This is a genomic window from Streptomyces olivaceoviridis (assembly GCF_014650115.1).
GTDB lineage: Bacteria > Actinomycetota > Actinomycetes > Streptomycetales > Streptomycetaceae > Streptomyces > Streptomyces olivaceoviridis.
This window is the reverse complement of record NZ_BMUI01000005.1, coordinates 1-57,671: the sequence shown is the minus strand read 5'-3', so window position 1 is coordinate 57,671 and position 57,671 is coordinate 1. Positions and strand designations below refer to the sequence as shown.

Genomic DNA, 57,671 nt, shown 5'->3' with positions numbered 1-57,671 from the left:
GCGCCGACGCGCTCGGCTACCCCGTCCACGCCCTCGTCGTCGACGACCTCACCGGACACCGGTACCGGGGCAGGCAGCACGTGCGCTGCCGGGTCGTCACCGCCGCGAGGGGGCGCCCCGACACCCTGCGCCTGGAACTCGACAGCACACCGGACCCCCACGCCTCCGGCGACAGTCCGTGGCGGGGGATGTCGGGTGCCGCCGTCGTCACCCGGGACAGCGGGCTGCTGGTCGGGGTCTTCCGCGAGCACGTGCCCGCGATGGGCGTCAGCGCGCACGATGCCACCGACCTGGCGGCCATCGACGACCCCCGGTGGTGCGAGCTGCTGCGTGCGGAAGGCGTACGCCCCGAACCGCGCCCGGCGCCACCGGACGGCTGGGACACCACCGGCGGCCACTTGGCTCTCCACCACCAGCACATGGCGGACCTGGCCGAAAACGAGACGGTGTTCACCCGGCACGCGCTGCCCTTCGTGGACCCGGCACCCGGGCATCCGGCGATCCCCGCGAACATCCTCACGAAGCTCGGCGAACTCGCAGGGGACGTCCTGGCGCCGCTCGGCGTGGTGCTCACCGGTCCGGCGGGCACCGGCAAGAGCCGGATCTGCCTGGAGACGGCCCGGCTGGCCGACCAGGAGGACTGGCTGGTCGTCCACCTCGACGACGACGTCCCGCTGGACGCCGCCTGGTCGTGCGTGCACCCCCTCGCACAACGGATCCTGCTCGTCGTGGACGACATCGTCTCGCTCACCGAACTCAGCAGACGCGTCGCGGACCGGCTGTGCTGGGCCGCCGACAACAAGGGCGTCAAGCTGGCCGTACTCGTCGCCGCCCGGACGACGGCCTGGCGCCGGCTCCGGGACAAGCTTGAGCCGTTCTTCCACTGCGTCGAAGCGCCCGCCGACCCGGCCTACCACGCCGGCGTCCGACGCGCCGCGGTACGCGCTCTGGCCGGCCCGGCGGTCCAGCAGATCGGGGAGCGGCGCACGATGCGGCTCTGCGGCGGGCCGCCGGCGATGGCCCTCCACCTGGCGCACCTGCGTGGTCTGCAAGCCGCCCGCGGCCAGGACCTGCGTCGCGCCGTTCCGCTCCACGCGCGCAGCGTCACCGTGTGGATGGGTGATGTGCTGGACGAGGAGGGCCTCGCCGGGCCCGGCGTCCGGTCGGCGGCCGGCCTCTGGGACGAGGAGCCGCCGCCCTCCCGCCTCCTGATGGACTCCGCCAGGGCCGTGGCCGCCACCCCCTGCACGTTCGACGAGCTGGCCGGTGTCCTCGGCCGGGACACGGCGGAGCGGTGCGCCACCGAACTGCGCCTGAGGGGAGTGCTGGAGGAACGCGGTGGCGAAGTGCGCATGATGCACGGCCTCTTCGCCGACCAGCTGCTGGCGCGCGCCCTCCTGAGGGCGGACGAGGCAGCCGTACGCCACGAGGCCCTGGGAACGGTACTGGACACGGGCCTCGCCCATCCGCGGCTGTTCGGCAACGTCCTGCGGGCCCTCACCCAGCTCCACGACGCACTGGGTGAGACCCGGGACGAGCTGCTCCCCGAAGCCATCGGGCAGTGGTTCGGGGAGGCGGACGGAGCACGGACCCGGCGGGCCGGCGAGCTGATCACCGCCGACCCGCAGGGCCGGGCCCTGCTCACCCTGTTGCGCGGCCGGCCCGGGCGGCACCTCGCCCAGCGGTTCCCGCAGCAGATCGTCGAGCCCTGGCTCCGCGCCAACTACCTCCACCCCGGGGCCCGTCACGCCCTGGTGGCCGTGCGGTCCCACCTCGACGCCTCCCGCAGCCTGGCGTACCTCATGGGCTGGATCGACAAGAACGCCGTCCTTCCGGAAGCGGCCTACGTCTTCCACCACGCGGTTCCCGCCGCCGACGCGCACCCGGCCTTCAGCGAGTGGACCGTCGACAGCATGTACGAGTACCTCACCCGCAACTGGGACCGCGTCGAGGCCTCGCGCGTCTACGACCGCCTGCTGGACACCGCCAAAGGGCTGGCCCTGACCGAGGGCGACCCGCGCGCCCCGCAGGTGGTCGGCTGGGCCCTCGTCTGGCTGCGCCACCATCCCAACAGGCCCGAAGCGGGTTACTTCGCCCCCCAGCTGGTGCTCCGGCCCGAACTCACCGGCCGACGACTCGCCGCCACGGCGCAGTACCTGCTCGACACCGTGGTCCCCCGGGACCCCGGCCACGCCAGCTACTCCCTGGAGCCGCTGCTCAAACGACACCGGTTGCGCCGGGACCTGCCCCACCCGGTCTTCAAACGGACGGTCAAGGACGCGCTGGCCTGGCTGGAGGACGAGAACCTCGGTCTGCTCGCCGAGGCCGCCTACGTACTGGGGGAACTCCTGCGCCGCGAGCTGCCCGGCCGCGACGACGCCCCCCGTGCCGCCCAGTGCGCCCTGCGCTGGCTGGAGACGCGGGCGACCCATCCGGACGCCTGGCGGGTGCTCACTCCGCTGCTCACCAAGGTCCGCAAGCCCACCGCACGCGCCGAGGCGATGCTCACCGCCGACGAGTGCGCGGAACTCGCCGACCACGCGGTGGCCTGGCTGCGCGAGCCCGGTGCGGAACCCCGCAACAAGGTCAGCCTGCTGGGCGCCCTGCTCCGTACCCGGCTCCTCGACGACGCGGAGGTACTGCCCCACCTCGTCAGGCAGGCCCTGGCGCTGTTCCGGGAATCCCCCGTCCCCACCACGGCCCGCAGCCTGCTGCCACCGCTCCTGGCCAAGGATTCGCTTCCGGTACAGGACAAGGACGCCGTGTTCGAGGCCGCCTTCGACTACCTCCGGCACCATCCCAGAAGCGAGCACACCAGCTATCCGCTGACCGTGCTCGTCTCCCGTCACGGCCTCACCGAGCAGCAGTTCCGGGACGTCATGACCGCCACCCTCGACTGGATCGACGCCCACCCCAGACAGACCAGCGCCTTCCGGCTCCTGGCCGGCGCGCTCAGCAGCCCCTCGGCGGGGGCGGCCGAACGCAGCAGGCTGGCCGGCCGCGTCATCGAGATGCTCTCCGCCGAACTCCTCGCCACCGAGGCGCAGCACCACCTCACCAAGCGTCTCCTCAAGCACCGGGACGAGATAGTCCCCGAATGGAACCGCTTCGTGGCCCGCGCCTGTCAGCTGCTGGCAGCCGCCGGCTTCCCCCCGTCCGGCCTGACCGCGCTGAGCCCGATGCTCAAGGGTGCCGACCGGCTGGACCAGCCGACGAGGGACGCCCTGTGCGCGACCTGTGCCGCCTGGTGCGAGGTCCGCCCCCTGTCCTCGACCGCACTCACCCTCCTGCGCACCGTACTCACGAGCCGCCCGCTCTCCCCGTACGCCCGGCGCACCGTCTCCGCGGCCGGTTGCCGGATGGTTTCCCCGGCCACGGCGGGCAAGCAGGAGGGCGGCGGGCTCCTCCTCGAACTCCTGCGGCAGGGCGACCTCGCCGCCGTCCCGGCGGCCGATGCCGACGGCGGGTCACCGATCGAGAAGGTGGTGCGCGTCTCGCTCGACTGGCTGGACGCCTGGCCGGAGGACGGCCGGGCCACTGCTCTGCTGCACCAGGTGACGTACAGGCTGCGGCACAAATCCGGCACGCCGGCCAGGCCCCGTCCCGGCACCGCCCAGGGCCGGGACGAGCCGGCCGCCGCGCAGGCGACGGAACGCGCGATCCACCACTGGGAGACCTGGCTGGCCGCACACCCCGACGCCACCCACCCGGAGCGCGCGACCGCGGAGGAACACCTGCGGCACCTGCGGAGCATGGTGCGCGGGTAGGGCGACCGACGGGCATGGTGCGCGGGTAGGGCGGGGCTGGCGGGGCATGGTGCGCGCGTCAGGCGTCTGCCGCCGTACGGCGGCAGACGCGCCCCATGTCTGCGACGCGCCCGGCGAAAACGTGGGCCCACCGTCGACGGCCGCGCGTCGCGATGCGCGCGCTGCTGGGGTCGGGTGGTCTCGCTGCCGGCGCGGCGCCGCCTTGCGTTCCGGAGGCGGGCCCGATGGTCCTGCCGGGCGGAACGGCGGGTACGGCCACACTCGCTCCGGAGCGGTCGGCGGCGCGGCGGGCAGGGTCCGGATCACCCTTTGCCACAGGTCACATAGGCAGTTCCATGGCCGGATGCTCTGCGAAGCAGGGCGCGACGTCGACGCCCACCTTGCCCACCCGGCATCCCACGTTCCGTCATCGCTCGCGTCCGCCATGTCGCTCACCGCGCAGGGCGGAACCGCCGGCGAGCAGGATGCCCAGCGCCAAGTAGTCCGATCCGGGGCGATGGGCGGGCATGAACACCTCCAGCCGGTCCCCTTGGGTGCGATAGCCGGCCTTCGTCGCCCGGGCCGAAAGGGCCCCGCTGCCGATGTGCTCCGCCAGCCCCCGTACATCGAGCCGGACGCCGCTGCCCGGGCCGGCGGAGACGAGGGTGATCCGGGACCAGGGCACCGCCCCGGGGAAGGGGGCGAGCGTCAGGCCCTCATCGGTGAAGGTCAAGGCGCCCCAGTGGAAGGCGCCGCCCGCGCCGAGCTCGTCCAGACGGCGTTGCGCGAGGGCCGCGGCGACGGCTTGCGTCGCGGTCTTGACGAAGCGTTCACCGGTGTCGGGGGTCGCCCTCGAGAACATCCGCCAGAAGCCCGACTCCTCGCGAACCTTGACGTAGTCCAGGCCCCTGACACGGATCCGGCCGCCCGCGTACGGACGGATCACGGTCTTGAGCACGTCGTGCGAGTGCCCCAGGTTGAAGTGGACGGACACCCGGGTCGAGGCGACGGACGCGATCTCCTGCCACGTGTACCGCAGCGTGCGGCGCCCGGGCCGGCGCAGCTCGAAGCCGTGCTCGTACGCACGGATCCGGATCCGGGTGTGCCGGACGCAGAGGGCGACGCACACCGCGCCCGCCCCGAGCACCGCCCAGAACGCGAGGCGGAACGAGGACTCCTCGTCGTAGTGGTCACCGGCGAGGGTGCACAACACGATGAACGAGATCACGAGCGGGACCAGCAGAGTCAGGGGCCTGCGGGGGAAGGTCCCCTGATAGGTCCACACCCGCTCTCCCAGCTGTCCGGCTCGCTCCCGCCCTGCCACCGCGCCTGCCGACAACGCACACCTCGCATGATCGTCCGATACCGCGTCGCCGAGTCTGCGGCGGGCGGGCGCGCGGGGAAACGGGAGAACTACTCAATTCCTGTGCGGCTACGGTGCCGTGCCGTGCCGGTGCCGCCGGGTGCGTCCGTAAGATGGCCGCTCATGGAAAGGGAGCCAGCCATGGGGGCGTTCGCCGGCCTCGGCGGCGAACTGACGTCGCTGATCGGGCGGCGGACGGAGACGGCCCGGATCGCACGGCTGCTCTCCGGCGCGCGTCTGGTCACGCTCAGCGGGGTCGGCGGCGTGGGCAAGACCCGGCTGGCGCTGCGCGTGGCGGCGAACGCGACGCGCTCCGCCTTCCCCGACGGCGTGTACGTCGCCGAACTCGCCGCCCTGCGGGACCCCGAGCAGCTCGCACCGAGCGTCCTCGGCACTCTCGACGTGGCCAACCCGGGGCGCCCCGGCGCCGACGCGACGGCCGCCCTCGTCGCCCGGCTCTGCGAGCGCCGCGCCCTGCTGGTCCTGGACAACTGCGAGCACCTGATCGACGCGTGCGCCCGCCTGATCGACGCGCTGCTGCGGGCCGCCCCCGGGCTGCGCGTCCTGGCGACCAGCCGGCAGCCCCTCGGCATCGCGGGCGAACAGGTCTTCCCCGTGGAGCCGTTGCCGGTGCCGGACGCGGACCAGGGGCACGGCGTACGCGCCCTGAGCGACAATCCGGCCGTCGCGCTGTTCGCCGACCGGGCCGCCGCCGTACTGCCCGGCTTCACCGTGACCGAGTCCGATGCCGCTGCGGTCGCCGAGCTCGTACGCCGTCTGGACGGGCTGCCCTTCGCGATCGAGCTGGCCGCGGCCCGCATCCGGAGCCTGACGCCGCACGAGATCCTGGAGCGGCTCACGGACCGGTTCGCGCTGCTGACCGGGGGCAGCCGCGTCGCCGTCGACCGGCAGCGCACCCTGCGCGCGCTGATCGACTGGAGCCACGAACTGTGCACGGAGCGCGAACGGCTGCTGTGGGCGCGGGCCTCGGTGTTCCGCGGCGGCTTCGACCTGGAGAGCCTCGAACGGGTCTGCGCGGACCCCGAACTGCCGCCCGCCGCCCTGCTCGACACCCTCGACGCGCTCGTGGTCAAGTCGCTCGTCAACTGCCGCCATGAGCGCGGGCGTGCGCGCTACCACATGCTGGAGACGGTACGGGAGTACGGGCACGAGCGGCTGGCCGCATCCGGCTCGCTCGACGCGATCCGCCGCCGCCACCGGGACCGGTACGCCGAACTGACCGCACGGGCCGGGCAGGAGTGGTTCGGTCCCCGGCAGGTCGACTGGTTCACGCGGCTGCGCCTGGACCACCCGAACCTCCGTGCCGCCCTGGAGTTCTGCCGGGAGCGGCCCGGACAGGCACGGGCCGGTCTGGCCCTGGCCGTGTCACCCCGGCACTACTGGATCACCGCGGGTCTGCTGTCCGAGGGCCGCCGCTGGCTCTCGCGGCTGCTCGCCGCCGACCACGCGCAGGACCACGGCGACGACGCGGCCGGCCCGGGCGCCGCCGTCCGCGTACAGGCCCAGGTCACCGACACGTATCTGGGCATGCTGCAAGGCGATCCGGAGGCCGATGTGCGGCGCGCGCTCGCCACGTGTGAGGCGGCGGCACGGCGCGGCGGCCACCGGCGGGAGTCGGCGTGGGTATGGCACCACCACGGGATCCTCGCCATCTGGACCGAGGACTTCGCCGGCGCCGCAGAGCTGTTCGCGCGGGCGAGCGCCGAGTTCCGCGCGCAGGGCTGCCTGGACGCGGCCCTCGAATGCCGGGTCAAGTTCGCCATCGCGCACGCCTACGGAGGTGACGTCGCCGCGGCCGACGAGGCGTGCGACGAGGTCGAGGCGGCTGCCCGCGCGCACGACGAGTCATGGCTGCACGGCATGGCCCTGCTCGCCCGCGCCCTGCTGGCCCGGCGCGCGGACGCGCCCGTCGACGCGATCGCGAACGCCAGGGCGGCCATCGCCCGGCTGCGCCCGTTTCAGGACTGGTGGGACGTGGCCATGTGCGTGGAGGTCATCGCGTGGAGCACCCAGGACGCCCCGCGGCGCGCGGCCCGGCTCCTGGGCGTGCTGCACATGCTGTGGGAGTCGGTGGGCGGGCGGCTCGGCTCGGCACCGTTCATGCGCGCACAGCACGTGCGCTTCGAGGCCGCGGTACGGGAGGCGCTGCCCGCCGCCGGCTTCGACCGGGAGTTCCGCCGCGGCGCGCGCGCCACCGTGGACGAGGCGATGGCCTACGTACTGGACGACGCGGCCGGGGTGCCGGGGCTGACGCGGCGCGAGAGCCAGGTCGCGGAGCTGGTCGCCGAGGGCCTCACCAACAAGGACATCGCGGCGCGCCTGACGATCGCTCAGCGCACCGCGGAGAACCACGTCGAACGCATCCTCGGCAAGCTGGGCTTCACCTCGCGCACGCAGCTGGCGGTATGGGCGTACGAGCGGCGCACCGAAACCGCGGGGAGCTGACGGCGGCCTCACGCGGTCGGTGACATAGGGCCTGGACGGGTGAGGCACACCCCGTGCACGGGTGCGGCAGATCGCGTCGGCGGCCGTCTCCTCCCCGGTGGGTGACCGCGGCAAGGAACTGCGCGGCCGGCGAGCGGCCTGGCCGGCACGAAGCCACCGGGCCACCGAACGAACGACCCGGCGAACGTTCCCGGCCTCCGGCCACATTCCAGCACGTCTCACCCGGGTGGACCCGACTCGGGGGCGGCCGTCGTGGGGAGGCACTCCACATGTCTGTGATCTTCTTCGACGTCGGGGCGACCCTGGCGGATGCCCGTGTGGAATCCGACGGTTCTCTGACACTGCGCCCCCGACCGCGCGTCATGGCCGTGCTCGACGCACTCCACGATGTACGCACCGGCATCATCTCCGACCCCGGACCGGGCGCCGGCGCCGCGTCACGCGCCGCGGCGGCGCTGCACGAGACGTTCCCCGGCCGGTTCACGGACGAGGCACTCGTGCACTGGGGGGCGAAGGACGGTCGAGGGATCTTCGACCGGGCGGTCGCCGGCGCGGGGGAGGCCACGGCCGGCGACTGCGTCTTCGTGGGCGACGACGCCCGGGAGCGCGCGTTCGCCCGCGAGGCGGGCATGCGCACGGCGGCCGACCCGGTGTTCGCGCGCGCCGCGACGGAGAACCGCCCAGTGCACCGGGCGTGGGTCGAGGTGCCGGACGGCCGCGGGCTGCCCGAGCTGACCACAGCCGTGAACGACACGGAGGCCGTTGTCGAGCGGAGCGTCTCCGAACGGCTCGTGCTCGCGATGGTGACCACGCGGGGCGCCGAAGCGCTCGAACGCGCCGGCTTCCCGGTGGACCTGCAAGAACTGGTGGACGGCGCACCGATGGACGACGCCGAGCGCCGGGCGTCCGAGAAGTTCATCAGTGATCTGCTGGCGCGGGGCGAGGCGGTGTACGAGGGCGAGGAGCCCACGCCGCGCACGACGCACGTCGTCCGGAGCGAGGACGACGGACGGCTCACCGTCCGTCGTCTGCGCTTCCGCTGACCCGGCCGACACTCAGTCGAAGCACCGCCGGACCAGGGCGAGACCCTCACCGGTCGTGCTCCGGATGACCTCGTGGGTCTTCAGCCGGGAGGGGCTGTCGTCGACGAGCGCCACGGCGGTCCGATGCTCCTCGGGCACGTGGACCCGGCCCCGCCGGAAGAGGTCCTCAAGGTACGACGTGGCGACCTGCTCGGGGTCGGCGGGCCGCACCGAGCCGCCTGCGGGGTCGGAGCTCGCGATGCCGAAACGTCGTTCCTGCGCCGGGGCGGACAGGGTGAGGGGCTGGGTGACGCCGTACGACGTCCCGTGCACCGTGACGGCCGTCAGCCCCTCCTCCTCGCTGCCGCCCGGCGTCGCGTCCGTCATCCCGGCGCCCCGGCGAGCCACCTCCGGCTCGGTGATGGCCGTGGCGGCCTCCAGGGAGAGGATGCCGTGGCGGATGAACGCCGAGCGCAGGGGCGAGCCGTATCTGCCGCCGTTGCGGCGCTGGTCCGCGGCGATCATGTGACCCGCGACCTGCGCGTAGTAGGCGGACACCACGGGCGCGGCCACGACGGCGTCCACCAGCAGCTGTCCCGCGATCTCGGCCGCCTTTGCCAGGCCGGCCTGGTCCTGTAGGTCCTGCTGGCGGAAGATCCCCGCGAGGATCTTCAGGAACGCGCCGCTGAACACACGGGAGAACGAGTGCGGCTCGCTGCACAGCGTGTTCGCGGGCCCGCTGGGCGGCAGGTGCACCGGGTCGCGGTAGAAGAAGCTGTTGGCCATGTTGCGCAGGCAGTCCGGGTCGACCGCGTTCGGGTGGCCCTGCCGGATCGCGGCGCCCAGTTGCTCGGCCATCCTCGACACCCGTGAGGACAGCTCCAGGTCGCTCTGTGTCTCGGCCAGTACCGCGATCCTCAGCGGTTCCAGCCGGAGCGAGGTCAGCAGTGCGCTGATGTCGCCGAAGGCTTCGTGGAGGGCGGCCGTCTCCGCGCTCGCGGCGTTGAACAGCTGGGGGCGCAGGGCGTCGAGGACCCCATGTCCCGTCTCGTGCGCGACGACCTCGGGGCTCTCACAGGCGGCGACGGTGACCCCTGCCACCGTGCTGCGGAAGAACCACAGGCCCTTGCGGTCGTAGAAGGCGTTGAGGTCGACTCCCGCGTCGAGGTGCGCGGTGAGGGCGCGGCCGGCCGTCGGGTGCCACTGGGTTCCGGTGGGAACCAGCGGACCCCAGGTCTGGGTGGCCCTGCTGAGGGCATCGGCCGCCACCCAGTAGCGGAACGCCTCGGTGCCCGGCCCGGCACCGTCCGGCTGCGGCGCGGCGTCCGCGATGGCCGTCGGGAACGGCTGCGTGTCGAGCTGGGGAACGGGATGCGGTACGGGCATGTTGACCCGGGGAGGAAATCCCGGGTCGTCCTCGTACACCAGAACCGTAGGAGTCGCTGTCTGTTGCTGCACCGTCATGGTGGCTCCCTGAGAGGGGAGAGGTTGCAGATGATGGAAGTTGACGGGGAAACCTGTGCCAGGAGCCCGTCCTGTTCAGTACGAGGCCGCGGCGGCCCGGCGTCAATTCGAACAAGGCGGGTGGGTCCCTCCGGTCGGTGGGCCGTGACGGCCGGACAGGCGGTTCTCCCCGGCCCGATGGCCGGTGCGCACTGCCTGAGGACCGGGTGAACGAGATGACGGCCGGACGAGTGACGGAGCCGACGTGAGCCGCTTACGGCCACGAGGTGATCGTTCGCCCTGACCCCCCACGGCTGGATCGGCCTTGCCGGGCCGACGCCGTCTCCAGATGTCCGGTGGCCTGCCCCTCGCACTGCTTCTTCAGGAGCCGGATCGCCTCATGGTCATCGAGTCATATCGCGTCCCTTCGATGGACGCGATATGACTCCATTCGGGATCTTGCGCCGAGGCGCGGGCCCGCCGGCGAACCACCCCGAAGTGACTGCCTCCTGACCTCGCGCCTTCTCCATCCCTCGATGCCTCGGTGGGTGAAGTACACACCGGCTCCGAACTCAATGCCCCTCCTCAGCGCCGGTGTCCGCTTCACCGACAACGCGTGCCTGGCTTTCCAGCGTTCCTGTGCTGTGCGCCCGTGCGGTGCGGCTGCGCCTACAACACGTGCCCCGTCACTGAAAACGTGCTGGTCCGCGCTCTGCAAGGACCTGTTTCAGGCGTTGCCCGGACGTCGTCATGCTGTTCGATCCACCTGATCAGCCGCCGTCGTATCCGTGACCCTGAGCTCGCAGGGGCGGCGAGGACAGCCCGCAGCTTCATTGAAGGGAGAAGGAAGCATGGGACTCACGGAGCCGACGAGCGATGCCCACCATGCGTCCACGCCGGCCGGCACCGGCCGGGAGCCGACAGTTTCAACCGCCACCTCCCAGGTTGGACGTCCCACGAGGCGACAGCGGTGTCTGCGGTCTCTGGGCCGCACAGCAAGTCACGGACTGGTCTATGGCCTGGCGTCAGCGTCCGGCAGTGCCATCGTGAGCGGCTTGGTCTGGTGGAGCCAGCGATAGCCGACTCGGGCCGGCGCATCGAGCCCGGCGACTCGGACGACTTCGGTATCGAAGGTTGCCGGAGTGGGCGCAGAGTCGGATGGCGCCGGTCGCTCCTGGCGGGCCGGGCATCACAGTCGGGTACCTCCGCGACGCCGACGCCCTCGCGCAGTGGCGGAGCAACGCCGAGCACCGCGCGGAGCAACAGCGCGGGCGAGCCGAGCGGTACCAGAGCTGCACGCTGCACGTGGCGAAAGCGGAGCGGAGCCACGGGTTCACGTGAGCGTAGGCTCCGCGGAGCCCGACAGCAGGCTGACCGATCGAAGTCACCTCCTGGTCCGGCGAGCACCGTTCAGCCAGGCTGTCCGGTAGATGTGTTCGCCGCTGCCGGCGGGCGGGGCGGCTCCCACGTACCGCCGCAGGCCGGCGTCGTTGGCGAGCTGCCAGGCCTTCTCCGGCAGTCCGGCACCCGGCTCGTCGCCGGCCCCGGCGGGCAGCTCGCTGACCGTGGCCGGGATGTCGGCGACGGCCCAGTGCCAGAAACCGCTGCCGGTCGGGGCGGTGGGGTCGTGGACGGTGACGGCGAAACTCCGGGTCTCCTCGGGGAAGCCCGACCAGCTCGGCCGGGGCGAGGTGTCGGTGCCGCCGGCGCCGAAGACACCGCTCGCCCGAGGCAGCGCAAGCCTTCCGCCGTCGCTGAAGTCAGCATGGCGAGCGCGGAGGAAGGAACCTTCGCGACGAGATCGAAAGGAGTGGACATGGGCTGTCCTCTCGACATGCGAACGCGATCGTCGCGACCGGCCTGCGTCGTCGCGGACGGACCGGGCGGGCGTCAGGCAACCAGTCGATCGCCTGACGCCTCCGCGGCCCGCCGCGACAACCGCCCGGTCGGACCGACTGTGCGGAACGAACGCGCCGCAGTCGTCAGTCCAGCGGCTTGATGGTGCCGGTGAGTGCCAACGGGGTGCCGTCCGGCAGGGTGATGCGCGAGTGGACCACACCGCGCTCGAAGTCCTCCAGATGAGTGATGGTGGCCCCGGACACCTCCTTCCAGGATGTGAGGAACACGTCAGGCCGGATCTCCACCGCGTTGATGGCCACCGTCTCCACGTAGCCGTCCGGCACCAAGCCGCCGTCGGCGACGACGGTGAAGGTCATACGTTCGTCGGATTCGAAGTGCTCTTCCAGGGTCAACTGGCCCAGGTCGACGAAGTACCGGAGCTGGTCAACCGCTCCTGTGGCATGACATACCTTCCTGAGGGGACTCATGTGGTCCCCATGAGGTTTTCTCAGGTCCGGCACGCGGCCATCCGTCATCCGACCTACCACTCCGCATCGCCGGTCCGGGCTCGGGCGGCGGTCGTCGCACCGTGGTGCCGTGGCGGTCGCAGGTTGCCCTGACTCCGGCGTCGTGTCGCACGAACGCACCCGGCAACGAAGACTCCGCCCGACAGCCGCTCCCGCGAGGACACCCCGGGGAGGCCATGGGCTGATGCGGCACCGAATCCGGTAAGTCCGGTGCCAAGACGCCCCGCTCACAGCGCGGCTCCGTGGCGAGGGTGTCCTGGGTGCCCTGAGCGACCCATTGCACCGGTACGGCCCGGCACGGCGGCCGTTGACCGGCCGGAGTTCGGTCGGTGACGCTTCCCGCGACAAGGGAGTGATCACCGTGGCGGACCACCACCCGCCGTTGGACCGGTGCCGTACACCCTGCGGCATCCGGTACGGGCTGACGCGGAGGCTTCTCCTCGCCATCGTGGACGACACATGAGGGTTCGTCAGGCCCGTTCCACCGTCGGTGGGAGGCGCCTCCCGCAGTCCTGGCGCCCCTCAAGAAGCCGGCAACTCCTCCGTGAACGCACCACACCAATGCAACCCAGGTTGAAGGGCTCACCGGAGCTCACGGCCGTGGAAGACTGAGACACATGCGAGGGTGGGCAGAAAGCGCAGCGGCATTCCTGGTGTGCCCGTTGGTGATGCTGGCCGTCGGCTGCTCAACGTCGACGCCCCGCCAGCCGGTTTCGCCACCCTCTGCAACAAGTCGGTCGGATGCCGCCGACTCGACGGACGCAGCTTGCCAGGAAACCGCATCGGTCCCCTCCGACTCCGTACCAGCCGCCGTGCACGACTTTGACAAGGCCATGGATTGGTACGGCGCCCACGACCTATGGGTGACCAAACCGTCTCTTCTGGATCGCACGGACGAACCCGAAGACGGCTACCGTACGAAGTACGCCTCGATAACCCTTGACGCCCGAGGACGGGTGACGGGCCAGAAGGGCGCCCCGCGCGTCCAAGTCGAACGACTGGACGCGCCCGGCTCCGTGAGCGGCAGCACCGGCGGACTTGCCACCGCTGACGGTGACCGGCAGTGGTGGCCGACGGTCATCGCCTTCCCGGCGGCGGGCTGCTGGAGGGTGACCGAAACACTCGGCTCTACCGAAGTCAGCTTCACCATGCGTGTCGGGGCAGACTGAGCGCATTCGTGCTCACAGCCTCGGGGTGGCTGACTCGAGCCAGCCGATGATGGCGGTTGTGAGGGGAAGCCGGACCCGACGTTCGGTGCGGGTCCCCGCCCCGGACCGCCTTGGCTCAGCCCAGCGCGTCCATCGGGGTGGTGACATAGGCATCCAGCCGCTCCTCCACGTCTCGCGTCGTCGACTCTGCCCCTCCCGCGCCACCAACTGCACTTCTTGCGCACCCGTCAGGCCGTCCCGTCGGCCTCGTCATACGCCCGGCGAACCGCTGACCCCGCGCCGGGCCGTGCGGCAGCGCGAGATCACCGGAACAGTGCGCCACATCGAGAGCCGCCGGGCCCCAGGAGGTAGCCGTCCAGCCGACGACGCCGGTGATCCGCACACCTGCTGACCCTGAGGGCAGCGACCTCTGTCATGCGCGTGAGTGACGGTTTCGGCCCGGTCCTGCGCCCCCGGTTCCCGGCGCAGACGGCGTGCTGGTGGGCGCGGCAGAGAGTGGAGCCCACCGAGACGGTCCAAGCGGATCGGCCGGCATCAGCGGCGTGGTCCGGTCCCACATGGCGTCAGTGATCACTGATCGGACCGAGACGTCCGATCAACTGCTCAGCCGACCAAAGAGTCACGTTCTGGCTCGGTTCACTGGTTCCGGAGCCGCAGTGCGTTCTCGCAGCCGGCGGAACACGTCCGCATGGGCGGATTTGGGGGAGAGGGTGTAGGCGACGATGATCAGGCCGGGGTCGGCGGGGATTTCGAGGGCGTCGTAGTCGAGGTCGAGACACTCCCAGCGTCCTGACAGCGCCGGCAACCGCGCTACGGCTCGACGACGCGCAGCGCCACTACGTCTTCGGCCTGCTCTCCCCCTGCCGATGCCGGCGACGAATGCGCCGCATCTTCCACACACGCTCTGAAGCGTCTGAAGACAGCGGCCATTACCCGAGTTCCGGCCGGCCCGCTCCCGTCGCCCACGTGGCTGCTGCCTGCAAGTATGGATCCTTTTCACGAATGCGGCCATGGGTTCTTGATCAGCGGTATGCACCGGCTGAGGCGCCGCACGTCGAAGACGGTAACCGCGATCTTCCATGCGACCCGGGGCGGCCCGGTGGCCGTCTTGTGCGAATACAGCATCCTTGCAGGTCAGGCCCGGGGATAGAGCCACCAGGCCGGCGATGACCGATCGCACTTACGTCGGCCGCCGCGAAGAAACGCGCTCAGTCCTGGCGTAGGGCCGGCCGGGCGACTGCCGGGCCGGGACCGTCAAAACGGCGGCGCCGCCGGCGGACCGGAGGCGCGCGTCGAGTGGCGGAACCAACTGGAGGCGTGAGAGAACGGGATCAGTGTGAGACTGGGCATGGAAGGGGTGATCCCCGTGCCGGACCCACCAGACGCGCCCTCCGATCCCGACCCCGCCGTAAAGGGGAATGGTTGGGAACAGCTGATCACCGAGGCGCAAACGGCCCTGCCGGTCGAACTGCCTGCCCTGGTCGACCGGTGCGCCTCAGCCCTCGGCCTGGGCGCCGCGCTGATCTACCTCGCGGACCTGCAACAACGGCTGCTCATCCCACTCGACGAGGCTCTGGAATCGCTCCCGGTGGACCGCTCGTCGGCCGGCTGGGCGTACCGCACGATCTCCCCGCGTGTGGTCGATGCTGATGACGGCTTGATCGTCTGGATGCCGCTGCTCGACGGTGCGGAGCGGCTTGGTGTACTGGCGGTGCGCGTCACCTCGCTCGACGGGGTGCTGATGCGCCGCGCCCGGATGCTGGCCCACCTGTTCGCCATGATCATTTCTTCCAAGCGTGCCTACAGTGACTGGCTCGCTGCCCGTACCCGCACCGCACCCATGGGGTTGCCCGCCGAGATGGTGCGAGCCTTCCTGCCACCCCGCACCATCGGCAGCAGCAGGTGCGTCTCGACCGCGGTCCTGGAACCGGCGTACGGCATCGCCGGCGACGCCTTCGACCACACCGTGGTCAAGCACGAACTGCACACGATGATCCTCGACGGCATGGGTCACGATCTGGTCGCCGGCCTCACCACGTCGGTCGCCATGGCGGCGGCGCGCAACACCCGCCGCGGCGGTGGCGACTTGGCCGACATCGTCGGCTCCGTCGACCAGGCGCTCGCCCAGTGGCTGCCCGACCACTTCTGCACCGGTGTGCTGTGCCGACTCGACACTGAGACGGGGGTGCTGCGCTGGGTCAACTGCGGTCATCCCCCACCGCTGCTGATCCGTGACGAGCGGGTGCTCGCCGGGGCGCTCGACAGTTCCCCGCAGCCGCCGCTCGGCCTCGCGGGCCCGCTCGCCCCGGCAGCCCGGCAGATCCACGAGACGAAACTGGAACCGGGCGACTGCGTTCTGCTCTACACCGACGGCGTCGTGGAGGCCCGGGACGCGAACGGTGCGGAGTTCGGCCTCGACCGGTTCACCGAATTCATCATCCACTCCAACGTCGCCGGCCAGCGCCCGGCCGAGGTACTGCGGCTGCTCATCCACGCCATTTGCGATTACCAGCGCAACCAGCTGCGGGACGACGCGACCATCCTGCTCTTCGAATGGCGGCCACGACCCCAGTAACCCGGTACGCGCCGAGCCTCACCGTTCCCAGCACTACGGCGACCCGCCCCCACCGTGCCGCGACGGAAGTCCGGTGACGGGCACCCGTAGCTTCGCCGAGTCCACCGGTGGCACGCTCGACGACGAGACGTACCTGGTGGCGGCCTGATCGTCATGCCCGCTGTACGGACAGCGCCGCAGGGGGATCTCACGGACGGCAAGATTCCCCATTTGCCCCTGTCTGGCGTACAACCTTCCCGTGCGGCGGGCCGTCTCACCCGGCATCAGGGTTCCGCGACCAAGCTCGACCAAGGGGGACAGGATGCGACGTATCAAAGCGGCAGCGGCGGTGCTCGCGCTCGCGGGCGCCACGCTGTGGACGGCGGCGGGCACCGCGGGTGCGGCCCCGGCGGAGGGACCGCGCGCGGCGGTGGCCTGCCCGACGGGCTGGGGCAGCGGCGCCAGGACCGGTACCGCCATGGGGGCCGATCACCTGGAGGACATCAGGACCGGACAGCACGAGTGCTACGACCGCATCGTGTTCGACGTGCCCGGCGGCGGCGACCGGATCGGCTACCAGGTCCAGTACGTGGACCGGTTCTCCGCGGACCCCTCGGGCGCGTACATACCCGTCGCCGGCGGGGCGATCCTCGACATCCGCGTCGGCGCGTGGAGCTACGACCTGGAGGCCGGCGCGCCGACCTACCCGGGGAAGGTGGGCGAGGCCCTGCCCGGCGTGGACATCAGCGGGTACAGCACCTTCCGGGACACCCGGTTCGGCGGCACCTTCGAAGGCCAGACACAGGTCGGCCTCGGCGTACGCGCCCGACTGCCCTTCCGCGTGACCCGGCTGGACGACAGGGTCGTCGTCGACGTGGCCCACAGCTGGACGAGTTAGCCCACACCCGGCCCGGCGAGGGACGCCACAGTCCTCGCGTCCCTCGCCGCCCGGCTCGATCCTGTACCGCGGGTCAGACCAGGCCGGCGCGGTACACCAGGAGGGCGATCTGGACGCGGTTGTTGAGGCCGAGTTTGGTCAGGATGTGAGACACATGTGCCTTCACCGTGGGCAGGCTCATGAAACACGCGGTGGCGATCTCCGCGTTCGTCTTCCCTTCGGCGACGGCGATCGCCACCTCCCGCTCCCGGGGCGCCAGCAGGTCCAGCATCGCTTCGGCCTCCGTACGCCGGGTGCGGCGCTCCGGACCGGGATCCGCCGCCGGGGCGGTGACCGCGGTGATCAGCTGCTTGACTGCCGCTGACGACAGAACGGGCTCACCGGCCATCACATTGCGCACGGCGGCGACGATCTGCTCCGGCGGGGTGTGTTTGAGCACGTATCCGGCGGCCCCGGCGCGCAACGCGTCCAGGATGTAGCCGTCGCCGGTGAAGGTGGTGAGGATCAGCACCTCGGGTGGGTCGGCGCGTCGGCGCAGCGCCGCGGTGGCGGCGAGACCGTCCATCCTGGGCATACGTATGTCCATCAGGACGAGGTCGGTGTCGTGCGCGTCGACGAGGGACTCCACGTCGACGCCGTCGGCGGCCTCCGCGACGACCTCGATGTCGGAGGCCGCCGACAGCATCAGCCGCAGGCCGGAGCGGACCAAGGGATCGTCGTCGACGACGGCCAGGCGGATCACGTCGTCCATGGCAGCCAGATCTCAAGGCGGAATTCGGTGGGGGTCTTCTGGTGGTGCAGGCGCCCGCCGGCGAGGTCCACCCGTTCTGCCATGCCGATCAGACCCTGGCCCGAGCCCGGTGCGGGCCGGGCGGGACCGACCGGCAGGGGATTGGTGACGGCGATGGCCAGTCCCGCCCTCGCATCCCCGGTCAGGGTCACATGCACAGGGGTGCCGGGCGCGTGCTTGCGATGATTGGTCAGGGCTTCCTGAAGCAGCCGGTAGGCCGTCCGGCCGACGGACGGTGACATGGTGTGCGGCTCGTCGAGCCGCTGCCGCAGACGGAGCTCGACGCCTGCCGCCCGCGTCTCCTCCACCAGATCCGTCACCTCGGACAGCGTGGGCTGTGGAGGCTCGGTGTGATCAGCGACCGTCGGGGCACGCAGTACGCGCAGGACATCCTGAAGATCCTCCAGCGCCTGATTGGCGCTGCTCCTGACGACGCCGAGCGCGTCGGCGAGTTGCTCCGGCAGCATGTCACGGTTGTACTCCAGCGCGCCGGCGTGCATGGACAGCAGCGACAGACGGTGTGCGAGCACGTCGTGCATCTCCCTGGCGACTTCCTCCCGGGCTCGCTGCTGCGCCAGCCGCGCGTGTGTGACCGCCTCGGCTTCCGCACGCAGCGCCCTGTCACGCAGCCCGGCGACGGCCAGGCCCCATCCGACGGTGCCCGCGACGAGCGTGACGGTGGAGAGGACGGTCGCCAGCCCCCGCAGACCCAGGTACGGCGTGCACGCGATGTGGAACGCCAGCGGAACCAGCACGGCGGCGGTGACCCACCCGGTGATCCGGGCGGAGCACGTGTTCGCGACGGTGAAAAGACAGACCAGCACCGGGACGGCGAGGGGCCATCCCGCGCTCAGCAGGACCAGGACGAGGGTCAGGGCCACAGGCTGTCGTCTGCGCAGCGCCAACGCCGCGCATGCCAGCAGGGGGACGACGCTGCCCCGTGTGACGGATTCCCAGGCGAACGGAAGTGACCGGCTCAGTGCCCCCTCCAGAGCTCCGCCGGCGAACTGCGGATAGACCGTCAGCCCTTCCTGCCTCGCCCGGGCCACGAGCAGCGTGAGACCGGCGCCGGCGGCGGCCACAGCCAGATCCACGGCTCTTGGATGCGCCCGCCACGCCTGTCGTATCTCCGTCACGAGAGCAACCGTAGGCGATCCGCCCGCCGGGATCGTCGCCTCCGCGTCCCCGACGACTCCTTCTATACCAAAGTATAGGTACGGCCACCGGTGGCTCATTCTTTGGAACACGTGCAGCAACAGACTCTTTGCCGATTCCACGGCGCCCGCGAGTTCCTACCTTATTCGGCATGGAAACAAGTGACATTCGCAAGGCATTGTCCGCTGGTCGTGGAATCCCGGCGGTCTGCGTCGTGATCGGCCTCTGTCTGACGGTGGCCGGCGTCATCGGCCTGACGGAGCGCGTGCTCGCACATCTCTCCGTGCTCCTGGGACAGTTCCCCGCCGCAGGTGAGGTGTTGCCCCTGCTCCTGGGCCTGGCATTCGTCGCAGTCGCGGTTCTCGCCCGTCGCCGGACGCGCACCGCGACACAAACGGGGGCGGAGCAGTGAACCTGCGACGACACACCCTGCGCCGGGGCATGCTCACCCTCGTCGCGGGCGCCTGTCTGTTCGCGGGCACGGGATGCAGCACACTGCACGGCGTCACCTCCCCGCGCAGCGCACGCGAGGAAGCGACCGCCACCGAACCGGCGCCGAAGGGCGAGCGACCTGACTGTGACGTACTCAAATGCGTCGCGCTCACCTTCGACGGCGGCCCGAGCAAGCCCACTCCGAGGCTGCTGGACATCCTGAAACAGAAGAAAGTCCATGCCACCTTCTTCCTGCAAGGGAAAGGCCATACGGACACCTATCCCGAAACCGTTCGACGCATGGCGCGAGAAGGCCACGAAATAGCGAACCACACGTGGTCCCACAAGGTACTCACCGAGCTGGACCCGAAGGCGATGGCCGCGGAGATGACCCCTGTGCAGGAGGAGGTACGCCGCATCACCGGCCACGCCCCCCGGCTGATGCGCCCTCCGCAGGGCCGGACCGACGACAAGGTCTCCGCGGTGATGAAGAAGCTGGGTCTGGCGCAGATCCTGTGGAGCGTCACCGCCAAGGACTACGAGACCACGGACACGGCCCTGATCGAACGGCGGGTACTGGACCAGACGGACCGGGACGGGATCATCCTGCTGCACGACCGCTACAAGGGCACCGTTCCCGCCGTGCCGGGCATCATCGACGAACTGCACGAACGTGGCTACACCATCGTCACCGTCTCCCAGCTCATGGCCCCCGCGTCGCCCCAGCCCGGCAGGGTGTACCGACCATGACCGACCCGGGGCCTCCCACGGCGGGCGCACATCCGGCCAACAGGCACGGCAGCCGACGTAGCCGGTCGGTCCGGCTTCACTGTGGGCGTCGCGACCATGTCGACGGCCTGGTGCCGCTCGCCGCCGGCACCTCAGCCGCCGCCACTGACGAGGCTCCGACGGCGGGCCCACCACTCGGCGGGCCCGCCGCACGTACACCTCGGCACCTGCGCCGCCCCCCGTCCGGCGCGGTAGGTGCCTGCCGGGGAATGCTCCATGCTCAGAGAGATCGCGCAGTTCCGGCGTCGGATCGGCGGGCGAGTGCGGGAACATGCCCCGCGCGCGTCATCCTCACCGACGAGGAACACCGCCGATGGGGCGCCCCCTCGGCGTAGCGCCGCAGCCGCCTGAGGAAATCCCGGGAGGCATCCTCGAAGACGTCCGTGAACGCTCCGACGTGCGGGGTCAGCAGCGCGCCGGGCAACTGCCACAGGGGGTGCCCGGCGCGCAGCGGCTCGGGGTCGGTGACGTCGAGGGCGGTCGGCAGCCGACCGCTCGCCACCTCTCTGACCAGCGCGTCGGTGTCGACGAGTTCACCACGGCCGACATCGACGACTATGGCGCCGTCCGGCAGCAGGGCGAGGGTCCGTGTGTCGAACATGGCACGTGTCCGGTCGGTCGCCGGCGCGCACAGGACGACCGCGTCCACGGCCGGGAGGAGGCCGTGGAGGGCTTCGGCGCCGTGAACCACGCCCTCCGCGGTGGTGCGGGGCGTGCGGGCGAGCCGGACCACCGTGCAGCCGAACACCCCGAGCCGTTCGGCGACGGCCCGGCCCACCGGCCCCTGCCCCACCACCAGGACGAACTTGCCGCCGAGACTCGTGAGACCGCGCGGCTTCCTGCCGGTCGAGGGCCGTCTTCGCGGGCTGGGGGCGGTGGGTCAGCGTGGACAGGCAGACCGGCCTGTGGGTGGCGAACAGGCTGTCGCCCGGTAAGGCGCGGACAGCGGTTCGGGGCGACCTTACGGCCCCGTGGAGGCCAACTTCGCGCAGGTCATGGCCCGCACATCACTCCGGGGGGTGGTTTGCCCGTGCCGCTGTTGTGGGCGCTCCACCCGGGTGGCTATCAAATGGAACGTCATACGCCGGATGCAGTCATCCGCGCGTTCTTCCCGGTATGCCGAAGGGACACCGCATGGCCGTTCGCCGCTCAGCCCTCTCCTCCCTCACCACCGCAGTTCTCGCATCAGCGCTCCTGCTCGCCCCCGCCCTGCCCGCCGCGGCAGCAGCGCCGACCTCATGCAGGGGATCCTCATGTACGGGGAAGAACCCCCAGAGCGAGGGATGCGGCTCCGGCGCCAGGGTCATCGACCGGGTGCAGCCGGCGGGCGGTGGGCCGGAGGTGGAGCTGCGGAACTCGTCCCGGTGCAGCGCCGCTTGGGCGCGAATCCAGAAGGCCAACAGCAACTGGCGGTTCAAGATCGAGATTCGGCGCGGGAACTCGTACACGGCGAACGCCTCGCCCTCCTACGCCGCGTACACACAGATGGTCGGGTCGAGCAACGCCTATCGAGCCTGCGTGGAAATCTACGACGGCCAAGGGGGCAGTTGGTCCTGCACCGGCTGGCACTGACCCGCAAGGCGGGTTGGCGATGGGAAGGCGGCGAGTCCGCCTGGCCGGAGCGAGGCTGGATCGCACTCGGGGTACGTCTTCCCGCCGACAGCAGACCGGGCCCGTGCCCGGTGAGGGGCGGTGGTCAGTCGGCCTGGCCGGTGTGCCAGGGGTGGCCTTCGGCGACCATGCCGTCGGAGGCCCAGCAGAACAGCGGGAATTCGAGGGCGTGAAGCGCCTTGCGGGCTTCCACGATGTTCGGCTTCTCGCCGGTGACGTCCTGGACGAGGTCGCGGACGTAGTGGAGTGTGACGCCGACGAGGACGTACCAGCTTCCCGGCAGCCCAGTGGTGTGGTGGAGGGGGATGCGCCGGGAGGCAGCTGCCTCGACCTGCTCGCGGGTGAACGTGCTCAGCGTGGTAGTCATGTGACCACTCCTGGAATGCAACATCTATCGAATGGCGTGCTGATGGTACCGATGCCACGGGCACACCGAACGACGGCGCCCACGCCATGCCGGCCCGTCAGGTGCGGTCCGGCGGCACCGGTAGCCCGCCACGGCTGAGCGAGCAGAGCCCACCGGCGCGGACCGCGGTGCACACGACGATTCCGAGCCGCCTGTGAGAAGGTCCGCGGCAGTCCCGGCCGACCCGTACTCCGGTCGATCACATGCGGTGGCGATCACGATCTGCCCGGCACTCCGGCACTCCGGCGCTCCCGCGCGGCGTCGAGTCGGTTGTCGTCCAGCGGGGCCGGTGATGTCCGTCAGCGGATCACCGGCCCCTGCCGCTGCGGCACGGGACTCCAGCCCACGATGCCTCAGGCGAACGGGAACAACCCCACGCCCCCGTGTCACTCCCGGCAGCTACTCGGTGGTCCCGCCGGTCGTGTCGTCCTCCCTCCGCGGGTCGGGCCGGTGGGCTGCCGGGGGCACGGAGTAGGTGACCGTTGCTGTGGCGGCCAGGGTGCCGGCGTTGTCGCGGAGTTCGGCCAGGACGACACAGAGGCTCTTGCCGAACTTGGCCATCTTCGCGTGCGTATGGAGTCGGCCGGGGCGGGGACGGCTGAGGTAGTTGACCTGGAGCGAACTGGTCAGGGCCATGAGGGTGGGCCGGCCCAGGCGGGCGTTGATGAGGAGGAAGGCGGCCAGGTCGACGAGGGCGGCCTGTTCGGGGCCGGAGATGGTGCCGCCGGGGCGGGTGCGGAGACGGGTGCCGTCGGCCTCCATGGTGAGGTGGGTCGTAGTCGCCTCGGTGACGTGGCAGGCGGCATAGTCCTCGAAGTCCCGCGCGACCATCTCGTTGAGCGCGGCCGGAGTCATCGGGGCGTCGTCAACCAGGGTGGCCGACTCGATGGGCATGGGGATCCCTTCTGGGACGCGCGGGTTACGCGAAGGTCTTGGCCAGACGGCGCAGGCCCTCGTTGATCTCGTCGGGAGAGTGCGTGGTGAAGGAGAGGCGCAGGGCGGCCGGGTCGGGGGTGCCGGCGAAGAACGGGGCCCCGGGGACGTAGGCCACCTCGTGGCTGATGGCGACCTGGAGGAGCTGGGTGGCGTCGTGGCCCTCGGGCAGTCTGACCCAGACGAACATGCCGCCGGCCGGGTGGTTCCAGCGGCTGCCGAAGGGCAGCGCGGTGGGCAGGCCGCCCAGGAGGGCGTCGCGGCGTTCCCGGTAGGCGTCGCTGATGGTCCGGATGTGAGCGTCCAGGTCGCTGTCGCGCAGGTAGCGGGCGGCCACGGCCTGGTCGACGGTGGAGGTGTGCAGGTCGGCGGCCTGCTTGGCGATGACGCAGGACCGGCGGATGGCCGCGGGGGCGCGGAGGTAGCCGAGGCGCAGGCCGGGGGCCATGATCTTGGAGAAGGAACCGAGCAGGATGGTGCGGTCGGACGCGGCGGGGGACGCGGCGACCCAGGGCACCTGCTCACCGTCGTAGCGGAGTTCGCCGTAGGGGTCGTCCTCGACGATCCAGAAGCCGTGCCGGGCTGCGGCCTCGGCGACGGCGGTGCGCCGCGCGGCCGGGAGTGTGCGACCGGTGGGGTTCTGGAAGGTGGGGACCAGGTAGAGCAGTTTGGCCGGTTCGCGCGCGGCGATCTCGTCCAGGGCCTCGGGAATGATGCCGTCGTCGTCGGTGGGGACGGGGACGACACGGGCGCCGGCGAAGCCGAAGGTCTGGAGGGCGGCCAGGTAGCAGGGGTCCTCGACGAGCACGACGTCGCCGGGTTCCAGGGCGGTCGTGGTGATGAGGGTGAGGGCCTGCTGCGAGCCGGTCGTGATCACCAGGTCGTCGGAGTCGGTCGGCAGCGCGCGTGCCGTGAGGCGCTGCGCGATGGCCTCGCGCAGATCGGCGTCACCCTCGGTGGTGGAGTACTGGAGGGCTCGGCGCGGGCCGTCGGCCAGTACGCGGTCGAAGGCGGCCCTGAAGCCGTCGATGTCGAACAGTTCCGGAGCCGGAAGTCCCCCCGCGAAGGAGATCACTTCGGGGCGTGCAGTGAGCGACAAGATGTCCCGGACCGGCGAGGAAACGACGTTGGCCAGGCGGGAAGCGACTGCGGGCGGGGGAACAGGAGGCTTCATGCGGCAAGCATATAGAGATCCAGGTGGCTGTCCAGGCCATGGATGGGGCGGGAGGCATTGCGTGAGAACAGCCGGATCCGCCCGCTCCGGTTCTTCTCCGGCTCAGTATTCGAGACTTCCATGCCGTATCGGGGGGTTGTGTACGGGAGCGCTTGACTTGTTTTCGGCGATGGAGTCCGGACGCGCGTACCGGTTGCGGAGGGGGAATCGTCGCCGCAGGTGGGCGGTGGTGGATGGATCGCTTTCCGTGGGGGAGTGGGGGGTCCTCCTTCGCGGTGAGGGGAGGAGAAGGGGTGCGATCCCGACATCTTTCGACGGCACGTCGGCCACGTTGGCCGAGAGTTTTCCATTGATTGGCCGACTCGGATGTGTCTATCGTCGGCCCATCCTGCCGGAAGAACGGTATTGACCGGCGGCACGGACAGTCGAAAACGGAAACGGGGGTTCCGTTCGGGCCGTGCACAATCCCCGTCCGTATTTTCCTCCACCGAGTTGGGCGATCTCGCGTGCCCGGACTCGGTGAGACGAGTGAGGGGCAGAAACGCGCATGTCATTCACCATTCCGAGCGATGAGGTCGTCGTCGTTCGAACTCCCGAGGAATTCCTCGCGATGCCCGAGGACTACCGGGAGATCGCGATCCGGGGAATGATCGTCAACACCGAAGGTGAACTCTCGGGCGGCGACGACTACGTACAGGTCTTCCTGCCGCTGGCACCGAACGCCGAGGAGCGGCAGGTCTGCGCGGAACGAGCGGTCGAGGAGTACGACCACTACAAGATCGGCAAGCGCATCCTCGGCGACATCGGCATCGACACGGCCTACATGGAGAAGCAGACGCTGGCCGAGCGGAAACTCTTCGCGGGCCACGAGTTCCACGAGTGCACCACCTGGGCCGAGCGCGGCATCTTCTCCTACATCGGTGAGGAGACGGCGATGGTGATGATCTCCGAGTTCGCGCAGAGCAGCTACAAGCCGTGGGCCGAGGCCGTCCGCACCATCATCCTCGACGAGAAGGTCCACATCGCGCACGGGGCGCGCGTCTGCCGCAACCTGGCGGCGACGGACGAGGGCCGCGAGGAGCTACAGGGGGCGCTGGACCGGCTGTGGCCCGGTTTCGAGCGCATCTTCGGCAGCTCGCGGTCCGAGCGCTCCCGCATGGCCGTCCGTTACGGGCTGCGGCAGACGACGAACGGGCAGGCGCGGGACATCTGGCGGGAAAAGGTGACGCCGCGCATCAAGAACCTGGGGCTGAAGGTTCCCGAGTAGGGCGGGACGCGCCCGGAGTGCCGCGTGCCGGAAGCGAACACATCAGCGCGTTCCGACGATCCCCGAGGACGAGGAGCACCTCCCCATGGCAACACCTGTCACGATCGGCAAGCGCCCCCTCACCCGTAGGGAGGCCAAGGAGCGCACGGCCGCTCTGCTGGCGGAGCGGCCGGACCTGGCCGACCGGCTGCACCGGCTGCGCCGGCTCGGACGTACCGTCCGCTCGTGCGAGGTCCACCTGACCAACACGTGCAACATCCGCTGCAAGGGCTGCTGGTACTTCGAGGGCGGCTTCGACACGGCGGTCAAGGAACTGTCCGACGTCGACAAGATCAAGGCGTTCGCCCGGAAGCTGCGCGACGACGGCGTCAACCAGGCGACGCTGATCGGCGGCGAACCCACGCTGGTCCTGCGCCGGGTGGAAGCGTTCGTCGAGGAGCTTCCCTACATCACCATCTCCACCAACGGGCTGCGGCCGATGCCCATGCAGGGCTTCGAGCACATCGCGGTCGCCGTGAGCATCTTCGGCGGCGGACCGCTGGACGACGACCTGCGCGCCATCCGCGTCAACGGGTCCAAGTTCACCGGCCTGTTCGACACCGCGCTGTCCCACTACCGCGATGACCCCCGGGTGCTGTTCATCTTCGCGCTCTCCGAGGCCGGCCTGCCCCACCTGGAACCGACGGTCCGGAAGATCGCGGACAACGGCAACATCGTTACGTTCAACTTCTACAGCGAGCACGGCTCCGACCACCCGATCCAGATCGAGAACGAGCGCCGGGTCCTGGAGGAGGCGCTGCGGGTCAAGGAGCTGTACCCGCAGACGGTGGTGAGCCACCCGTACTTCATCCGCACCCTCATCACCGGCACCTCCCACTGGGGCGCCCGTTTCGGGTACGACGTCTGCCCGAGCCTGAGCGTGGACCACCCGGCCCACGAAGAGCGCGTCGCCAACGGCAATCCGGTGATCCCCGGCTTCGCGGCCTGGGGCGCCGATTACGAGTCGCTGCAATTCTGCTGTACCTCCGGCGACTGCGGCGGCTGCCGGGACAGCCAGGCCGTCTACAGCTGGCTGGTGGTCAGCGCCCACCGGTTCCTGGACAGCGCGGAGCGGCTGGAGGAGTGGCTGGACATCACGGAGAGCTACTGGCGGCAGTGGCACTGGTCGCCGTTCCACGCCGCCAAGGCGGCGGCGTAGCCCGCGAAGCAAGCGGCTCACACCCCACGACGTCCCGCACGAGAAGGGCCCATCACCCATGCTTGACCACGCCGCGATCGACAAGTTCGTCAAAGACGCCCTGGTGGAACTCGGCGTCGACGAGGCGGACATCTTCCCGGAAGCCGCGCTCGACGACCTGGAGATCGACTCGCTCGACATGGTCGAACTGGCGCAGACGATCAAGAAGGACCTGGAGGTCCCGGTGAAGCCGAAGGACTTCGACGGCGTCGACACGGTCGGTCAGGTCCTCAAGCTCTGCTACCAGAAGGCCGGACTTGAGTGACGCCGTGACGGGGGCGGTGGTGACGGGCTTCGGCGCGGTCACCCCGCTCGGTGTCGGCGCCGACGCGCTGCACGAGCGGGCCGTCGCCGGGGAGAGCGCACTGCACGACGGGCTCGGCTCCTGCCACGGCTTCCGCGCCGTGGACCACCTCTCCCGTCACCTCGTACGCCGCACCGACCGTTTCACCCAGTTCACGCTGGTGGCGGCGGACGAAGCGCTGACGCGGGCCGGCTGGACCCCCGGTGACATCCCGTACGACGCCGCGCGCGTCGCCTGTGTCATCGGCTGCGGGCTCGGCGGCACGGCCAGCTTCGAGGCGCAGGGCCCGGTCATCGCGGAGCAGGGTGCCGAGTACGTGTCGGCGTTGATGGTGCCGCAGATGATGGCCAACGCCGCCGCGTCGCACCTGTCGATGCGGTACGGCTTCAAGGGCGAGTCGCTGTGCGTGGCCTCCGCCTGTAGCAGCGGTGCGCAGGCCATCGGTACAGGGCTGCGGCTGCTGGCCACGGGTGCGGCGGACGCCGTCGTGGTGGGTGGTGCGGAGGCGTCGACGTCGGAACTCGTCAGCGCCGCCTTCCGCAACGCCGGGGCGCTCTCCCCCACCGGCCGCTGCCTGCCGTTCGACGCGGACCGGGACGGCTTCGTCATCGGAGAGGGCGCGGGCGTCCTCGTCCTGGAGACGGCCGGCGGCGCCGCCCGGCGCGGGGCCGAGGCCCTCGGCGCCGTACGCGGCTATGGCGCCACCTCCGACGCCCACCACCTCACCGCCCCCGACCCCGGCGGCGGCCCGGCCGCCGAGGCCGTCACCCAGGCCCTGCGCCAGGCCGGGACGGCACCCGGAGAGCTGGACTACCTCAACGCCCACGGCACCGGCACCCTCCTCAACGACCGGCTGGAGTGCGACGCCCTGCGCCTCGCCCTCGGCGGCGACGCCCTGGCCCGCATCCCGATGTCGTCCAGCAAGGGCAGCCTCGGACACCTCTTCGGGGCGGCCGGAGCGGTGGAGGCCATCGCCACCTTGCAGGCGCTGCGCCACGGTGTGGCGCCTCCGACCGCCGGTCTGCGGCAGCCGGACGAGCGGCTCGGCGAGCTGGACCTGATCCGGACGGCACGCGAACTGCCCGGCGGCGACCGGCCGCGGGCGGGCCTGTCGACGTCGTTCGGTTTCGGCGGCCACAACGCGGCGCTCGTGCTCTCCACCCCCTGACAGAGGAAAGGCCACAGCGTGATGCTCGGTTTCGAAGGACGCCGCTATCTCGTGACGGGGGTCCTCAACGACGACTCCATCGCCTGGCACACCGCCAAGGCACTCCAGGAGACGGGCGCCGAGGTACTGCTGACCGGGTTCGGCCGGACGCGACGGATCACCGAGGCCGCGGCGGCCGGATTGCCGCGCCCCACCGACGTCCTGGAACTCGACGTCACCCGGCCGGACGACCTCACCCGGCTGGCCAAGGACCTGGAGAGCCGGTGGGGCGCGGTCGACGGCGTCCTGCACGCCATCGCCGCCGCCCCCCGGGCCGCACTGAGCGGCAACTTCCTCACCACCCCCGTGGAGAGCGCCACCCACGCTCTGCACACCGCGGCCGTCTCGCTGCACGGGCTCACCGTCGCCCTGGCCCCGCTGCTGGCCAGGAACCGGGGCAGCGTCGTCGGGCTGGACTTCGACTCCTCCGGCGCCTGGCCCGGCTACGACTGGATGGGCGTCAGCAAGGCCGCGCTCGGTGCCGTCTGCCGCTATCTCGCCCTCTACCTCGGGGACAGCGGCATCCGCGTGAACCTCGTCGCCGCCGGACCCGTCGAGACGGTCGCGGGGTCGGCCATCAGCACCTTCGACACCATCGCCGACCGCTGGGAGCAGGAGGCGCCGCTCGGCTGGGACCGCGCGGACGTGCGGCGCCTCACCGGGCCCGTCCTCTTCCTGCTCTCCGATCTCGCCGCCACCGTCACCGGTGAGATCGTGCACGCCGACGGCGGTATGCACGCCGTCCGCATGGGCGTGGGCGGCCAGACCTTCCGGAAGGAGGCCGCACGATGACAGCGGCGATCACCGGCATCGGGGCCGCACTGCCCGAACGCACCGTGCCGAACAGCCACTTCGAGGCGATCGGTTCGTCCGACGAGTGGATCGTCAAACGGACGGGGATCAGGGAACGCCGCTTCCTGGCCGAGGACGGCCGGCTCGCCGACCTCGCCGTCACCGCCGCCCGAACGGCGCTGCGGCAGGCCGGCCGGGACGCCGCCGATCTGCGTCACATCGTCGTCGCCACGACCACCCCCGACCGGACGACGCCCGGGCTGGCGGTGGAGGTGGCCGCACGACTCGGCACCCCCCAGGCCGCCGCCTTCGACCTGCACGCGGCCTGCGCCGGATTCGTCTACGCCCTGGACCACGCGACGGCGCTCATCGAGTCCGGGCGGGCGGAGGCCGTCCTCGTCTGCGGGGCGGAGGCGCTGACCCGCATCACCGACGCCGCGGACCGGTCGACGGCCGTCCTGCTCGGAGACGGCGCCGGCGCCGTCGTCCTCACCGACCTCCCGGACGCCCCCGTCGCCCCCGCCTTCCACCTGGCCTCCGACGGCGAACACATCGGACTGCTCTTCGCCGACCGCCACGAACGCAAGCTCCGCATGGACGGCCCGGAAATCTTCGTCCACGCCGTGGACAAGATGAGCGACGCCACCCGGCGGGTGCTGGAGCGGAGCGAGCTGACCTGCGACGACGTCGACCTGTTCGTCGCCCATCAGGCCAACGCCCGCATCGTGAAGGCCGTCGGCAAGGAGATCGGGGTGCCACCCGAGCGTCTGTTCCTCAACGTCGACCGGGTGGCCAACACCTCCTCGGCGTCCATCCCCATCGCCCTGGCCCACGCCCAGGAGGACGGCCGGCTCGGGCCGTCCGGGGTGCTGGGCGTGGCCGCCTTCGGCGCGGGCATCACCTGGGGCGCCGGCGTGGTCGGCTGGCGGCTGGGGTGAGCGCCAGGCGACCCCGTCTGCCGCTGCTGGGCGACATCACGGCCCCCGACGGCGCGCGGCTCACCGTACGGGTGCAGGCGCGGGACGACGACGCGGGTGCCCCCGTCGTCGTCCTGCTGCCCGCCATGGGGATGCCCGCGCGCAACTACGTCCCGTTGGTGCGGGCGCTGCACCGGCAGGGCATGACGGTGGTGACGACGGACCTGCGCGGGCAGGGCGAGAGCGTACCGGTGCCGGCGCGTGGTGTCCGGTTCGGCTACCGCGAGATCGTCGAGCACGACATCGGGGCCGTGCTCGACGTCGTCGACGCCGCCTACCCCACGGCCCCGCGGCTGCTGCTCGGGCACAGCCTGGGCGGGCAGCTGGGGCTGGTGCACTGCGGGCTGTTCCAGCCGTCGCGCCTCGACGGCGTCGTGCTCGTCGCCAGCGGCTCCGCCTGGTACCGGGCACTGGGACGGAACGGGGCGCACTGGCTGGTGCGCGGTCAGCTCAGCGCCGCCGGGGCCGGGATGCTCGGGTACTGGCCCGGGGACCGGTTCGGGTTCGGCGGGCGGCAGCCGGCAGGGCTCATGCGGGACTGGGCACGCCAGATGCGCACCGGCCGCTACACCGTGCCCGGGGCGCACGCGGACTACGAGCGCGCACTGCGGGCGGTGACGCTGCCCGTGCTCGCCGTCGACGTCGAGAACGACACCCTGGCGCCGCCGACCGCCGTGGACCACCTGTGCGCCAAGATGCCCGCCGCCCGCATCGAACGCCTCCACTACACGAGCGCCGACGCCGACCACCGCCCACTGGACCACTTCCGCTGGATACGGCACCACGGCGGTCTCGTCGAGCGCATAGGGGCCTGGGCGGCGCAGGTCACCACCGCCTCGGGCCGGGCGGCCTGATGCCGGGGGAGGCGCCGCCGTCGGGTGGGATGCGGGCGGCGCGGGAGGAGTCGCTGCCGTCAGGGTGCGACGCGGGCGGCCGAGAACGCGGGCGGCGCGGGTCGCCACCGCGCCTCGGGCCGGGCGGCGTAGGCAAGGTCCGCTGCCGGGTGCGCGCCCCGGCCCCCGGGTCTCCCGCCCGTGTGCTGCACAACCTCCGGCCGGTGACGGGCTGTCGGCAACCGTGATCGACCTGAGTCGCTGACGCCCGTTCCCCGTCGACCCGTCGTACCGGAGGATCCCCCGATGCACCCCGAGCCCTCGCACGACCCCGGCACCGTTCCGGCCCTGCTGGCCCGCGGCGCCGCCGCGTACCCCGATCGTCCGGCCCTGCGGCTGGACGCGGACGAGCTGACGTTCGCCGAGCTGGACGACCTCAGCTCCCGCGCCGCCGCCCAGCTCCGCGCCCTGGGCACGGCACCCGGGGACCGCATCGCCGTCCTGCTGCCGAACAGCCCCGTCTTCGCGGTGCTGTACTACGGCATCCTGCGCGCCGGGGCGATCGTCGTCCCGCTCAATCCGTTGCTGAAAGCCGGGGAGATCGAGCACTGCCTCAAGGATGCCGAAGCCGCCCTCCTCTTCTCCTGGCACCAGGGCGCGCAGGAGGCGGTCGAAGGCGCCCGCCGGACCGGCACCCCGCACCTCGTGGTCGAACCGGAAACCTTCCTCGACGGATTGCGGGCCCATCGTCCGTCGGCGCACGACGAGCCGCGCTCGCCCACCGACTCCGCCGTCGTCCTCTACACCTCCGGAACCACCGGCAGCCCCAAGGGCGCCGAACTCACCCACCACAACCTGCGCCGCAACGTCGACGAGGGGGTGCGCGTGCTCCGCCTGGGTCCCGCCGACGTCATCTTCGGCGGACTGCCGCTCTTCCACTCGTTCGGACAGGTCATGGGGCTGAACTGCGCGGTGTCGGTGGGCGCCTGCCTCACCCTGCTGGCGCGCTTCACACCGGCGGACGCCTTCTCCGTGATCGAACGGGACCGGGTGACCGTCTTCCTGGGCGTCCCGACGATGTACACGCTGATGCTGCGGCTGGCACAGAGCCCCGAGTCCGAGCCGTACGACCTCTCCACCTTGCGTGTCGGCCTGTGCGGCGGCTCCCCGCTGCCCGTGGAGGTGCTGCACGCGTTCGAGAAGACGTTCGCCTGCGCCGTACTGGAGGGGTACGGGCTCTCGGAGTCGTCGCCACTCGCCTGCGTGAACCGCATCGACCGCGAGCGCGTCGCGGGCACGATCGGCATTCCGATCGACGGCGTCGAGATGCGCGTCGTCGACCGCCAGGGCAGGGAACTGCCCGACGGAGAGGTCGGCGAGATCGTCATCCGTGGGCACAACGTCATGCGCGGCTACTGGCACCGGCCGCAGGCGACCGCCGAGACCATACGGGACGGCTGGCTGCACACCGGTGACCTCGGGACCCGGGACGCCCGGGGGGACTTCCGGATCGTGGACCGCATCAAGGACCTCGTCATCCGCGGCGGGTACAACGTCTATCCGCGGGAGGTGGAAGAAGTCCTCTACACCCATCCGGCGGTCGCGGAGGCGGCCGTCATCGGAGTACCCCACGACGTCCACGGCCAGGAGGTCGCCGCCGCCGTGGTGCTGCGCGCCGGGACGTCCGCCACGCCGGACGAGCTGCTCGGCTACGTCCGTGAACGGGTCGCGCCCTTCAAGTACCCGCGCATCGTGTGGATCACCGACTGCCTGCCGAAGGGCCCCACCGGCAAGATACTCAAGCGCGAGATCGTCCGGCCCGAGCCGGACCTCGGCTGAGGCGCCTGATCCTGCCGCGCCCGGCTCCCACGGGCCAGGGCGGGAAGCCGAAGCCAGCTGACCGGCTCTCGACGGCCACACCTGTCGCCTCCGGCACGGGACGAGAGGGAGCGGACGACTGCCTCACCCGCGACTGCGATCGGCCTCGGACAGGCCGCCCCACACGCCGTAGTGCTCGCGCGTCTCCAACGCCATCCGCGCGCACTGCTCCCGAACCGGGCATCCCCCGCACACGCGGCGTGCCCGCTCCTCACGCTCTCGGCGGAGGCGACCGCGCTCGCCCGTGGGGGAGTAGAAGACGGAGCTGTCCATGCCGCGGCAGGCGGCGAGACGCTGCCCGGAAGAAGTGCGGCGAGCATCTCAGGGCCAGGGCCAGGGCCAGGGCCAGGGCCAGGGCCAGGGCCATCAAGAGGTACCACGTCCAGTTGCTGGTCCCCGCCGGTCACCCGCTGGCCGATCACAAGAGCGTGCGCTTGAAGGACGTCGCCGGGGAAGCGTTCGTCGACATGCCCACGGGGTTCGGCCAGCGCCAGATCGTCCACGACGCGTTCACCAGAGCGAAGTGCGGCCTGTTCCCCTCGCGGACGCCGATCTCTCCTGGACACTGACAGCGGTCGTCTCGGCGACGCGTCCACCGACGCGCGCGCTGCACGCCTTCCTCGACCTCATCCCGCACCACGTCAGGCGCGACCGCGTGTTCTGACCGCATCGCTGCACTCGGATCACCGCCCGGGTATCCCCGAGTTGGCGCGGCCGGCTTCGCCCAGCTCGGCTGCGTCGCCAATGTCGTTGGCCGCCGCCGGTCTTCCGCCACCGCCCGTCCTCGCCCACGCTGCGCCACGAGCCGAACTCCGTGCTGGGCAGCGCGCCGAACTCCGTGCTGGGCATGAGCGCCAGGAACGAACCGTGCGACGCGGTCGCGTCCGGTCCTCCGCCACCCCCGTGGGCGAAGAACCGGACGCGATCAGGCGTGGCGCCGGGTCAGCAGTGCGGTACTTCGGCGGACGGCCGGAAGACGTCCCAGCTGGACCAGCCGGTGACACCGGTGGCGTTGTTGCGGTGGTAGTACCAGCTGATGGTCAGGCTGGGGTTGGCGGCGGGCCCGTCCTGCCAGCAGTAGACGGTCGCTCCCTGCCCCGCGTATCCGAGGCCCTTGATCGTGGACGAGCCGTTGGCCTGGGCCCGGATCCGCACCCCGGTTCCCAGGTAGTCGCCCGGAGCGGCGGCGGCAGCCCGCGGGGCGGTGCCGGACGCGGCGGGGACCCCCTCGGCGGCGCCGGCGGCCGACGCGGGCAGCAGCAAGGCGGCCGTGGTGCCGAAGACGGCGAGGGCGGCGGCGTACAGACGGTGACGGTGACGGATGTGTGAGTTCATGACTGCTCCTGCGGCCGGGTCAGCAGGTGCCGACGGCGAGGTACGGGACGACGACGTCGTACCGGCCCCAGCCGGTCACGTGCGTGGTGTTGTCCGTGTGGTAGTACCACTCCTGGCCTGCCACGACGCGACCGCAGTGGACGGTGACGTCGTGGCTCCCGTAGCCGTAACCGACCGTCGTGGAACTGGTGTTGGGCTGGGTGTGGATGCGAGCACCGTCCACCAGGTAGCGGCCCGGCGAGGACTGGGCGCCGAACGCCTTCGCCGGTGCGGCCGTCGAGTGGGCGGCTGGTGCGGTGTGGGCCGTAGCGGTCCCCGCTCCGGCCGTCAGGAGGGCTGCGACGGCGGTGACGCCGAGCAGTCCGCGAAACAGTACGCCGTGATGAGGCACGATGTGGTCCTTCCCCCTGCGGTACGTGCTGGTCACCCCCCACTGTTCGGTACGCGCCCTGCAAGGAGCTTGATAGTTTCTTGCAGGGGCGCTCAGACCGGTGTCGGGCGGGACGGCCGCGACGGCCGGGCAGGGCCTGGCGAGACCGCGCGGGACGGAGACCGGCATGAGCATCGGATTCACCCTTCTCGGCGATGTGACCATCCGCTCCGGCGGGGCCGACGTCGCCCCCGGATCACCGCGCCAGCGCTGCGTCCTGGCGCTGCTCCTCATCGACGTCAACCGACCCGTGTCCGCGCAGACACTCCTCACACGGGTGTGGGGGGACGATGTCCCGCCACGTGCGATGGCCTCGCTCTACAGCTACGTGTCGCGGCTGCGCGCCCTGCGCTCGGATCCAGGCGACACGGAGCGGTGGGACATCGTGCGGACGCCCGCGGGGTATGTGCTGCGGACCGACAACTCGGCCGTCGATCTGTTCCGTTTCCGCTCCTTGGTCGAGCAGGCACGGGGCGCGAACGACCCTCGGCAGGCCGAGGCCTCGTACGGCCGGGCGTTGGCGCTGTGGCAGGGCGAGCCGTTGGCCGGGCTGCGCTCTCCCTGGCTCGACGCGTACCGCCTCACGCTGGCGGAGGAACACCAGCGGGCCCGGCTGGACTACTACGAGCTTCTGCTGAACCGAGGTCGGCACGTCGACCTCGTCCAGCCCCTCGCCGCGCTCGCCGCCGAGCAGCCACTCGACGAACAGGTGGCCCACCTGCACATGCTGGCCCTCTACCGGACCGGGCAGCCCGCCGCCGCCCTCACCGCCTACGAGCAGTTGCGGCAACGGCTCGTGGAGCGGCTGGGCACCGACCCCGGTCCCCAGTTGCGGGAGCTCCATCAGCGGATCCTCGTCTTCGACGACGCCCTCGCCGCACCTGCGGCCGAGGTGCCCGAACGCCGCACACCGCGCCAACTCCCCGCGTCCCCCTCGGGGTTCGTCGGCCGGGACGACGCACTGCGGCTCCTCGACGCAGGGGAAGGCCGCGCCGACGACACGGCGCCGGACGTCCGTGTGATCGCGGGCATGGCCGGAGTCGGCAAGTCGTGGCTCGCTCTGCGCTGGGCGCACCAGCACGCCGACGAGTTTCCCGACGGTCAGCTCTACGCCCAGCTGAACGGCTTCAGCCCCAGTGTCCGCCCCACCGACCCCGGTGACGTCCTGCACCTGTTCCTGATGGCTCTCGGGGCGGCCGAGAGCGAACTGCCCGCCGACACGGAGGGCCGCGCGGCGCTCTATCGCACGCTGATGGCCCGGCGAAAGATGCTGGTCGTCCTCGACAACGCTCGCGACAGCGCACAGGTCGTGCCGCTTCTGCCGGGAACACCTGGTTGCAGGACGCTCGTGACCAGCAGGAACCGGCTGAGCAGCCTCAAGGTGCGGGCCGGCGCGGACATCGTCGGCCTCGGCGTACTGTCGGCCGCCGAATCGTCGCGGCTCCTGGCCAGCCGGGTGGGAGAAGACCGCGTCGCTTCCGAGCCGGCCCTGCGCGACATCGTCCGCTGGTGCGCCGGGCTGCCGCTGGCCCTCGACATCGCGGCCGCGCACGCGGACGGTCTACCGGGTGCCTCCCTCGACCAGCTCGCCCAGGACCTGCGCGATCCGAGCGCCCGCCTCGACGTACTGGACACCGGTGACGTCTCCGTCAGCCTCCGCGTCCTGTTCGCCGCCTCGCACGCCGCGCTGGACGCGGAACCGGCCCGCGTGTTCGGGCTGTTGGGGCTCCTGCCGCACCAGGACGTGTCCCTGGCCGCGCTGGCCCACTTCATCGAACGTGACCCGACGCGAACCCTGCGCACCATGCGCGTCCTGGAAGAAGCCTGCCTGGTCCGTCAACACCGGCCGGGCCGCTACCAGACGCACGACCTGATCCGGCTGTACGCCGAGGAGCAGGCGACCGGCCTGACCGCCACGCAACGCGACCGGCACACGCGCCGTCTCGTCGGTTTCTACGTGTGCACGGCCCAAGCCGCGCACCGAGTCCTGGAGCCGCACCGCACCGCACAGGACCCACCCTCACTCGACGATCCGGGGCCCGCCCCCCTGGCCTTCGGTGACGCGCAGGCCGCGCTGGCCTGGTTCGACGCCGAGTACGCCTGCCTCCAGGAGGTCATCGCCGTCACCGAACAGCGGGGCACGAGACTGGAGTTGTGCCGCCTGACCTGGGCGCTGCACACATTCCGCTGGCGCCGCGGGCTGTTCGAGGAAAGCATCCGGGCCTGGTACACGGCCCTGGACGCGGCCACCGGCCTGGACGATCCGTCTCTGACGGCTCACACCCGTCAGCGGCTCGGCGTCGCCCTGGCACAGGCGGGGCGCTACGACGAAGCCCTGCCCCACCTCGACGAGGCTCTGGAGCGGTTCCGTGCCGACGGCGGCACCGCGGGCCTCACCCGCACGCACCACTCGCTCGCCGAGGTCCACGTCCGCATCAACGCCTACGAGCGCGCCCTTCCGCACTTCGCGCAGGCGCTGGAGGGATACCGCGCACTCGGGGATCAGGTGGGCGAGTCCAACATCCTGAACGGCACCGGCTGGGCGTTGGCCCGGCTCGGCCGGTACGCGAGCGGCGAGGCACACTGCCTCCAGGCGCTGCCGTTGCTCCAGGTCCACGAGGACGGCGAGGGGCAGGCCGCGACATGGGACACGCTGGCGTACATCGCGCGGCGCACCGGCCGGACGAGTCGTGCCCTGGACGCGTACCAACAGGCTCTCACCCACTTCCGGGCCATCGGCAACGCCAATCGCGAGGCCGACACGTGGGCCTCCCTCGGGGACATGCACGCCGATGCGGGAGACCACGACGCGGCACGTCAGGCCTGGGCGACGGCGCTGGGCCTGTACCGGGACCAGGGCCGGGCGGCGGAAGCACGCGAGGTGACCGCGCGATTGGCGGCACGGACCGGGCCCTGACGGGGACGACTCGGTCGCGGACCGCGGCGATCGACCGCCTGGTAGACGACACCGAGGGCCTTACCCTCACCGGAGAGCCCTACCGCACCCGCCGGTGGCGCGGACCGCCGAACAAGGACAAGGACACCGGACGCCGGTGGGTCACAGGGCCCACCAGCAGTACAGTCACTGGTCGGAAGCCCGAGCGCGCCGAGCCAGTCCGGCCAGGTGCTCCAGAACAGCGGTGGTGGCCTCGGCGCCGACCCCCGTCTGCCGGAGTTCATCGGTCATCGACCACGGCTCGGCGAAGCCGGCGAGGTCGTCCCGCGTCGCCGTGGCGAGGGCATCGACCAGGGTGTCCGACAGGCTGACCACGAACGGCGGGCCGTCTCCCGGCTCTGACAGCAGTTGTCCGGACCGCGGGCGTTCGCCGGCCTCCTCATGGGTGCAGCCGGTCATGACGGCTTCGAGCTGGGCGATCGTGACGACCGGATCGATGTTCTTGAGGAAGACCACGTCGAGTTCCGCCTGCCCCGGCCCTCCCGGAGTCCGGAGGACCGCGACGGCGGCTTCGTCGTCATCGGCGGAGAAGTAGTCGCACAGCGTCATGCCGCCGATTCTGGCATCCACGGCTGACAGTCCGACTCACCGATAGCCTGCACCACCATGATGCGCGCATGGATTCTGCCGGTACTGCTTCTGCTCAGCGGCTCAGCCCTCGCGACTGGGCAGATCTTCAAGGGGAACCCCGGCACAGCCGCAGCACTCCTGCTGGCGTTCCTGGCATTCGCCGGCGTGAACTCGCCCCTGATCTTCCCGAGGTCGATCGGTGCGCGGGAGGCACAACAGCGCAGCGCGGTCGACGGCCGGCCAGTCGTCTTCTGGCGCCCGGGCTGCAAGTACTGCATAAGACTGCGCGTCCGGCTGGGCCGCAGCGCCCGCCGCTTGCATTGGGTCGACATCTGGCGTGACCCGGCAGGAGCCGCAGTGGTGAGGGCAGCCAACGACGGCAACGAGACCGTGCCGACCGTCGTCGTGGCGGGCCGGCCACACACCAACCCCGATCCCGAATGGGTACGCGAACAGCTCTCCCCTTCCGCGTGATCAGAAACCGCGCCCTACGGACGGGCGGCCACACACCCCAGCGGACAGAGGTGGAGGAGGGACGCCCGGGTGGGTCCTGTGAAGGCGCCCGCTGATCAAGTGGCGGAAAATACGCTCGGTGCCTCGAACGAAGGGCAGCTGATGGGTCCCTGTCGCCGGTTGACGCGCGCCTACGGCTTCACCGCGTTCACCCACGGGGCCAGGGCCCCGCGGAACGCCGGGAGGTCCGCGGACAGCCACTCCGTCTTCGATTGCGGCTCTCCGGCGACGAAGGACACCTGGGCGAGGCACGTGTAATGGTCGTCCCCCGGCACCGTCGTGGTGCCGACCTTGCGGCCCGTCTTCGCCTCGTACAACGTGACCTCGTACTGGCCCTGCCGGAAGTAGCGCACGTAGTCGCCGGAATAGCGGCAGGTCTCCACCAGCTTGCCCTTGCCCTTGTTGACGACGCAGGCAACGAGCTGTGCCTTCGCGGGGTCCGGATGATACGTGTCATGGGGCGCGGCGGTCGCCGTCTCGCCCGGTGACGGCAGCGGGGCCTCGGTGGCCCGCAAGGGAGTCGGGCTCGTGGTGGCGAGCAGCACGGGGTGCGGCCCCTTGCCCCGGTACGCCGGCTGGGCCGTCAACAGCGTGGTGGGGCCGCCCTTGTAGCAGTACGCCGCCAGGTCGGAGGCGTCCGTAGCGGTGGGGTGCGCCGCGGCTGTGAGGGTGGCGGAGGCCGGGGTGGTCACGGCGGACGGGGACGGATCCGTCTTGGTGCCGTCACCACCACCGCTGCACGCCGACGCCAGAAACGCGATGCCCACGGTCAAGACAGAAACAGTGCCACGAGTCCTTATCACTGCTGCCCCCTCCGTCTCCATACGTAGACGCGCCTGCCGCGCCGCCGGCTCACCATCCTTGCGGATCAACATCGCCTGATCAAAGGCACTTTGACGGATCCTCCGGCGGCGTCGCCACGCAGGGCGCCTGCCGGGCATGTCCCTCACGTGATCATCAATCCCATGCGTTGAAGAGCACTCCGCCCAACGTGGTGATGTCGTAGAAGCGAACCTGACGCCACTCGCCCTGGGTGAGAACCGAAGTGTCCACGTCGGAGAGAGGCGTGGCGAGCTGCTCGCCGCTCAGAACCACGAAGCCTGTTTCCGCGAAGGCATGGGCCCATGGGGGAGCGGAGCGGAACTCCTCCCGGTACCAATCTCGGCGTTCTTGAGCGAAGGCGATCCAGGGGTGGTGGGCGTGACACAGGATGACGCTCTCGCCTGTGTGATCGATGATCGAGGCGACGTGGAAGCTCCGGGGGTACGCCTTCTCCTCCAGCTCGCCCACCTTGCCTCCGGCGATGCGGGCGGCGGCGTGCAGCGCGGTCCGAAACGCTCGCACGTCAGTTTCCGGAAGCGGACCGTCCTCCGGCACGAAGAAGCCTGTCGCACCCCGCGGCAGCGTGAAGCCCGTGCTCCCGTCATTGACCATGCCGCTTATCTTGCTCCATGCGCGGTCCGCGTGGTTGTCGTGGGTGCTCTGGACTGCGGGTTCACGCAATGCGGCGGGGCTTCGTTCCACCTCTGTGGTGGGTCGGGCGGCTGTATGCCTCGCCGATGGCGAGGACCCTGCCGACGCTATGGAGGGTGGGGTTCCTGAACCCTTTTCGGACGCGGGCGGGTGTCGGTTCGTTCGGCTCGGTCGGCTTCTCCCAGGGCCTGCGGAGGTCGGTGGCCAGCGGTCGGGCGAGCCGGAGCTGGGCATGGGCGGCAGCGATCACGAGCCAGGTCCACCGGTCGGCCGCTTCCGAGCTGCGAAGCCAGGCTTGGTCCAGCCCACGGTCTGCTTGAACAGGCGGAAGGTGTGCTCGATGTCGAAGCGGCGAAGGAAGGACTGCAAGCAGCGGTCCACATCTGCCGTGGTGGCGTCAGTACGAGGCCACCACAGCCAGGCCGGCTTGTTGACCCCGCCGCTGGGCGGCTTCTCCACGACCAACCGGACGACGGTGCCCTCGATGATGGGGAGCACCCCACCGCGGCCGTGCCAGGCCGCCCGGCGGGTCAGCCGCGGGTGCAGCCAGCCCCACGCCTGTGCGGTCGCCTTCCCGTGGAGCCGGGTGTCCGTGACCGTCACGGCCTGCTCTGTGCCCCAGGTTGCGGGGTCGCCGAAGACGAAGTCGCCGCCATGCTCGGGCGGCCTGCCGCCCTTGGGGTCGGCCAGGTGGAACTCTTCGCGGGAGGGCGTCGGACGCCGCTTCACGCGATCGGAGCGGAGCCGACCGAGGATCTCGACGGGCGGCCCGTCCAGCGTGCAGGCGATGCGCGGGGTGTCGTATCCGGCGCCCAACATCACCAGGACGTCCGGGTCACCCGGCTTCCCATGGCCGGCGCGACCAGCCGCTCGACGACCTCACGTATCTGCACGGTGGTCACCGCGGCGGCGTCGGCGCCGGGCTCCAGGCGGACCACGTCCAGCACCGCTGTCCAGGACGTACGGCCACGCTCCAGCGCGGCCACCACCGAGTACGGCCGGCCGGGCACCCTCTGATGCTTGCCCTCACCCCGCCCGAAGGTGTGACAGAAGGCCCGGTCAGCACACGTGTTGGCGTCCGGACGCGGCCACGGCGAGACATCCACCGCCAACGCCAGCCGACCGTTCGCCGCCCGCGGCAACGGCACCCCGGCGAGGGCCCGGCGCAGCCGTGCGACGTCGATCCGGCCTTGGTCGAGCCCGCCGTACAGAGCCCGTGCCCACGGCGGTGTCCGGGCGCGAGCGCGAGATCCTCCAGCGCGCGGACCGGCCCGTCCGTACACAGCGGCGCGTCGCACAACTCGAACAAGGCGTCGCCCCGCGCGGATCAAGTCCGATCCGCGTTCGACGCCGGTCGTCAAACCACAAGGTACGTGTCGGTTACTGATCCCAGCTCTGAGGTGAATCCGGTGATGGCCTCATCACGGGGCCGTGGGCGGTCGGAGTCACTACGCTGAGCGCCTTCACACCTCGGGAGGCTGGCTTGGTACGGCGGAACACGCTCGGGGAGGACTTCCGGCGGTTGTGGGGCGCCTACGCGGTCAGCGCAGCCGGCAGTGCCGTCGGCATGGGGGCGTTGCCGCTGATTGCCCTCCTGGTGCTGGATTCCTCGGCGCTCCAGGTCTCTCTGCTCGCTGCGTTCTCCGCGGTGGCCAGTGGGGTGATCGCCCTGCCGCTCGGAGTGCGTATCGAGCACCAGTACAAGCGGCCGGTCATGATCACCGCCGATCTGGCCCGCTGCGTGGTACTGACGAGCGTTCCGGTCGCCATGGCTTTCGACAGGCTCACCTTCACCCAGCTCTGTGTCGTCGGCGTTCTCCAGACGGCGGCATCCGTCGCGTTCGACGCGGCGAGCGGCGCACACCTCAAGGCACTTGTCCCGCCCGAGTACCGCCTTCGTGCCAACAGCCTGTTCGAGACGACCAATTGGACCAGCGTCAGCGCCGGCCCACCCGTCGGCGGGCTCCTGATCGGGGCACTGGGCGCGCCCGCCACCACGGCGGTCGACGCACTGTCCTTCCTCGGATCGGCCCTGGGTATCCGTCGCATCCGGCAGCCTGAACCCGCGCCACCGCAACGCGCCGCCACCTCCCACCTGGGCCGCGACATCACCGCCGGCTGGCAGTACCTCCTACGCCACCCAGGACTGCGCCCGCTGTTCTTCAACGCGCTGCTCTTCGGCGGCTCCGTCATGATGGCATCACCGCTGATGGCCGTCCTCATGCTGGACGACCTCGGCCTGGCACCGTGGCAGTACGGACTCGCCCTGGGACTGCCCTGCCTGGGCGGAGTGCTGGGCTCACGCCTGACCCCGCTGCTCACCCGGCGATTCGGACAGCGTCGCGTTCTGCTGCTGTCCGGTGTTGCGCGCACGCTCTGGACGATCCTGCTGCCGCTGACGCCCTCCGGTGCCCTCGGCGTGTTCGTCATCGTGGCCGCCGACTTCGGCCTGCTCTTCTCCGCCGGGGTCTTCAACCCGTCGTTCACCACGTACCGCATGGCGGCCACACCGGACACGTTCATGTCCCGCGTCGCCACCTCCTGGTCCGTCGGCTCGAAGACATGCCAGGCCGCCTTCATGATCACCGGTGGCCTCGTCGCCGCCGCAGCCGGGGCACGAGGCGCCCTGCTCGTCGCCGGCCTGCTGTGCGTGGCGAGCACGCTGCTCCTGCCCTGGCGAAAGGCACGCATCCCCACCGGGAACGTTCCAGCACCCACACCGGAAGCGGTTCCGTCCCCGGCCACGGAAGGTCCCCCCGCGTAGCGGTTCAGCCAGATCGCAGCGATGCGGAGGAACGACTCCTGAGGACCCACTGCGGGAGGGGGATGTCGTCGGGCCGCGGCCAGAGGGAGGTGGCCCTGCTGATCAGCAGGGCCAGGACGATCAGTCGCGCTCGTGGTCACGCGAGACCTGCTGACCGCTGCGGCGCGAGGACCGGTGTGTGGCCTGGCTCCGGGGCCGGCAGGGAGAGGCGGGGGTTGCGGGGACCGATGCGCGGACGACCCGGTGGTTGCCCCGATCCGCCGCACGAACAGCGTCGCCATCGCCTCCGACGAATCGCTCTCCAAACACACCCGTTCCAGCCACTCGTGCAGGGTGCTGCCGAAGTGATGCGCGTTCGACGCGATGCAGGTATCTGAATCGGCACGCCCGCGATGGGGAGGGCTGCCTTGGGAGAACTGGTCAGAAGTGGGTGGCGATCCCGAATGTCTGCCGGAGTTGAGCCATGTCGTGACGGTCGTGATCAGCCGGTTCGTAGCCCTGGTGGAAGTAGACCTGCTGCTCGGGCGACAGGCACGGGACGGTGGATCCCAGAATCGTGCCGGTGACGAAACACGAGGCCGGGTAGACGAACGGGTGTTCAGGGTCGGGTGATGCCTGCACCGCGGATCCGTCCGCGGAAAAGATCAGGGGGTGCAGATCGATCTCTCGACGCTGAGGGTCGGTGACGACGAACCGCACGGGGCGCCAGTCGAGGGTCTCGACGAATCCAGCATCCGCGAGAACCGCCACGATAGCCGGTTCCTGGCTCTTGCGATGCATCAGGTCCAGGTCACGGTGGTGACGAGTCTGCTGACCGACCAGGGCGTCGATGCCCCAGCCACCGCAGATCCAGACGTCGAGGTCAACGTTCCGCAGCACAGCGAGGACGGACAGTACGTCGTCGGCCGTCATCACCCGCGCAGGCTAGCGCTGATCATCCGGACGGGCGAGCTGATTCCCTGGCGCACGGGGGCCGGTTCCGCTTCCTGGCCGACATGGCTGATGTCTTCGATCCCGCGCGGTCGGCCGTCGGACGGATTCCTGCGGACGGCGATATATTCCTTGACACGAATATTCTTCGTCGAGAATACTCTGGGCTGTGGACGTACTCCTCACCGCGCTGGCCGACCCGGCCCGCTGGCGGCTCGTGGGCCTGCTGGCTGAGCGGCCCCGCTCGGTCGGTGTTCTGGCCCAGCTCGCCGGGGCACGCCAGCCGCAGACGACCAAGCACCTACAGACGCTGGAGCGCGCCGGCGTCGTCATCTCCCGGCGCACCGGTCAGCGCCGTATCTACGCCCTGCGACCCACTGCACTGCGCAAGCTGGCGGCCACGCTCGACCGGCTCGCAGACACCGCGGATCAGGCCGGTGGCCCGGGAGCCGCTTATGACCGCTATGAGCTCAGCCGTGACGCAGAACGGCTCGCCGCGCAGCAGCCGGGTTGGGCCGACGGCCGCTCGTTGACGTTCCTGCGGTCCCTGGCAGCGGATCCCGAACTGGTCTGGCGCCACCTGACCGACACGGCGCTGCTCGCCCGATGGTGGGCTCCTGAGGACCTCCAGGTCTTCGACCTCGTCTTCGAGGCGTGGCCGGGCGGACGGATCGTGCAGGAGTACCGCGATGCCGAGGACACCGACGCGGTCGTCGGACGGGCAGAGGGAGTTGTCGACGACGTGCACCCCCAGGAACGCCTCGCCTACCGGCTTTCCCCGCTGCTTCCCGACGGCGGCCATGCCTTCACCGCCCACGTCGACCTCCACCTGAGGGCGACGCAAACCGGCACGGACCTCGACGTTCACTGGCGGCTCACCGACAGCACCGTCGACTCCGCCGACTTCATCGCAGGCATCGAGATCGGCTACGGCCAGAGCCTGGACAAGCTCACAACGCTCCTCGCCGCGAGCTCGCACGACACCGTCGCTACCGACCGCACACCCCCGACACCGGGAGCATGACATGACCGAGCAGACCACCGGCCGCCGAGTCGTCACCAACATGGCCCTCTCCCTCGACGGCCGTTACGCCGGCTCCGACCCCCAGGACATGAGCTGGGTCATGCCGTACGCCGTCACCGACGTCGCCCGCGACCACCTGACCAGCCTCTGGCAGCCGGCGACGACGGCCCTGCTCGGACGGGTCAACGCGGAAGGTTTCCTCGGCTTCTGGCCCACCGTCATCGGCACACAAGGCGCCGACCCCCGGGACGAGGGCTTCGCGAAGTGGCTCGTCGAGACCGACAAGGTGGTGCTCTCCTCGACCCTTCGCCAAGCGTCGTGGGAGCGCACGACGATCGTCGACAAGCCGACCGCCCAGGCGGTCGCGGACCTCAAGGCGACCGACGGCGGTGACATCCTGGTGCTGTCCAGCGCAAGCGTCATCCAGGCCCTGCTGGCGGCCGACAAGGTCGACAGGCTGGCCCTCACGGTCTTCCCCGTCGTCCTCGGCGACGGCCCGCGCCTCTTCCGGGACGGCCTGCCCGCAGGGCAGTGGAGGCTCGTCAGCCAGGCTGCCGGCGAGCACGGCACGCTGGCCCTCGTCTACGACCGGCGCCGCTGAACCCACCCGCCGACTGACCGTTCACGGTGCTTCACCGCACACGCCGCAAAACCCTCACCGCTCCCCGCGCCGCGCGCAGGCCACGGGCAGCCATGAACAAGGACGGGCAGCGTCACGCGACCCAAGGAAGCGAATCAAAGCCACCCACACGAGGGCCGACAGGCACGCGGCCACCACCAGGCGAGGACATCCCCCGGGTCGAACCGGCCGCGGTCTCATGGCCAGGGGCGGGCCCACGCACGCAGCAGGCGGCGCCCGACTCGACAGATCGCCTGCCCCGTGTCCCGCCACGGAAGCGATCCCGCCGCGTCCCCGCCCGACCCGCCACTTGACGGTCCAACACCCCCAGAGGTCAGGCCGTGGCCTCGACCAACCGCTTCATGCCAGGCTGGTCGGTCACGCACCCCACCAGACCCAGAGCCCGGGCCAGCGCCAAGTCGCGCTCGTCGTTGACGGTCCAGGCCATCACATCGATACCGGCGGCGCCGCACCTGTCGACGATGGCCCGGTTCAGCTGACGCAACTCCACACTGACCAGAGTGGAACCAACCTGCTGGGCGCGCCCGACGAAGGTGTCACGGTGGGCACTGGCCCCTGCCACCAGCACGGTACGGGCCTGCGGCAGCAGGCTGCGGACCTCGCTCAGCGCCGCGTCGTGGAACGACAGCACGGAGACCCGGTCCAGCAGGTCGCGGTCGGCGAGCACTTTGGCCAGCGACCGGGCAGCGGCCACGTCCTTGATCTCCGCCTGGATCGGCAACGTCGGCCCGACGGCGTCCAGCACCTCCCCGAACGTGGGGATCCGCTCGCCGAGGCCGGCATCAAGCTCCTTGAGCTTCCCCAACTCCTGCTCGGCGATCGGACCGGAGCCGTCCGTCGTACGGTCCAGGGTCTCATCGTGCATGACGACCAACTCGCCGTCCCTGCTCAGATGCAAGTCCAGCTCGATGCCGTCCAGCCCCTCCCGTTCAGCCCGCAGGAAAGAGCGCAAGGTGTTCTCCGGCTCGGCGGCCATGACACCGCGGTGGCCGATGGTGAAGAAAGACACTCGGTTGCCGTCCTTCGATGTGGTGATCCCGGGCAGCCGCTCAAGCGCCGTACCCTCGCCAGGCAGCGGGCGGCGACCCGCCGACACGCCCAAGCCTAACGGGCCCCATCCAGCCGCACGTTCCCACCCGCCCGGACCACGCCGGAACGCGCCTCAAAACAGCACGGCACATCGAGCCTGCCCTTCCGCCCCGTCCACCGCGCTGCGCATGATCGCCTGGCGCATGACCGGGCGCACCGGCGATTCGATGGCGACGTCGGCCGCGTACGGTACGACGGTGTCGCCTGCCCGGCGCGTTGCCGCGCCTTAAGGGTCTGGGCCGCTCCCGGGGCGGTCTGACCTGAAGATCCACCTGGTCGGGGAGGGGGCACCTTCAGGCAGCCTTCTGGGAGGCGGCGGCGTCGGGGTGCAGGTCGTCGAGGGTGAGCAGGTGCGCCGGAGGATCGGGAAGGACGACCTGGCGGGTGAGGCGGAGATCGGGGCCGACATGGAGCAGCTCGCCGGGCTCCATCTCGCGCCAGTGCGGGTTGTCGTCCATACGCTCGCTGGCGACGACGACGGCGGGGTGCTCGGCAAGGTGTGATGAGTGGATGCGCATGCGACCGTGGGTGCCGCTGTGGTCGAGATGCCGGCTGCCATGCTGGCCGCCCGCCCGGCGTTCGAGGACGTAGAGGTCGTGGGTGTTCGGGTAGCGCAGGGCCCACAGTTCCTCGGGGGTGATGAGGATCAGGTTGATGGCGTAGACGGGCAGGTTGCCGGCGATCCAGTGGGCGGCGTGCCGGATGCCCTCGGTGACGTCACCGCCGTGCCGCCGGGTCTCCCGGGTGATCAGGGCGAAGAACCGCTCGGAGTCGGTGTCGCCTTTCACGAGTGACCGGTCCTCGCTCAGGTGGTCGTCGAGCTTGTCCAGGCCCTCGATGACTCCGTTGTGGGCGAAGAGCCGCCCGTACTGCTCGAAAGGATGGGTGTTGCGGACGTCCAGGCTTCCGGTGGAGGCGAAGCGCACGTGGGCGATGAAGGTTGCCGACTCAACCTCGCGGGCCTCCTCGGCGAAGGCGCGGTCGCGGTAGGCGGCGATGGGGGCCTTGTCGATGCGCGGGGTGCCGTCGGCGGTGAAGTGGCCGAGACCGGTGCCGTCGGGGTCGCGGTGGCTCTGCCGACTGAGGCTGTCGGGGGCGTCCAGGAGCCAGAAGGTGGCGAGGGTACGGCGTGGGGCGCTGCTGAGACCGAAGAGACGGCACACGGCATTCCTCCAGAGGGGTCGGCCGGCCCTTCCTGGCTCGTGCCGGGCCGGCGGTTCATGCTCTGTCGTCAGTGGCGGCTGGGACGCGCGCCGTGGACGAAGCCACCGGCCTCGTCATCCCGGTGAGGGATGTGCACGCACCGGTAGTCGAGTTCCGCGGTCCGCGGCTCGGATCCTGAGTCCTTGTCGTTCATGTTCTTCTCGGTGTACTCGCATGTTCTTTTCGGTGTACTCGGCCATCAGCCGCCTGGCCTCGGGTCCGGCGAACGCCACCAGGTTCTGCCGGGCGGTGCCATCGAGGGTCGGCCCGTCGTACACGACCTGACAGGCGGTGCCCGGTTCCCCTTCCCCGTGCGGCAGCTCGTACCCGGGCACTCGTACAGGCTCACGGCTGGGCACCGGGTTGATCTCCGGGCCGCGGCTCTCACCGGGGCTATCGCGCTGCATCGTCATACAAACTCGTCCTTTGTGTTGGGTTCGTCTGCTTCTGACAAGAGTTCCAGGCATGGCCGGTTACGAACCACGCGAATGTATCGTCACGGATAGTGAGGATGTCCTGTGTGCTGGCCCGGCACCAAGCGATGTACTGCTCACCCGGGACTATTCGCGGCTCGTAAGACCCTGTAGCGGGCCTGTCTTCAAGTCTGGCGGCATGTCCATTTCCTGGCGGTCCAGCGCCGCAGCGTTCGAGGAAATACTGGGCCGGCACGGCGCCGCCGCTGGTGCTTGCACCATGGAGGCGGCATGGGATGCCTTTCAAGAATGCGTGCAGGTACCAGTCGAGGGGATCGAGGGTCCTGAGGACGACGGGGCGGCTTCATCGTTGAGTGGGACGTCTGGGAATGGACCGAACCGGCCCGCGCTGTCTCTTGGACGGCTGCTCGCGGTCAACGAAATCAGCGATCGGCAGCAGGCGTACTGGCAGCCTCAGTACTGGAAGGTGGAGTTCCAGGCATGTTTCGCCGAGGACCCCGCCTGTGCGGACCTACACAGCAGCGGTGGTCGAGACAGCGGCTTCGATCATTCGCGCACCCGCCACGCCATCACCACCACCCTCGGACTGGGCTCCCGCCCCACCGACCCCGACGCCGCCCGCAGTGGCCTGGGACGACCTGGACGCCGCATCCGCGCCCTGACCGGACGCCGCCCCGTACAGCTCCCGCCACCGGGCGCCCTCGCCTCGACCGTGATCGCCGCGGCCTGCACCACCTCGACACCCCACCACCTACCAGGCCCCTGCTCGACTACTCGGCCCCGCGCGACCCGCTCGGCATCGCTCCGTTCTCCTACACAGCCTCCGACACCCGCCCCGCACGCAGCGCCCTTGCCCGAAGCCCCGGCCCGCACCACCCTGACCCGGCCCGCACCCCCGGTCCGGAAGACGTCGCCGCGCTGTACCGACACCTGCGCAAAGCGTTCGAGGACGGCAGGAACGAACCGGGCGTCGCCGACTTCTACTACGAGGAATGCGAGGTGCGCCGCCACGACACGGCCGGCACCACGAAGGGTGAACGCCGCCTGCTGTGGGGGTGCTGGCCGCTGTCCGGCTACGGCTTGCGCGCCTCCCGTGCCTTCGCCTGGCTGCTCGCCGCCATGACCTTGACCGTGCTGCTCCTCATGGGCGTCGGCCTGCCCACCGACGACCCCGACCCCGCCGGAACCCTGAACGGCAGCAGGATCAGTCTGAAAACCAGCACACCGGACCCCACCGCACGGCGGTTGGCCCAAGCGCATGACCTGGGCCCGCGTGGCGAAAGCGACCCGCGTCGCGATCAACTCGGTCGTCTTCCGCTCCAGCGGACAGAACCTGACCACCGCCGACACCTACATCGAGATGGCCTCCCGCCTCCTCGAACCCGCGCTCCTCGCCCTGGGAGTCCTCGCCATCCGCGGACGTACCAAGCGATGCCCCGCCCGCGGTCAGCAAACCGAAAGCCCGACCACTACCCCCGATGCCGGTACTCCCGAGGGCCACCAACGGTCGCCGGGCTCGCCGACTTGGCTCCGTATGCGACAAGAACAGCGGATGTTCACCATTTGGGAGGCAGCCCCCGGGGCCGTGGCGTTCGAATCGTTCACGAGTTGCGGCAGCACCGGTTGCCGGTGGTCAGTGACGGTACGCGCTGGTCGCGATCTCGATGAAGGACCGGATCAACGGGTTGGTGTCACCCTCGTTCCACACCGCCACCACTCGGCTCGGCGGCATGTCGATCAGCGGCACCACGGTCAGCTCCGTGGGCAGGTCGTGTCCGAGCGGGGCCAGGCCGACCGTGCCGTTCCACAGCACGGCGTGCAGGCATTCCTGGACGGCGCGCACCTCTGGGCCCTCGCGCGGTCCGCCCCCGTTCCAGTACGACTGCCAGATGGGGTCGGTGCCCGGCGGGAACTGGAACCAGCGGCGGTCGCTCAGTTCCGCCAGTCGCAGCCCGTCTCGGCGGGCCAGCGGATCGTCGGCGCGCAGGACCACGCCGACCGGATCGGTCCGCAGTGCACGCACCGTCAGGGCGGTCTCGTCGAACGGCGCCCGGGTGAGGGCGACGTCGACCAGTCCGGCGCGCAGCCCGCAGGTGGGATCGGTCAGATCGGTGTCGCGGACGCGGATGTCGATCGCGGGGTGGTGTCGGCGATAGGCGGCGGCCAGCCTGGCCACTCCCGGGTCGGTGCCGTCGCCCAGGATGCCGATGGTGATGGTCGCGGCGCCGGCCGCCGCGCTCACGCGTACCCGGACGCGGTCGGCATGGTCGAGCAGGGCCCGCGCCTCGTCGAGCAGCACCGTGCCCGCCGCAGTGAGTGTGACGCCGGCAGGCGAGCGGGCGAGGAGCAGGGCCCCGACATCGGCCTCCAACTGCCTGATCGCCCGGCTCAGTGGCGGCTGGCTCATGTGCAGACGGGTGGCGGCCCGGCCGAAGTGGAGTTCCTCGGCGACCGCCACGAAGTAGCGCAAGGTCCGTAGCTCCACGCTGCAACGATACCCACGAGGTATCGGCGCCGCGGGACAGGTCTTGGACACGGGCGGGTCCCCGGCGGTGAACTCGTGAGCATGACCGAAGAAGCGACGACCAGCGAGCCGCAGACCCACCCCGCTGTATCGGTGGTGGGTCCCGACGATGGTGAGACGATCGGTCTGGGTACCACGCGCATGCGGATTCTGGAGGACGGCAGCCACACCGGGCACCGCCTCGCGATCGCCGAGTCCGTCCTCGCCCCGCACACCCAGGGACCGCCGCAGCACCGCCACGCCCGACACGACGAGGGCTTCTACATCCTGTCCGGCACCGTGCGGTTCACCGTCGGGGACGAGGACTACGACGCCACCACGGGCACGCTCGTGATGGTTCCGCCCGGTACCCCACACACCTTCGCCAACCTGACCGACCAACCCGCCCGCATGCTCAGCACGTTCACCCCCGACCTGTACGTGCAGTACTTCCGGGACCTCCAGGAAGTGCTCGCCGACGGCCGGCCGCTGACACCACAGGCCAACATCGACGCGATGAGCCGCTACGCGACCGAGCCCGCCACCGACCTCGCCTGAAGCCGACGGCACGCCCGGCCCGGCCACTCTCCTTTCGCCCGGCAGGGCGGTGGCACTGCCGCCTCTTCGGCCTCCGGGTCCCTCCAAAACGGACCGGGCCTTGACCAGGGCTCTTCTGGTGATTGACGCACTCGACGGGTCCCCGTGAACCGGTGGCCCATGAACGGGAACCATGAACATCTCCTATTGGACCGTCGCGGGACTGCTCGCCATCTTCTACGTCTACGCAGGCACGCTGAAGGTGATCCGCAGCCGCGATCAACTCCGGCCGATGATGGCCTGGGTCGACCGCATACCCTTGCCTGCCGTCAGGGCGCTGGGGGCGGTCGAAGTACTCGGCGCGGCCGGCTTGATCCTGCCGCCGCTGACCGGCATCGCTCCCTTGCTCGCGCCGGCCGCGGCCATCGGCTTCATACTCCTACAGACCGGCGCGATCACCGTCCACTTGATGGGCGAAGACCGCCGGATCACACTCAACGCCGGACTCACCGTTACCGCGGCCGTGACCCTCTGGCTGGCCACCCGGCTGTGAGCGACTACGGTCCTCGACCGGCGGATGCCATCACAGAGCCGCTTGGTCGGTAGCACGGTGGGCGGTGGCGACGTCGCGCAGCAGTTGGAGAGAGCCACCGCGTGACCGGTGTTGCCGGCCGTCGGGTTTCGGGGCGGGGCCGGCCTGGTGGAAGGCCAGGTCATGTGGCTGGTGTGACGGGGGTGGCCGCTGTGGCCAGTGCGGCTCTGGAGTGGCGAGCGTGGCGTCTCGGCGCCGGCCTGGGAGGGTCCGTTGAGCGACAGGGCGGGAGACAGACATGACCTCCGTACTGCGTCACCACTGCCTTCGTACGTTCGGTGCCGGTGCTCTCTCCGTGGCGCTGCTCTCCGGTGGGACGAGCGGGGCCCTGGCCGCGAGCCCGTCCCCCGGCAGCATGGCCTCGATCACCGTGAAGGCCGACAAGACCGAGGTGAAGGCCGGGGGCAAGGTGACGTTCACCGGCCGTACCAAGGGTCTGAAGGTCGGTTCCCCGCACGTGCTCCAGCACGAGAAGTCCGGCAAGTGGATCCCGCTCAGGTCGACGGCCAAGGTCAAGAAGGGCAGCTCGTACGCCTTGAGCGCCAAGCTCAACACCAAGGGTGCCGAGCATCTGCGGATCGCGGGCGTGAGCGGGTCCGAGAAGGTCTACTCGCCCACCGTGGCGGTCAAGGTGAAGTGAGCCCCCACACCGGCAGACACTCGACCGCCTCGCATCTGACGCTCTACGCATCCACCATGGCCGCAGTGGGGCTCCGCGTTGCGGCCGTGAGCCCCTGGGTGACCGCACCGTTGACGATCGCCAGCAGCCCTGTCAGGCACTCGGCACGCTGCCGGCCTGTCGGGCAGCCGGGTCAGGCTTCACATGCGGGTATCGGGCGGTCAGGGCGGCCAGGATGGTCAAAACGGCAGCGCGCGCCCAGCGCGCACTCGCCCGTCGGCCATCCCGTAGCACGGCCGCCGCGAGCACGAACACCCCCGGCGACGCGGCGACGACACGGGATACTGCGTCATGTGCTGTAGGCAGCGCCTGGACAGCAGCAGCAACCGGCGACTCCTGACGCACGTTCGGCCAGGCCGGTACCGCGATGGTGTGCGCCGGGCAACTGCTCCATGCTCCACCGCCGCTTCACACGGCAGGCATCGCGGCCCTGAGCGTCCCTCGGGGCCCAGCAGGCGAATTCGTACCCCGGGCCGACCACACAGGACCGGTCGACGCCGAAAGCCATATCCGCATGGAGTACGCATGAACTGCGCGGCCTCACACCTTCGACAAACAACCCCCTCTTCAAACCCACGATGTGCAACGACAGTAGGGACGCCCATCAGCAGATTTGCGACGACACCCTTCAGACAGCGCTGACGTCGCAAACCTGCCAGCTCTTGCCCCGCTCCACCTGCTGAACTGATCAGGCAACAGCACGCACATCACAGGACGGATTTCATGGCTGCACCCACCACCACCGCGCGCGATCCTGACGGAACCGATTCATCGCACCGCGCCCCGGTGATCGGATGGCTGGCCGTCGTGGCGGTGATGCTGGGCATCTTCTCCATCGTCACCACAGAAATCCTCCCTATCGGACTTCTGACCAAGGTCGGTGCCAGCTTCACCATCTCCGACGGCATGGCCGGACTGATGATGACCATGCCCGGTTTCCTCGCCGCGATTGCCGCCCCCGTCGTCACCGTCGCGACCGGGCGGGTCGACCGCCGCCTGATGCTGTGCGCCTTCATGGTCCTGCTCGCCGCAGCGAACTTCCTGGCAGCAGCAGCCCCCGACTACTGGCTGGTCCTGGTCTCCCGCATCATCGTCGGCATCGTCATCGGCGGTTTCTGGTCCATCGGCGCCTCACTGGCCGAACGCCTGGTACCCGCCGAATCCGTCGGCCGAGCCACAGCGGTGATCTTCTCCGCAGTACCCTTGGGTTCCGTACTCGGCGTGCCGGCCGGCACATTCATTGGCGACCTGGCCGGATGGCGTACCGCGTTCATCGCCATGGGCGGCCTCACCGTCGGCGTACTGGCCATGCTGGTGCTCGTCACGCCGCCACTGCCACCTCACCAGACCACCCGCCTGGGTGTCCTCCGTGACATGTTCAACAGCGTCGCCACCCGATTCGCATGGGCCCTGACCGTTCTGGTCGTGCTGGCGCACTTCGGCACGTACACCTACGTCACCTCGTTTCTTGAGCAGGTCACCGACGTCAGCTCCGGGCTCATCACCGTCTTCCTGCTCACCTACGGAGCAGCGGGTGTCCTCGGCAACTTCCTGGGCGGGTCCCTGGTCGCACGCCACCCTCGTGCCACCTTCGGCACCGCCGCCGGCATGATTGCCGGCGCCACTTCGCTCCTGCCCGTTCTGGGCCACTGGAAAGTCGGAGCGATCGCCCTCCTCATCGTCTGGGGCATGGCATACGGGGCGGTCCCTGTCTGCTCACAGACATGGTTCACCAAGGCGAGCCCCGACACCCCCGAAGCAGCTTCCGTCATGTTCACCGCGTCCTTCCAGGCCACGATCTCCCTCGGCGCTCTGACCGGTGGAGTCGTCGTCGACGCCGGCTCACCCTCGACGGTCATGACCCTGGGCGGCATGACAGCCGCCCTCGCGGTCATCGCTGTATGGGCCCACTACGCTCGACGCCTGACATGGCCGGACAACGCCTGACCAGCCCGGCCTCCCTGACGACCTGACACGCCCGGACCTCGCCGCACCGCAAACGGTCCGGGCGGCCGATTGCCCCACGTCCGGCTGCGCTCCGCCGACCGAGAACGCCGACTGGAGGGATCTCCCATGACAGGTGCGGCAGAACGCACGACGAACAGGGGATCGAGGGTGCTGTGCGGGTGGCCAGGTTGTTCCCCTCAGAGGCCTCAAGTCGTCGAAGTACGTCGACTGTTCTCACTGACGACTCCTTCAACACGCTGACTTGCCAAGGAGGAGGAAGGGACGGGGTGGAGGCGGTCGTCTGCCGACCCTCGGGGCCCTCGTCAGCCGACTGGAACTGTCGTAGTCGAACGCGCCGATTTCGATCACCTTGGAGCGGCGGCCCCACTCTGAGGCGCGCCCCGCTCGAAGCCGGCGGCGACGTGTCGGTGCGGGCGGAGGAGGGGCCCTGCCCCGGCAGCATGGTGCACCTGGGTCGTCCCCGACCGGTCCGCGACCGGCATGCGGGCTGCCAGGACAGTGCAGGACGCTGCTTCAGGCGGGCCGCTTGCGGCCGTGGCCTCGGTCGGAACTGTGACTTCAGCAGGGGAGGGCGAGGAAGTGCGCGGCCGCGCATGCGCGGCCGCGCGGTGTGCGTCGTCAGCCGACGGAAGTGGTCTCCAGGGTTCGCCGAGGGCCGGTACGGTCCGGTACCGCCTCGGTGATCACCGAGGGGACGAGCCCGTCCTTCAGGCACGTGCTGGGGCGCCGCTGCGAGGATGCGGCTGGCGTGGCGAGGGACCGTCCGGTCTCAGCTCTCCACGAAGGCGAGGATGTCGGCGTTGAGGACCTCGGGGTGCGTCGACAGCATCCCGTGGGGGTAGCCCTCGTAGCTCTTGAGCGTGCCGTTCCTGAGCAGTTCGGCGGACTTCGGGCCCGAGTCAGCGTACGGTACGACCTGGTCGTCCGTCCCGTGCATCACGAGGACGGGGACGTCGATCTTCTTGAGGTCCTCGGTGAAGTCGGTTTCCGAGAAGGCCTTGATGCACTCGTAGTGCGCGTTCGCCGCGCCCATCATGCCCTGCCACCACCACCGGTCGATCAGTCCCTGGGACACCTGGGCCCCCGGCCGGTTGAAGCCGTAGAAGGGCCCGGCGGGGACATCGATGAAGAACTGGGCCCGGTTGGCGGCGAGGGCCGCACGGAATCCGTCGAAGACCTCGATCGGGGTGCCCTCGGGGTTGCTGTCCTTCTTCACCATGACCGGGGGGACGGCCGCGACGAGTACCGCCTTGGAGACACGGCCGGGCTTGGCCTGTGCCACATAGCGCGTGACCTCGCCGCCGCCGGTGGAGTGCCCGATGTGCACTGCCCCCTGAAGGTCCAGGGCGTCGGTCAGTACGTTGACGTCGGCGACGTAGGTGTCCATCTCGTGGCCGGTCGAGGGCTGGCTGGATCGCCCGTGGCCACGGCGGTCGTGAGCGATGACCCGGTACCCCTTGGAGAGGAAGAACAGCAACTGGGCATCCCAGTCGTCGGAGCTGAGCGGCCAACCGTGGTGGAAGACGATCGGCTGGGCGTCCCGCGGGCCCCAGTCCTTGTAGAAGATGACGGTGCCGTCCGGCGTGGTGACTGTACTCATCACTCATTCCCCTGCTGTGTCGGATGTTCAGTTGTGCGTTGTGTGAGTCGAGCTGCGCCCGGGTGAACGCGGTACGGCGGCCGACCCCTGCCCACGCGCGAGCATCTTCTCGGATCGGACCGCTTCTGGCCGTCATGCCACCCGGGCCGCGCTCGGTTTCACTTGGTTGCTTCGGCCGCTTGGAGGATGATGCCCACGACGTCGTCGGGGCGAGAGAGCATGACCATGTGCGAGGAGCCGGTCTCCACGAAGTCGATGGAGGCACGGCGGTAGCCGAACCACTGCACATCGGTCCATGCGGGCTGCGTCCTCCAGGCCGTGGCGGACGCCTCTCGGCGAACGCCGGACCCGCCGGCGTGCCCCGCGACGACCGGTGCGCAGCACGGCCGAAGCCCGTCCCGCATGGCCCTCGGCCGGCGTGACCAGAGGGACCCCCGCCCTTGGCGGTGATCAGCACGTCGTAGCGCTCGGCCATGCCCGGCAGCAGCGCATCCGTCTTCGTGTGCTCGATGGGATGACCCGGTAGCCCTTATGCGGATGGCCCCAGGGAGAAGACCACCCGCCCGCCTGTGAGGGCTCAAAGAGCGGGAGAACACCATCACCGGGCGGTCAGCGGCGGAGCTGTTCCAGCGGGCGATCGAACAGATCGTGCCCGGCCGGTCGAGGATGAGCCGGGTGGAGCTCATCGGCGCACTCGCCCGCAGCGGTCGCCGCGGCAAGAAGACCGCGGCACCAACCACTGCTGGCCGTGCCTGGCGGTGTACCAGACGCCCCGGCGTAGCCACGGGTCCAGCTCCTGGCGCACGTCCGGGTAGCAGTCGTACACCGGCCTCCCCGGGAACCCGGGGCATGGTGTCCGCGGTCGCGGTCGCGGTCGCCCACCGCCCGGCGTGTAGCTCCTGGACCGAGAATGCCGTCCGGTCGTCACAGGCCGCGACCTCGACGACGGCCGGGCGGCTCCGCCAGATGTGCTCCGCTGATCGGCATAACGCCAGGCACCATGCGCCGGGGCCGCCCGCAGTTCCCCCCTGTTTGGCTGCCCTGGCACTTCACGGCCGGGGGCGGCTGCTTGTTACTCTCTCCGATCATGCGAGCCCTTTTCCCAGGATCCTTCGACCCGGTCACCCAAGGGCACCAGGACGTACTCCGGCGCGCTGCCCTCCTGTTCGACGAGGTCGTCGTGTGCGTGATGTTCAATCCGAACAAGGCCGGCCGCTTTCCCGTCACGGAACGGCTGGAGCGGCTCCGCGCGGCGGCAACTGGCCTGAGCAACGTCACCGTCGACTCCCACACCGGCGGCCTGCTGGTCGACTACTGCCGCCGAGTCGGGATCGACGTCGTCATTCGCGGGGTCCGCGGCGTTCGCGACCTGGACTACGAAATGCCGATGGCCCGCATGAACCACGAGCTGGCCGGAGTCGAAACGTTCTTCATCGCTGCCGACCCCGCTCTGGCCCACGTCTCCTCCACCCTCGTGACCGCGATGAGTCAGCGGGACCGTGTCCCTCATGATGATGTGAGCAAGGCTCTTCCAGCAGGTGGGGGCGGCAGCGAGGGTTCCTAAGAGGTCATCTCATTTGGTGAGTCTGCGGTAGCAGATGAGGGTGCAGGCGATGCTG

General features: G+C 70.5%; 47 protein-coding genes and 5 pseudogenes (1 of these 52 running past the window's edge). 28 read left to right on the top strand and 24 right to left on the bottom strand.

Translation table 11 applies throughout. The features are described 5' to 3' along the window. Positions 1-3,767, top strand: partial view of a S1 family peptidase gene (locus tag IE273_RS11555; RefSeq protein WP_189815053.1) — the 3' portion only. 328 nt of this gene lie to the left of the window's left edge; only the last 3,767 of its 4,095 coding nucleotides appear in the window; the start codon falls outside the window, past its left edge; it ends in the stop codon at positions 3,765-3,767. Between the two features lie 406 nt (positions 3,768-4,173). On the opposite strand, the gene IE273_RS11550 is transcribed toward IE273_RS11555, so the two are convergent. Continuing rightward, the gene (locus IE273_RS11550) at positions 4,174-5,031 is read right to left on the bottom strand and encodes a hypothetical protein (protein WP_229887165.1); all 858 of its coding nucleotides are present in this window, start codon (positions 5,029-5,031) and stop codon (positions 4,174-4,176) included. A gap of 201 nt (positions 5,032-5,232) precedes the next feature. On the opposite strand from IE273_RS11550, the gene IE273_RS11545 reads away from it, so the two are divergent. Both IE273_RS11545 and IE273_RS11540 read left to right on the top strand, forming a co-directional pair. Continuing rightward, on the top strand, positions 5,233-7,575 hold the full coding sequence (locus tag IE273_RS11545) for an ATP-binding protein (RefSeq protein WP_229887164.1): 2,343 nt from the start codon (positions 5,233-5,235) through the stop codon (positions 7,573-7,575). A 269-nt stretch (positions 7,576-7,844) separates the two neighbouring features. Further along, a complete protein-coding gene (locus tag IE273_RS11540) occupies positions 7,845-8,618 on the top strand; it encodes an HAD family hydrolase (RefSeq protein WP_229887163.1) in 774 nt (257 codons plus the stop codon). 12 nt (positions 8,619-8,630) lie between these two features. Here IE273_RS11540 and IE273_RS11535 read toward each other — a convergent pair whose 3' ends face one another. From IE273_RS11535 to IE273_RS11525, 3 genes and pseudogenes are all read right to left on the bottom strand, one after another. Then, a complete protein-coding gene (locus IE273_RS11535; protein ID WP_189815052.1) occupies positions 8,631-10,061 on the bottom strand; it encodes a gluzincin family metallopeptidase in 1,431 nt (476 codons plus the stop codon). A gap of 1,399 nt (positions 10,062-11,460) precedes the next feature. Next, positions 11,461-11,858, bottom strand: a pseudogene (locus tag IE273_RS45475) (YbhB/YbcL family Raf kinase inhibitor-like protein); the annotation flags it as partial. Positions 11,859-12,022: 164 nt separating this feature from the next. Continuing rightward, complete coding sequence (locus tag IE273_RS11525) at positions 12,023-12,367, bottom strand: MoaF-related domain-containing protein (protein ID WP_189815051.1); 345 nt, start codon at positions 12,365-12,367, stop codon at positions 12,023-12,025. Positions 12,368-13,218: 851 nt separating this feature from the next. Between IE273_RS11525 and IE273_RS11520 the strand changes: the two genes are divergently transcribed. After that, positions 13,219-13,575: a hypothetical protein gene (locus IE273_RS11520; RefSeq protein ID WP_189815050.1), complete on the top strand. Its 357-nt coding sequence runs from the start codon at positions 13,219-13,221 to the stop codon at positions 13,573-13,575. Positions 13,576-13,690: 115 nt separating this feature from the next. On the opposite strand, the pseudogene IE273_RS45095 reads toward IE273_RS11520, so the two are convergent. Then, positions 13,691-13,975 (bottom strand): annotated as a pseudogene (locus IE273_RS45095) (aminoglycoside phosphotransferase family protein); the annotation flags it as partial. Positions 13,976-14,923: 948 nt separating this feature from the next. Between IE273_RS45095 and IE273_RS11515 the strand changes: the two are divergent. Together IE273_RS11515 and IE273_RS11510 are read left to right on the top strand one after the other, a co-directional pair. Further along, entirely contained in the window at positions 14,924-16,150 is a 1,227-nt protein-coding gene (locus tag IE273_RS11515; RefSeq protein ID WP_189815049.1) for a PP2C family protein-serine/threonine phosphatase, read from the top strand. 301 nt (positions 16,151-16,451) lie between these two features. Further along, positions 16,452-17,027, top strand: coding sequence for an AMIN-like domain-containing (lipo)protein (locus tag IE273_RS11510; protein ID WP_189815048.1), 576 nt, complete (start codon positions 16,452-16,454; stop codon positions 17,025-17,027). A 73-nt stretch (positions 17,028-17,100) separates the two neighbouring features. Here the strand turns inward: IE273_RS11510 and IE273_RS11505 are convergent, their stop codons facing one another. Both IE273_RS11505 and IE273_RS11500 read right to left on the bottom strand, forming a co-directional pair. Continuing rightward, positions 17,101-17,778 (bottom strand): response regulator, encoded by a 678-nt coding sequence (locus IE273_RS11505; protein WP_189815047.1) that lies wholly within the window; start codon positions 17,776-17,778, stop codon positions 17,101-17,103. Continuing rightward, positions 17,766-18,953, bottom strand: coding sequence for a sensor histidine kinase (locus IE273_RS11500; protein ID WP_229887162.1), 1,188 nt, complete (start codon positions 18,951-18,953; stop codon positions 17,766-17,768). The genes IE273_RS11505 and IE273_RS11500 overlap by 13 nt, the downstream gene beginning before the upstream one ends. A gap of 170 nt (positions 18,954-19,123) precedes the next feature. On the opposite strand from IE273_RS11500, the gene IE273_RS11495 reads away from it, so the two are divergent. Together IE273_RS11495 and IE273_RS11490 are read left to right on the top strand one after the other, a co-directional pair. Then, positions 19,124-19,384, top strand: coding sequence for a hypothetical protein (locus tag IE273_RS11495; protein WP_229887161.1), 261 nt, complete (start codon positions 19,124-19,126; stop codon positions 19,382-19,384). Between the two features lie 29 nt (positions 19,385-19,413). Beyond that, positions 19,414-20,154 (top strand): polysaccharide deacetylase family protein, encoded by a 741-nt coding sequence (locus IE273_RS11490; protein ID WP_189815323.1) that lies wholly within the window; start codon positions 19,414-19,416, stop codon positions 20,152-20,154. A 259-nt stretch (positions 20,155-20,413) separates the two neighbouring features. On the opposite strand, the pseudogene IE273_RS11485 reads toward IE273_RS11490, so the two are convergent. Continuing rightward, a pseudogene (locus IE273_RS11485) lies at positions 20,414-21,010 on the bottom strand (NAD(P)-dependent oxidoreductase); the annotation flags it as partial. Positions 21,011-21,309: 299 nt separating this feature from the next. Here IE273_RS11485 and IE273_RS45090 point away from each other — a divergent pair. Beyond that, complete coding sequence (locus tag IE273_RS45090; RefSeq protein WP_373309323.1) at positions 21,310-21,765, top strand: DUF2690 domain-containing protein; 456 nt, start codon at positions 21,310-21,312, stop codon at positions 21,763-21,765. Positions 21,766-21,889: 124 nt separating this feature from the next. Here the strand turns inward: IE273_RS45090 and IE273_RS11475 are convergent, their stop codons facing one another. The 3 genes from IE273_RS11475 to IE273_RS11465 all read right to left on the bottom strand — a co-directional run bounded on the left by IE273_RS11475 (position 21,890) and on the right by IE273_RS11465 (position 24,317). After that, on the bottom strand, positions 21,890-22,171 hold the full coding sequence (locus IE273_RS11475) for a hypothetical protein (RefSeq protein WP_189815045.1): 282 nt from the start codon (positions 22,169-22,171) through the stop codon (positions 21,890-21,892). Positions 22,172-22,609: 438 nt separating this feature from the next. Further along, positions 22,610-23,104: a PaaI family thioesterase gene (locus IE273_RS11470; protein WP_189815044.1), complete on the bottom strand. Its 495-nt coding sequence runs from the start codon at positions 23,102-23,104 to the stop codon at positions 22,610-22,612. A gap of 25 nt (positions 23,105-23,129) precedes the next feature. Beyond that, positions 23,130-24,317 carry an aminotransferase-like domain-containing protein gene (locus IE273_RS11465; protein WP_189815043.1) on the bottom strand — a complete coding sequence of 396 codons (1,188 nt, stop codon included), beginning with the start codon at positions 24,315-24,317 and terminating at the stop codon, positions 23,130-23,132. 547 nt (positions 24,318-24,864) lie between these two features. Between IE273_RS11465 and IE273_RS11460 the strand changes: the two genes are divergently transcribed. From IE273_RS11460 to IE273_RS11425, 8 genes are all read left to right on the top strand, one after another. Beyond that, positions 24,865-25,584 carry a Phenylacetic acid catabolic protein gene (locus IE273_RS11460; RefSeq protein ID WP_229887159.1) on the top strand — a complete coding sequence of 240 codons (720 nt, stop codon included), beginning with the start codon at positions 24,865-24,867 and terminating at the stop codon, positions 25,582-25,584. An 85-nt stretch (positions 25,585-25,669) separates the two neighbouring features. Further along, a complete protein-coding gene (locus IE273_RS11455; RefSeq protein ID WP_189815042.1) occupies positions 25,670-26,782 on the top strand; it encodes a radical SAM protein in 1,113 nt (370 codons plus the stop codon). 58 nt (positions 26,783-26,840) lie between these two features. Next, complete coding sequence (locus IE273_RS11450) at positions 26,841-27,086, top strand: phosphopantetheine-binding protein (protein WP_189815041.1); 246 nt, start codon at positions 26,841-26,843, stop codon at positions 27,084-27,086. Beyond that, complete coding sequence (locus IE273_RS11445) at positions 27,079-28,293, top strand: beta-ketoacyl-[acyl-carrier-protein] synthase family protein (RefSeq protein WP_189815040.1); 1,215 nt, start codon at positions 27,079-27,081, stop codon at positions 28,291-28,293. Before IE273_RS11450 ends, IE273_RS11445 begins: the two co-directional genes overlap by 8 nt. A 21-nt stretch (positions 28,294-28,314) precedes the next feature. Next, positions 28,315-29,124, top strand: coding sequence for an enoyl-ACP reductase FabI (fabI, locus tag IE273_RS11440; protein WP_189815039.1), 810 nt, complete (start codon positions 28,315-28,317; stop codon positions 29,122-29,124). Continuing rightward, entirely contained in the window at positions 29,121-30,062 is a 942-nt protein-coding gene (locus IE273_RS11435; RefSeq protein WP_189815038.1) for a beta-ketoacyl-ACP synthase 3, read from the top strand. The genes fabI and IE273_RS11435 overlap by 4 nt, the downstream gene beginning before the upstream one ends. Further along, entirely contained in the window at positions 30,059-30,955 is an 897-nt protein-coding gene (locus IE273_RS11430; protein WP_189815037.1) for an alpha/beta hydrolase family protein, read from the top strand. Before IE273_RS11435 ends, IE273_RS11430 begins: the two co-directional genes overlap by 4 nt. Positions 30,956-31,240: 285 nt before the next feature. Further along, entirely contained in the window at positions 31,241-32,773 is a 1,533-nt protein-coding gene (locus IE273_RS11425) for a long-chain-fatty-acid--CoA ligase (protein WP_189815036.1), read from the top strand. 123 nt (positions 32,774-32,896) lie between these two features. On the opposite strand, the pseudogene IE273_RS11420 reads toward IE273_RS11425, so the two are convergent. Then, positions 32,897-33,109: pseudogene (locus IE273_RS11420) on the bottom strand (WhiB family transcriptional regulator); the annotation flags it as partial. Positions 33,110-33,198: 89 nt separating this feature from the next. On the opposite strand from IE273_RS11420, the gene IE273_RS43410 reads away from it, so the two are divergent. After that, positions 33,199-33,381, top strand: a complete 183-nt coding sequence (locus IE273_RS43410; protein ID WP_229887158.1) for a LysR substrate-binding domain-containing protein — start codon at positions 33,199-33,201, stop codon at positions 33,379-33,381. Positions 33,382-33,754: 373 nt separating this feature from the next. On the opposite strand, the gene IE273_RS11410 is transcribed toward IE273_RS43410, so the two are convergent. Both IE273_RS11410 and IE273_RS11405 read right to left on the bottom strand, forming a co-directional pair. Then, on the bottom strand, positions 33,755-34,147 hold the full coding sequence (locus tag IE273_RS11410; protein WP_189815034.1) for a hypothetical protein: 393 nt from the start codon (positions 34,145-34,147) through the stop codon (positions 33,755-33,757). A gap of 19 nt (positions 34,148-34,166) precedes the next feature. After that, the gene (locus IE273_RS11405) at positions 34,167-34,538 is read right to left on the bottom strand and encodes a hypothetical protein (protein ID WP_189815033.1); all 372 of its coding nucleotides are present in this window, start codon (positions 34,536-34,538) and stop codon (positions 34,167-34,169) included. Positions 34,539-34,704: 166 nt separating this feature from the next. Between IE273_RS11405 and IE273_RS11400 the strand changes: the two genes are divergently transcribed. Then, positions 34,705-37,494, top strand: a complete 2,790-nt coding sequence (locus tag IE273_RS11400; RefSeq protein WP_189815032.1) for an AfsR/SARP family transcriptional regulator — start codon at positions 34,705-34,707, stop codon at positions 37,492-37,494. 165 nt (positions 37,495-37,659) lie between these two features. Here IE273_RS11400 and IE273_RS11395 read toward each other — a convergent pair whose 3' ends face one another. Beyond that, a complete protein-coding gene (locus IE273_RS11395; RefSeq protein ID WP_189815031.1) occupies positions 37,660-38,082 on the bottom strand; it encodes a hypothetical protein in 423 nt (140 codons plus the stop codon). A gap of 57 nt (positions 38,083-38,139) precedes the next feature. On the opposite strand from IE273_RS11395, the gene IE273_RS11390 reads away from it, so the two are divergent. Then, on the top strand, positions 38,140-38,577 hold the full coding sequence (locus IE273_RS11390; protein WP_189815030.1) for a glutaredoxin domain-containing protein: 438 nt from the start codon (positions 38,140-38,142) through the stop codon (positions 38,575-38,577). Positions 38,578-38,747: 170 nt separating this feature from the next. Here IE273_RS11390 and IE273_RS11385 read toward each other — a convergent pair whose 3' ends face one another. The 3 genes and pseudogenes from IE273_RS11385 to IE273_RS44940 form a co-directional block, all read right to left on the bottom strand. Further along, positions 38,748-39,389 (bottom strand): hypothetical protein, encoded by a 642-nt coding sequence (locus IE273_RS11385; RefSeq protein WP_189815029.1) that lies wholly within the window; start codon positions 39,387-39,389, stop codon positions 38,748-38,750. Between the two features lie 184 nt (positions 39,390-39,573). Next, complete coding sequence (locus tag IE273_RS11380; RefSeq protein WP_189815028.1) at positions 39,574-40,050, bottom strand: hypothetical protein; 477 nt, start codon at positions 40,048-40,050, stop codon at positions 39,574-39,576. 61 nt (positions 40,051-40,111) lie between these two features. Then, positions 40,112-41,416 (bottom strand): annotated as a pseudogene (locus IE273_RS44940) (NF041680 family putative transposase); the annotation flags it as partial. A gap of 156 nt (positions 41,417-41,572) precedes the next feature. Here IE273_RS44940 and IE273_RS11370 point away from each other — a divergent pair. Then, entirely contained in the window at positions 41,573-42,853 is a 1,281-nt protein-coding gene (locus IE273_RS11370) for an MFS transporter (protein WP_189815027.1), read from the top strand. Between the two features lie 420 nt (positions 42,854-43,273). On the opposite strand, the gene IE273_RS11365 is transcribed toward IE273_RS11370, so the two are convergent. Further along, a complete protein-coding gene (locus IE273_RS11365) occupies positions 43,274-43,765 on the bottom strand; it encodes a nucleotidyltransferase domain-containing protein (RefSeq protein ID WP_189815320.1) in 492 nt (163 codons plus the stop codon). Positions 43,766-43,952: 187 nt separating this feature from the next. Here IE273_RS11365 and IE273_RS11360 point away from each other — a divergent pair, with 187 nt between their 5' ends. Next, on the top strand, positions 43,953-44,807 hold the full coding sequence (locus IE273_RS11360; protein ID WP_189815026.1) for a metalloregulator ArsR/SmtB family transcription factor: 855 nt from the start codon (positions 43,953-43,955) through the stop codon (positions 44,805-44,807). Position 44,808: 1 nt separating this feature from the next. Next, on the top strand, positions 44,809-45,408 hold the full coding sequence (locus tag IE273_RS11355; protein WP_189815025.1) for a dihydrofolate reductase family protein: 600 nt from the start codon (positions 44,809-44,811) through the stop codon (positions 45,406-45,408). 352 nt (positions 45,409-45,760) lie between these two features. Here IE273_RS11355 and IE273_RS11350 read toward each other — a convergent pair whose 3' ends face one another. From IE273_RS11350 to IE273_RS11340, 3 genes are all read right to left on the bottom strand, one after another. Then, complete coding sequence (locus tag IE273_RS11350; RefSeq protein WP_189815319.1) at positions 45,761-46,456, bottom strand: glycerophosphodiester phosphodiesterase; 696 nt, start codon at positions 46,454-46,456, stop codon at positions 45,761-45,763. A gap of 373 nt (positions 46,457-46,829) precedes the next feature. After that, positions 46,830-47,699 carry a class II glutamine amidotransferase gene (locus tag IE273_RS11345; RefSeq protein ID WP_189815024.1) on the bottom strand — a complete coding sequence of 290 codons (870 nt, stop codon included), beginning with the start codon at positions 47,697-47,699 and terminating at the stop codon, positions 46,830-46,832. A 2,107-nt stretch (positions 47,700-49,806) separates the two neighbouring features. Further along, a complete protein-coding gene (locus IE273_RS11340) occupies positions 49,807-50,658 on the bottom strand; it encodes a LysR family transcriptional regulator (RefSeq protein WP_229887157.1) in 852 nt (283 codons plus the stop codon). An 81-nt stretch (positions 50,659-50,739) separates the two neighbouring features. Here IE273_RS11340 and IE273_RS11335 point away from each other — a divergent pair, with 81 nt between their 5' ends. From IE273_RS11335 to IE273_RS11320, 4 genes are all read left to right on the top strand, one after another. Next, a complete protein-coding gene (locus IE273_RS11335) occupies positions 50,740-51,234 on the top strand; it encodes a cupin domain-containing protein (protein ID WP_189815023.1) in 495 nt (164 codons plus the stop codon). A gap of 172 nt (positions 51,235-51,406) precedes the next feature. Beyond that, the gene (locus IE273_RS11330; RefSeq protein WP_189815022.1) at positions 51,407-51,766 is read left to right on the top strand and encodes a DoxX family protein; all 360 of its coding nucleotides are present in this window, start codon (positions 51,407-51,409) and stop codon (positions 51,764-51,766) included. A 277-nt stretch (positions 51,767-52,043) separates the two neighbouring features. Then, positions 52,044-52,445, top strand: coding sequence for a hypothetical protein (locus IE273_RS11325; protein WP_189815021.1), 402 nt, complete (start codon positions 52,044-52,046; stop codon positions 52,443-52,445). A 762-nt stretch (positions 52,446-53,207) separates the two neighbouring features. After that, entirely contained in the window at positions 53,208-54,431 is a 1,224-nt protein-coding gene (locus IE273_RS11320; protein WP_189815020.1) for an MFS transporter, read from the top strand. 790 nt (positions 54,432-55,221) lie between these two features. On the opposite strand, the gene IE273_RS11315 is transcribed toward IE273_RS11320, so the two are convergent. Together IE273_RS11315 and IE273_RS45525 are read right to left on the bottom strand one after the other, a co-directional pair. Beyond that, the gene (locus IE273_RS11315) at positions 55,222-56,052 is read right to left on the bottom strand and encodes an alpha/beta fold hydrolase (RefSeq protein WP_189815019.1); all 831 of its coding nucleotides are present in this window, start codon (positions 56,050-56,052) and stop codon (positions 55,222-55,224) included. 158 nt (positions 56,053-56,210) lie between these two features. Continuing rightward, entirely contained in the window at positions 56,211-57,020 is an 810-nt protein-coding gene (locus IE273_RS45525; RefSeq protein WP_506005247.1) for a DUF6207 family protein, read from the bottom strand. Between the two features lie 119 nt (positions 57,021-57,139). Between IE273_RS45525 and coaD the strand changes: the two genes are divergently transcribed. Then, entirely contained in the window at positions 57,140-57,616 is a 477-nt protein-coding gene (gene coaD, locus IE273_RS11310; RefSeq protein ID WP_189815018.1) for a pantetheine-phosphate adenylyltransferase, read from the top strand. Positions 57,617-57,671 lie beyond the last annotated feature (55 nt).

What these genes read in the sequence shown, in the direction of transcription:
- IE273_RS11545 (WP_229887164.1), top strand. Translation starts at nt 5,233, where the DNA reads ATGGAAAGGGAGCCAGCCATGGGGGCGTTCGCCGGCCTCGGCGGCGAA.
- IE273_RS11540 (WP_229887163.1), top strand. Translation starts at nt 7,845, where the DNA reads ATGTCTGTGATCTTCTTCGACGTCGGGGCGACCCTGGCGGATGCCCGT.
- IE273_RS11535 (WP_189815052.1), bottom strand. Translation starts at nt 10,061, where the DNA reads ATGACGGTGCAGCAACAGACAGCGACTCCTACGGTTCTGGTGTACGAG.
- IE273_RS11525 (WP_189815051.1), bottom strand. Translation starts at nt 12,367, where the DNA reads ATGAGTCCCCTCAGGAAGGTATGTCATGCCACAGGAGCGGTTGACCAG.
- IE273_RS11515 (WP_189815049.1), top strand. Translation starts at nt 14,924, where the DNA reads ATGGAAGGGGTGATCCCCGTGCCGGACCCACCAGACGCGCCCTCCGAT.
- IE273_RS11510 (WP_189815048.1), top strand. Translation starts at nt 16,452, where the DNA reads ATGCGACGTATCAAAGCGGCAGCGGCGGTGCTCGCGCTCGCGGGCGCC.
- IE273_RS11505 (WP_189815047.1), bottom strand. Translation starts at nt 17,778, where the DNA reads ATGGACGACGTGATCCGCCTGGCCGTCGTCGACGACGATCCCTTGGTC.
- IE273_RS11495 (WP_229887161.1), top strand. Translation starts at nt 19,124, where the DNA reads ATGGAAACAAGTGACATTCGCAAGGCATTGTCCGCTGGTCGTGGAATC.
- IE273_RS11490 (WP_189815323.1), top strand. Translation starts at nt 19,414, where the DNA reads ATGCTCACCCTCGTCGCGGGCGCCTGTCTGTTCGCGGGCACGGGATGC.
- IE273_RS45090 (WP_373309323.1), top strand. Translation starts at nt 21,310, where the DNA reads ATGCCGAAGGGACACCGCATGGCCGTTCGCCGCTCAGCCCTCTCCTCC.
- IE273_RS11475 (WP_189815045.1), bottom strand. Translation starts at nt 22,171, where the DNA reads ATGACTACCACGCTGAGCACGTTCACCCGCGAGCAGGTCGAGGCAGCT.
- IE273_RS11470 (WP_189815044.1), bottom strand. Translation starts at nt 23,104, where the DNA reads ATGCCCATCGAGTCGGCCACCCTGGTTGACGACGCCCCGATGACTCCG.
- IE273_RS11465 (WP_189815043.1), bottom strand. Translation starts at nt 24,317, where the DNA reads ATGAAGCCTCCTGTTCCCCCGCCCGCAGTCGCTTCCCGCCTGGCCAAC.
- IE273_RS11460 (WP_229887159.1), top strand. Translation starts at nt 24,865, where the DNA reads ATGTCATTCACCATTCCGAGCGATGAGGTCGTCGTCGTTCGAACTCCC.
- IE273_RS11455 (WP_189815042.1), top strand. Translation starts at nt 25,670, where the DNA reads ATGGCAACACCTGTCACGATCGGCAAGCGCCCCCTCACCCGTAGGGAG.
- IE273_RS11450 (WP_189815041.1), top strand. Translation starts at nt 26,841, where the DNA reads ATGCTTGACCACGCCGCGATCGACAAGTTCGTCAAAGACGCCCTGGTG.
- fabI (WP_189815039.1), top strand. Translation starts at nt 28,315, where the DNA reads ATGCTCGGTTTCGAAGGACGCCGCTATCTCGTGACGGGGGTCCTCAAC.
- IE273_RS11435 (WP_189815038.1), top strand. Translation starts at nt 29,121, where the DNA reads ATGACAGCGGCGATCACCGGCATCGGGGCCGCACTGCCCGAACGCACC.
- IE273_RS11425 (WP_189815036.1), top strand. Translation starts at nt 31,241, where the DNA reads ATGCACCCCGAGCCCTCGCACGACCCCGGCACCGTTCCGGCCCTGCTG.
- IE273_RS11410 (WP_189815034.1), bottom strand. Translation starts at nt 34,147, where the DNA reads ATGAACTCACACATCCGTCACCGTCACCGTCTGTACGCCGCCGCCCTC.
- IE273_RS11400 (WP_189815032.1), top strand. Translation starts at nt 34,705, where the DNA reads ATGAGCATCGGATTCACCCTTCTCGGCGATGTGACCATCCGCTCCGGC.
- IE273_RS11395 (WP_189815031.1), bottom strand. Translation starts at nt 38,082, where the DNA reads ATGACGCTGTGCGACTACTTCTCCGCCGATGACGACGAAGCCGCCGTC.
- IE273_RS11390 (WP_189815030.1), top strand. Translation starts at nt 38,140, where the DNA reads ATGATGCGCGCATGGATTCTGCCGGTACTGCTTCTGCTCAGCGGCTCA.
- IE273_RS11380 (WP_189815028.1), bottom strand. Translation starts at nt 40,050, where the DNA reads ATGGTCAATGACGGGAGCACGGGCTTCACGCTGCCGCGGGGTGCGACA.
- IE273_RS11365 (WP_189815320.1), bottom strand. Translation starts at nt 43,765, where the DNA reads ATGACGGCCGACGACGTACTGTCCGTCCTCGCTGTGCTGCGGAACGTT.
- IE273_RS11355 (WP_189815025.1), top strand. Translation starts at nt 44,809, where the DNA reads ATGACCGAGCAGACCACCGGCCGCCGAGTCGTCACCAACATGGCCCTC.
- IE273_RS11335 (WP_189815023.1), top strand. Translation starts at nt 50,740, where the DNA reads ATGACCGAAGAAGCGACGACCAGCGAGCCGCAGACCCACCCCGCTGTA.
- IE273_RS11330 (WP_189815022.1), top strand. Translation starts at nt 51,407, where the DNA reads ATGAACATCTCCTATTGGACCGTCGCGGGACTGCTCGCCATCTTCTAC.
- IE273_RS11325 (WP_189815021.1), top strand. Translation starts at nt 52,044, where the DNA reads ATGACCTCCGTACTGCGTCACCACTGCCTTCGTACGTTCGGTGCCGGT.
- IE273_RS11320 (WP_189815020.1), top strand. Translation starts at nt 53,208, where the DNA reads ATGGCTGCACCCACCACCACCGCGCGCGATCCTGACGGAACCGATTCA.
- IE273_RS11315 (WP_189815019.1), bottom strand. Translation starts at nt 56,052, where the DNA reads ATGAGTACAGTCACCACGCCGGACGGCACCGTCATCTTCTACAAGGAC.
- coaD (WP_189815018.1), top strand. Translation starts at nt 57,140, where the DNA reads ATGCGAGCCCTTTTCCCAGGATCCTTCGACCCGGTCACCCAAGGGCAC.